At 56.8% G+C, this 57,671-nt stretch carries 36 protein-coding genes and 2 tRNA genes (2 of these 38 only partly in view); 17 read left to right on the forward strand and 21 right to left on the reverse strand.

The window, feature by feature from the left end; translation table 11 throughout:
- Positions 1–1,459, reverse strand: partial view of an ABC transporter ATP-binding protein gene (locus ADJ70_RS12735; protein ID WP_050342000.1) — the 5' portion only. It extends 260 nt beyond the left edge of the window; only the first 1,459 of its 1,719 coding nucleotides appear in the window; the start codon lies at positions 1,457–1,459; its stop codon lies beyond the left edge, outside the window.
- 990 nt (positions 1,460–2,449) lie between these two features.
- A complete protein-coding gene (locus ADJ70_RS12745) occupies positions 2,450–2,638 on the reverse strand; it encodes a hypothetical protein (protein ID WP_050342003.1) in 189 nt (62 codons plus the stop codon).
- A 50-nt stretch (positions 2,639–2,688) separates the two neighbouring features.
- Here ADJ70_RS12745 and ADJ70_RS15520 point away from each other — a divergent pair, with 50 nt between their 5' ends.
- Positions 2,689–2,817 (forward strand): hypothetical protein, encoded by a 129-nt coding sequence (locus ADJ70_RS15520; protein ID WP_256381292.1) that lies wholly within the window; start codon positions 2,689–2,691, stop codon positions 2,815–2,817.
- 360 nt (positions 2,818–3,177) lie between these two features.
- Here the strand turns inward: ADJ70_RS15520 and ADJ70_RS12750 are convergent, their stop codons facing one another.
- The 5 genes from ADJ70_RS12750 to ADJ70_RS12770 form a co-directional block, all read right to left on the reverse strand.
- Positions 3,178–4,101: a helix-turn-helix domain-containing protein gene (locus tag ADJ70_RS12750; protein WP_157051550.1), complete on the reverse strand. Its 924-nt coding sequence runs from the start codon at positions 4,099–4,101 to the stop codon at positions 3,178–3,180.
- Between the two features lie 156 nt (positions 4,102–4,257).
- On the reverse strand, positions 4,258–6,096 hold the full coding sequence (gene typA / locus ADJ70_RS12755; protein ID WP_050342007.1) for a translational GTPase TypA: 1,839 nt from the start codon (positions 6,094–6,096) through the stop codon (positions 4,258–4,260).
- Positions 6,097–6,233: 137 nt separating this feature from the next.
- Complete coding sequence (locus ADJ70_RS12760) at positions 6,234–6,665, reverse strand: hypothetical protein (protein ID WP_253273196.1); 432 nt, start codon at positions 6,663–6,665, stop codon at positions 6,234–6,236.
- A 984-nt stretch (positions 6,666–7,649) separates the two neighbouring features.
- A tRNA-Ala gene (locus ADJ70_RS12765) sits at positions 7,650–7,725 on the reverse strand.
- An 87-nt stretch (positions 7,726–7,812) separates the two neighbouring features.
- Positions 7,813–7,889 (reverse strand) — tRNA-Ile (locus ADJ70_RS12770).
- Between the two features lie 200 nt (positions 7,890–8,089).
- Between ADJ70_RS12770 and ADJ70_RS12775 the strand changes: the two genes are divergently transcribed.
- Entirely contained in the window at positions 8,090–8,584 is a 495-nt protein-coding gene (locus tag ADJ70_RS12775; protein WP_253273197.1) for a bifunctional nuclease family protein, read from the forward strand.
- Between the two features lie 167 nt (positions 8,585–8,751).
- Here ADJ70_RS12775 and gyrA read toward each other — a convergent pair whose 3' ends face one another.
- The 13 genes from gyrA to ADJ70_RS12840 all read right to left on the reverse strand — a co-directional run bounded on the left by gyrA (position 8,752) and on the right by ADJ70_RS12840 (position 33,663).
- Positions 8,752–11,523, reverse strand: a complete 2,772-nt coding sequence (gene gyrA / locus ADJ70_RS12780) for a DNA gyrase subunit A (RefSeq protein ID WP_050344598.1) — start codon at positions 11,521–11,523, stop codon at positions 8,752–8,754.
- Between the two features lie 75 nt (positions 11,524–11,598).
- Positions 11,599–13,593 (reverse strand): DNA topoisomerase subunit B, encoded by a 1,995-nt coding sequence (locus ADJ70_RS12785; RefSeq protein WP_050342011.1) that lies wholly within the window; start codon positions 13,591–13,593, stop codon positions 11,599–11,601.
- Positions 13,594–13,768: 175 nt separating this feature from the next.
- On the reverse strand, positions 13,769–14,383 hold the full coding sequence (locus tag ADJ70_RS12790; protein ID WP_157051551.1) for a hypothetical protein: 615 nt from the start codon (positions 14,381–14,383) through the stop codon (positions 13,769–13,771).
- Between the two features lie 62 nt (positions 14,384–14,445).
- Positions 14,446–15,714 (reverse strand): glycosyltransferase family 2 protein, encoded by a 1,269-nt coding sequence (locus ADJ70_RS12795; protein WP_050342014.1) that lies wholly within the window; start codon positions 15,712–15,714, stop codon positions 14,446–14,448.
- 1,301 nt (positions 15,715–17,015) lie between these two features.
- A complete protein-coding gene (secA, locus tag ADJ70_RS12800; RefSeq protein WP_050342017.1) occupies positions 17,016–19,685 on the reverse strand; it encodes a preprotein translocase subunit SecA in 2,670 nt (889 codons plus the stop codon).
- Between the two features lie 143 nt (positions 19,686–19,828).
- The gene (locus ADJ70_RS12805) at positions 19,829–21,883 is read right to left on the reverse strand and encodes a S8 family serine peptidase (protein ID WP_172674509.1); all 2,055 of its coding nucleotides are present in this window, start codon (positions 21,881–21,883) and stop codon (positions 19,829–19,831) included.
- A 41-nt stretch (positions 21,884–21,924) separates the two neighbouring features.
- The gene (locus tag ADJ70_RS12810) at positions 21,925–23,781 is read right to left on the reverse strand and encodes a polysaccharide pyruvyl transferase family protein (RefSeq protein WP_172674510.1); all 1,857 of its coding nucleotides are present in this window, start codon (positions 23,779–23,781) and stop codon (positions 21,925–21,927) included.
- A gap of 420 nt (positions 23,782–24,201) precedes the next feature.
- Complete coding sequence (locus tag ADJ70_RS12815) at positions 24,202–25,317, reverse strand: glycosyltransferase (RefSeq protein ID WP_062393157.1); 1,116 nt, start codon at positions 25,315–25,317, stop codon at positions 24,202–24,204.
- A gap of 209 nt (positions 25,318–25,526) precedes the next feature.
- Positions 25,527–28,301: an S-layer homology domain-containing protein gene (locus tag ADJ70_RS12820; RefSeq protein WP_050342025.1), complete on the reverse strand. Its 2,775-nt coding sequence runs from the start codon at positions 28,299–28,301 to the stop codon at positions 25,527–25,529.
- 206 nt (positions 28,302–28,507) lie between these two features.
- Complete coding sequence (locus tag ADJ70_RS12825; protein ID WP_050342027.1) at positions 28,508–29,602, reverse strand: DNA replication/repair protein RecF; 1,095 nt, start codon at positions 29,600–29,602, stop codon at positions 28,508–28,510.
- Positions 29,603–29,607: 5 nt separating this feature from the next.
- A complete protein-coding gene (dnaN, locus tag ADJ70_RS12830) occupies positions 29,608–30,711 on the reverse strand; it encodes a DNA polymerase III subunit beta (RefSeq protein WP_050342029.1) in 1,104 nt (367 codons plus the stop codon).
- Between the two features lie 298 nt (positions 30,712–31,009).
- Positions 31,010–32,497, reverse strand: a complete 1,488-nt coding sequence (locus tag ADJ70_RS12835; protein ID WP_050342031.1) for a DnaA ATPase domain-containing protein — start codon at positions 32,495–32,497, stop codon at positions 31,010–31,012.
- Between the two features lie 152 nt (positions 32,498–32,649).
- Complete coding sequence (locus tag ADJ70_RS12840) at positions 32,650–33,663, reverse strand: ATP-binding protein (protein ID WP_050344600.1); 1,014 nt, start codon at positions 33,661–33,663, stop codon at positions 32,650–32,652.
- Positions 33,664–34,132: 469 nt separating this feature from the next.
- On the opposite strand from ADJ70_RS12840, the gene rpmH reads away from it, so the two are divergent.
- The 9 genes from rpmH to ADJ70_RS12885 all read left to right on the forward strand — a co-directional run bounded on the left by rpmH (position 34,133) and on the right by ADJ70_RS12885 (position 43,403).
- Positions 34,133–34,267: a 50S ribosomal protein L34 gene (gene rpmH / locus ADJ70_RS12845; protein WP_050342033.1), complete on the forward strand. Its 135-nt coding sequence runs from the start codon at positions 34,133–34,135 to the stop codon at positions 34,265–34,267.
- A 6-nt stretch (positions 34,268–34,273) separates the two neighbouring features.
- Positions 34,274–34,618 (forward strand): ribonuclease P protein component, encoded by a 345-nt coding sequence (gene rnpA / locus ADJ70_RS12850; RefSeq protein WP_050342036.1) that lies wholly within the window; start codon positions 34,274–34,276, stop codon positions 34,616–34,618.
- Positions 34,618–34,827, forward strand: a complete 210-nt coding sequence (gene yidD / locus ADJ70_RS14280) for a membrane protein insertion efficiency factor YidD (RefSeq protein WP_083444116.1) — start codon at positions 34,618–34,620, stop codon at positions 34,825–34,827. The genes rnpA and yidD overlap by 1 nt, the downstream gene beginning before the upstream one ends.
- A 21-nt stretch (positions 34,828–34,848) precedes the next feature.
- A complete protein-coding gene (locus tag ADJ70_RS12855; RefSeq protein ID WP_050342038.1) occupies positions 34,849–35,613 on the forward strand; it encodes a YidC/Oxa1 family membrane protein insertase in 765 nt (254 codons plus the stop codon).
- Between the two features lie 38 nt (positions 35,614–35,651).
- Complete coding sequence (locus ADJ70_RS12860; protein WP_083444033.1) at positions 35,652–36,284, forward strand: R3H domain-containing nucleic acid-binding protein; 633 nt, start codon at positions 35,652–35,654, stop codon at positions 36,282–36,284.
- A gap of 1,989 nt (positions 36,285–38,273) precedes the next feature.
- Positions 38,274–38,879 carry a type IV toxin-antitoxin system AbiEi family antitoxin domain-containing protein gene (locus tag ADJ70_RS12870; protein WP_050342042.1) on the forward strand — a complete coding sequence of 202 codons (606 nt, stop codon included), beginning with the start codon at positions 38,274–38,276 and terminating at the stop codon, positions 38,877–38,879.
- A 315-nt stretch (positions 38,880–39,194) separates the two neighbouring features.
- The gene (gene rsmG / locus ADJ70_RS14290) at positions 39,195–39,947 is read left to right on the forward strand and encodes a 16S rRNA (guanine(527)-N(7))-methyltransferase RsmG (protein ID WP_083444034.1); all 753 of its coding nucleotides are present in this window, start codon (positions 39,195–39,197) and stop codon (positions 39,945–39,947) included.
- A gap of 1,802 nt (positions 39,948–41,749) precedes the next feature.
- On the forward strand, positions 41,750–42,550 hold the full coding sequence (locus tag ADJ70_RS12880) for a ParA family protein (RefSeq protein WP_050342047.1): 801 nt from the start codon (positions 41,750–41,752) through the stop codon (positions 42,548–42,550).
- The gene (locus ADJ70_RS12885) at positions 42,543–43,403 is read left to right on the forward strand and encodes a ParB/RepB/Spo0J family partition protein (protein WP_172674511.1); all 861 of its coding nucleotides are present in this window, start codon (positions 42,543–42,545) and stop codon (positions 43,401–43,403) included. The genes ADJ70_RS12880 and ADJ70_RS12885 overlap by 8 nt, the downstream gene beginning before the upstream one ends.
- Before the next feature lie 373 nt (positions 43,404–43,776).
- On the opposite strand, the gene rlmN is transcribed toward ADJ70_RS12885, so the two are convergent.
- A complete protein-coding gene (gene rlmN, locus ADJ70_RS12895; protein WP_253273278.1) occupies positions 43,777–44,796 on the reverse strand; it encodes a 23S rRNA (adenine(2503)-C(2))-methyltransferase RlmN in 1,020 nt (339 codons plus the stop codon).
- Positions 44,797–45,047: 251 nt separating this feature from the next.
- Between rlmN and ADJ70_RS12900 the strand changes: the two genes are divergently transcribed.
- The 6 genes from ADJ70_RS12900 to ADJ70_RS12930 all read left to right on the forward strand — a co-directional run.
- On the forward strand, positions 45,048–46,022 hold the full coding sequence (locus ADJ70_RS12900; protein WP_050342052.1) for a D-alanine--D-alanine ligase: 975 nt from the start codon (positions 45,048–45,050) through the stop codon (positions 46,020–46,022).
- Between the two features lie 13 nt (positions 46,023–46,035).
- A complete protein-coding gene (locus tag ADJ70_RS12905; protein ID WP_050344607.1) occupies positions 46,036–48,978 on the forward strand; it encodes a helicase C-terminal domain-containing protein in 2,943 nt (980 codons plus the stop codon).
- 1,051 nt (positions 48,979–50,029) lie between these two features.
- Positions 50,030–51,220, forward strand: a complete 1,191-nt coding sequence (locus ADJ70_RS12915; RefSeq protein WP_050342055.1) for an ATP-binding protein — start codon at positions 50,030–50,032, stop codon at positions 51,218–51,220.
- A gap of 160 nt (positions 51,221–51,380) precedes the next feature.
- Entirely contained in the window at positions 51,381–52,676 is a 1,296-nt protein-coding gene (locus tag ADJ70_RS12920) for a zinc ribbon domain-containing protein (RefSeq protein ID WP_050342057.1), read from the forward strand.
- Between the two features lie 210 nt (positions 52,677–52,886).
- The gene (locus ADJ70_RS12925; RefSeq protein ID WP_050342059.1) at positions 52,887–56,489 is read left to right on the forward strand and encodes a M28 family peptidase; all 3,603 of its coding nucleotides are present in this window, start codon (positions 52,887–52,889) and stop codon (positions 56,487–56,489) included.
- 510 nt (positions 56,490–56,999) lie between these two features.
- Positions 57,000–57,671: the 5' end (the start) of an AAA domain-containing protein gene (locus ADJ70_RS12930; RefSeq protein WP_216597273.1), read on the forward strand. 2,310 nt of this gene lie beyond the right edge of the window; the window shows 672 of its 2,982 coding nt (coding positions 1–672); it begins with the start codon at positions 57,000–57,002; its stop codon lies off the right edge, out of view.

Raw genomic sequence — 57,671 nt, forward strand, 5'->3', positions numbered from 1 at the left:
GGGAACGTGCGATACAGACTCTCTGACGCTCACCGCCAGAGAGGTTCGATCCTCTCTCGCCGCACGCCCACCCCATGCCATGGTCCCTTACAAAATCAACAAGTCCCGCATCTGCGACCGCTCGGTCAAGCGATGCTTCGTCTGCTTCCTTGAACATTGTAATGTTATCGCGTAGACTCGCATTGAACAGGTAGTTCTCCTGCCGTACGATGGAGACTCGTCGATATAGGGAAGTGCGCCGTATATCTCTCACGCAAATACGATCATAGGATATCTCTCCCGTATAACCTGCGTGCTCTCCCATCAAGAGGGAGAGTAACGTCGACTTCCCCGATCCCGTTCCACCAACAATGGCATAACACCCGCCAGTGTGAAAGTCGAAGCTTATATTGTCCAGCATGTTCCGGTTGCAGTCGTATGAGAAAGACACGCCTGAAAGCGAGATGCCTTTAGTAAGGGGGGTGGGAAGCTCCCTCGTTCCATCCGAAACATCTTGAGTAGCGAGAAGCTCGCATAGCTTGCCTACAAGCTGGTGTGCGGACTTCCGGGCACCTATGACTTGGGGAATCTGCAAGATCGGATTCGAGAAGTAATTCATGAGCTGACCGACAAGCAGCACCGTGCCTGGCGTGACACTCCCATCCTCCACACAGAGCCATGCAGCAAAGAGTGCTGTTCCGAGCTGTGTCACGAAGTACGCCAGCTGGCTTAAGATCGCAATGCTTTCCCGCGTGGAGCGCTGAGCACACTTTGCATCCTCAAGGCGTCTATTACTCTCATCAAAGATCCGCCTTGCGGCAGGCTCTGCCATGAAGCTCTTTATGAACGAAAACCCCGCAACGAGATCCTTTATGCTCGCGACGAAGCTGTCGGACTCATTTGAAACCATCACCTGTCTCGATGCAAGCCTGTCACCCGTCAGAAGGCTGACGCACACGGGCGCTATCGAGAGTAAGACAGCAACGACGGCAAGTCTGACATCCTGCACCACGAGCATTGCGAGGGCTCCGCCGAAAAGGAGCACGTAGGTGACAAGATCAAAGATCTTTTCCAGATAGCTCGTCTCAATGGAGGTAAGATCATTGGTGAAGGCTGAAACGCATTGGCTTGCCTTTTCTTGGGGTACCGACTGTATTCCCTTGTTCAGGAGCACATCAAATGCTCTCTTGCGATACTCGTACGTCGCGCTACGCATGAACCGGGGAATCGTGTAGCGATCACATAACTGAAAAATTATCGTTACTACCACAAGACCGCTGACCTGCATGGCTTCGAACCAGAGCATGGATGCATTCCTACTTGAGGCAGCATTTATAATCTCCATAAATATATAGGCATACCACAGGCCTATACAGCTAGTGAACATCCTGCTCACGATCGTGTAAAAAAGATAGCGCTTGTTGTTGCGATAAAAGCAGGAGAAGAGTTCCTCATGCAGCTTCGACACCTCAACGTCCACGGATGCACCCACCTCAACCGCCTATCATCGATAATCTACCATTGAATAGTCAGCCAGTATGCGGATAGAGCGATGTGGCTTCGGAGCCTGTCATCTCTCGGCGCTACGATTGTATTGCCAAACACGAAATCGCCAGCGGGTCCATCCGCCCAGAATGTCGCCAAACGCAAAGACGGACGGGCCCGCTGGCGGACGGGATGGTAACTCATGCCACGCCGCGAGAACCTCTGCGTCAGCATGGTGGATGAGTTCTTAGACGCACAGTTCGCAGGACCTTCTTCCGCCGTCGCCGCAAGGAGGTGCCAAGGGGAGGTCGGCCTCGGGAACGTTCGATGAGGCTGCCAAAGCCCGGAGGTCTGATCCATGGTGCCCCTGGTGCCGCCACGAGCACAACAATCGCGACTCCTCCACCCCGTCAGGTCAGTGGCGCTGGGCGTGCACCGCATGCGGGAGAACCCACGCGGCGCTGACCGGCACGGTCATCGAGGAGCCAAGAGGGACTTCGCGACCCGGGCGCAGCTCGTGCGGCTCATGAACTGGTATGCCTACTTGTTCCGGGTCAAGCAGGCCGAAGAGAGGTGACCCAAGACTGCAAGAGTACTTCGCCATCTGATGCTCACGGACGCGCATTACCGCAGTTCAAGGAAACGCTAGTATCCGCACACTGGTTGACTGTTCGTATTTGATCAATGCTACAGCGAGTCCTTACCCACCGCAGTTAACGCCACAAATTGAGAACATTTCATCTACCCCAGTCATGTCATCAAGCTCAATTGGAATAGGATCCCACTCTTCTCTCTTAATATCAGACATGGAAATCACCTCCTTTGCAATGTTGTGGTAATCATTACAAAGAGAGGAAAATTTCGCCATAGCGTTTCGTGCTAGATTTCCATTTAGCATGAAACGCTATGGCGATTCTTCTTCACATAATTCCCTATTAGACCACCGTTGACATGGCCAGCTTCTCTTCCAGTAGGACCAAGACGGCTACGGCTCCCTTGCGAGGGCGAACTGTGTGTGGTCATAGCCCCCAGTCACAGCCTGGCCCGACAGGGTGTCCGCCCTGTCGACGTCCGACCCCCTCGTCTGCTCGTCCCACAGGAACCAGTCAAGGTGGTGGCCGAGCCTCACGGCTATGGATGCCGCAGGCTCGCCACCGGCCTTCGCCAGCAGCATGCGCGCTCGGCCCGAGCGCGCACGCGGCGCCGACACCTACCGCAGGGGAAGTGGCGAGACGGCCGGGCGAGGAGGATTTCGACCTACTCGAGCAGTTCGGGATCAAGGCCATAGGCGACAGGCTACGCGAGATGGCGGGCAACCCCTCCTGCGACGGACAGCCTTCGAGGAGCGGATGACCCCTCCCGCTTACATCCCCGCCTTGCGCGGCAGCCCCACGAACGCGGGATCCGGCAGTGGCACGCCCACACGAGCCATTGACCGGGCGTGTCCGACGTCTGCAAGACGCACGGCCCATGTAAGATGACGACGGCATCTGCCACACCGACGCCGCCTGTCGGGGCATCACCAGACGCGAAAAGATTCGCTCCGACCCGCCCTCTCCGAGACAAACCGACGCATCGCGATAGGTTGGCCCAAAGCTGCCCGGCGGCGACCGTAAGGAACCGGTACGCTGTGAGGGATCGTCGAAAGGACGCGTAACCAACCCCTTAGACACGAATACTACCGAAACCTCCCCATTCAGTAGACATATAAGGCTATAGCTCAACCCCAAGTTCTCTCTGAGTCCAACCCCGTATGATGGCAGCATTTTCTGCATCACCGATAAGATCCAGATAAGGAATGATAATGTCTAACATTTTCCTTGCCCCATCCACATCCCCCTTACGAAAACTTGTACGTGCTTCAGAATAAATGAGCTGTGGCAGATAATAATGAAGATGCTCCTCTAGGCACTCTCTCTTGGACCGCTGTACAAGCGCAAAAGCCTCACCGAAGTAACCCTGCAGCTCAAGACATTGTGAGAGGTTAAACTCAACGTTCACTCTTGTCTCGTGGAACTCCATGCTATCGGCCTCTTGGGCATCCAATGCAGCAAGTAACTCCTTCCCAAACATGATAGCCTCAAGCGCTTGCCCTGCATAAAACAGTGCTGGTATCCGCAGGGCAAGACTCTGCATCTCATCTCTTGAGAGCAACACATGTTTCAAATCCCCAAAGTCTAGGTTGGGCTGGGTAAGTCTTACCGCCTGATCAAGCTTTGTAAGCGCCATCCCCGCGTCATTCGGTCCACAGTTTTCGCTCAGCAATGCAGCTGCATCTAGGGATAGATATATCTGACGAAGCGTCGGTCTATTTTGGGAGCTAACATCCAAACGCTCAAGCAAGGCCCTGAACTCATCAAACCTACCACGATGGAGCAAGACGCTAGCCTGTTTTGCTTTGTCCACAAAATCATAGTCCTGCTCACTCTGATAGTACACATTACACAGTTGATACGTATTTGAATGGAGGCGGGCAAGAAGAGCATCAAGCAGTGTCTTAGACGGCATCTGACGCTCATTCTCAATGCGCGAAATCGTAATGGGAGAGCAAAGCCCCTCGGCAAGTTGTTCCTGCGTGAGACCGTGCTGTCTGCGCAGACTACGAATGGTCTCTCCAAGTGAGCTGCGCTCTACCATGATGAGTCCCCTAACGACGTCGAAGCATATAGTCCGACAGTAGTGCACCCCTCTGCTCAGTGTACCCGTAACGTCCTCGCCTCCCCGGAGACGTCGAGAAATCAGGAGCCCGATACACCGATCGTCATGGATCTTTGCGCTCTTAACCTAGGATCTCTACTTGCCCACCATACCATGGCGCACACGCCACTTTCGGCGCTCCGTGTCATTGAGGATGCGCTTGCGCATGCGAATGGATTGAGGTGTGACCTCCACTAGCTCATCATCCATAATGTACTCGAGCGCCTCCTCGAGCGTAAAGACCTTGGGTGGCGTAAGCTGCACCGCAATGTCGGCCGTTGAGGAGCGCTGGTTACCAAGGTTCTTCGTGCGGGCGACGTTGACAACCATGTCGCCTGGGCGGGACCGCTCCCCCACCAGCATGCCCTCGTAGCACTCGGTACCGGGACCCACAAAGAGTGCGCCACGCTCCTGGAGCGTCCCGAGCGCGTAGGCCACCGCCCTCTCTGTTGACATCGAGATCATCGCGCCGTTCTGCCTCGTACCTATCTCGCCCGCAAAGGGGCCGTACTCCAAGAACGTATGGTAGAAGACAGCCTCACCGTGCGTGACGTTGAGGATACGGTTCTTGAGGCCCATGATGCCACGCGTCGGTATCCTGAACTCTAGATGGGTCTGGACGCTACCCGTGTCCATAGAGGCCATGGTGCCTCCGGCATTGCCAAAGAGCTCGATGACCTTGCCCGAATACTCGCCAGGGCACTCGACCACGGCCTGTTCGATTGGTTCGAGCCGACCACCGTGACCATCGCTCCTTAAGAGCACTTGGGGGCGGCCAACCTGGAACTCGAAGCCCTCGCGTCGCATCTGCTCCATGAGGACCGAGAGGTGCAGAACGCCTCGGCCCGATACCTCGGTGCCCGTCTTGTCGGGGAGCTCCTCGATACGCATGGTCACGTTGTTCTCGCGCTCCTGTTCGAGGCGCTCCTTGAGCTGACGACCGCCCACGATGTCACCCTCGCGACCCACGAGCGGTGAGGTGGATGGCTCGAACACAATGGACATGGTAGGCGGGTCTATCTCGATGGGGTCAAGCTCCACCGGATTGGTGGGGTCGGTGTAGACGTCACCGATATCGGTGCCATCAATGCCCACCACAGCACCAATGTCGCCCGCACCTATCTCCTGGCATTCCGCACGTCCCAGGTAGTCAAAGGTAAAGAGCTGCTTTACCTGGGCCATCGCACGACTTCCGTCATTCTTTACGACCAGGATCTCGTCCTTTGCATGGATGGTGCCGGAGTACACGCGCCCTATGCCGATGCGCCCCACATAATCGGAATGGTCGATGGTCACGCACTGCATAGCAAGGGGACCGTCCACGTTCGCATCAGGGGCGGGCATGGCGTCCACTATCATGTCAAGCAGCGGGTACATGTCCGTGTTGTCACCATCGGGGTCAAGACGTGCGAAGCCGTTGGTGGCCGAGGCATAGATGACGTGCTCCATCGCAAACTCTAGCTGATCGTCGGTGGCCCCAAGATCCATCATGAGGTCGAGCGAGGCGTTGAGGGCATGCTCCGGATCGGCTGTGGGTTTGTCCACCTTGTTTATCACGATCATGACCCGCAGACCCACGTCGATGGCGTGGCGCAGGACGAAGCGGGTCTGGGGCATGGGCCCCTCCGCCGCGTCAACCAACAGCAGAGCGCCATCGGCCATCTTGAGCACACGCTCAACCTCACCGCCAAAATCCGCATGTCCCGGCGTATCGATGACGTTTATCTTGATACCACGGTATTCGATCGAGATATTCTTTGCGAGGATGGTTATGCCACGCTCGCGCTCCTGATCATTGGAGTCGAGCACGCGCTCCTCGACTTGCTGGTTGTCGCGAAACGCGTCGGTCGCACGCAACAGCTTGTCCACAAGCGTGGTCTTCCCGTGATCGACGTGGGCGATGATGGCGATATTGCGGATGTCCTTTTGGAGCATGGATACCTCTTGTGTCTCTGCGACTGTCTCTGTGTTCTATCCGAGTGCATGACTGTTATAGCACGCAAGAACAGCTGCGACGCTGCCGGGCAAGAATGTGGCATTACTCCACGCCAAGGCACGGGCGTCCGCTTGTTCTACAGAAGGGGCTCGACCTCCCCCGCAGGAGCAGGATCGGCCCACACAAAACCATTGCCTCGTCCCCTACCCGAAAACAGCGAGTAAGCGGAGTAGGAGCGGTAGCCCCTCTCACCAAACTCGAGCATAAGAGCATCCTGGTAGTTATCGTTATCGTCTGCAATGGCACCCTCGTAGACGATAGCGTAGCGAACAGGCGCGGCAAGGCCACCGTTCTTATGGGCGGTACCGCCATCTTTTCCCAACATCCGAACCTTGTCGTACGCTCCCTTGAGACAAGCCTCAACACCATCATCTGTAAACTCAAACGAGCTGACCACGCCTGCTGCATCCTGCACGGCAAGCAGAACACCAAACGACTCTCCTGCGGCAAGGGCGTCAAGCGCCTCTCCCATCAGCGTACTGCCCAAGGCATCAAGCTCCTCAGACATCCCATCGCTTCTTTGACCCAAGTTCGCTCCCCTCATCCTCCCCGCATCCGAGCCAAGCATCCGACTACCCGTGAAAGAAGCCAGAGCCGCTGCCCCAACGCAAAGACCTTAGTGGGTGGGGACGATAATGACCGAACGTGCGGCCACAGGCTCGTGTACGATTATAGACGAGTCACTTTACTGTAACTTTTCTGATATATGACGGCTTGTCGGTTGCGGCAACCCTGTTTCTGGCCTCAGCAGTCCTCGTGACGGCGCGGGACCAAACCCCCCGCCAGCCTGCGGGGCACTATGGAAAATGGCCCAACTGGGCAAACGCGCTCGGGCAACCCCCCGCCAGGCTGGCGGGGGGTTTGTGCCAGGGTCCGCAGGCCTCGGCCTGAGGCCTGGCCGCACGGAAAAGCGCAGTCTGCGGCTCCCGCGTCACGCAGAATGCGCCTTTCCGTCACATCACCGCCCGGGAGGCGCGGGACCAAACCCCCCGCCAGTCTGCGGGGCACTATGGAAAATGGCTCAACTGGGCAAATGCGCTCGGGCAACCCCCCGCCAGGCTGCGGGGGGGGTTGTGCCGGGTCCGCAGGCCTCGGCCTGGGGCCCGACTGCACGGAAAAGCGCAGTCTGGGCAGAGGGTCGCTGATGGCGCGCCCCGAACTAGGCCGTGACACCCCGAACCAGGTCGGGACACCATCAGGCTGCCAGTTGTGGGCTAATGAGATACCGGGACTCAGGGTAAGGTGTACGTGTTCGTCATGTCACTCGACAAAAGTCCAGTTGGTCTCTCTTTGAGGCGACAAAACCGTACACGTTACGAAGGCCTACCCACCAAGACGATTCAGCGATAGCTGGCACTGCGTCGATGCGCACCGCCAGACACCCGCCCCAGGAGATGGCTAGAGAAGGAGCTGAAGGAGGTGAGCTCTAACACCGCTGTAGGTTGTGCAAACAAAAAGCCCGGGGCAGGAAGCCCTCGGGCTGGACGCTCTATGGTGGAGACGATGGGGTTCGAACCCACGACCTCAGGCTTGCAAAGCCCGCGCTCTCCCAGCTGAGCTACGTCCCCGCGTGAAAGACAGACATGACTTGCCCCATGGGCAATAAACACCCCAGCGGCGACTCGGCTCACGCTGGGGTGTTTATTATCAAAGTCTGGTGGGCCCGACAAGGTTCGAACTTGTGACCTCCCGGTTATCAGCCGGACGCTCTGACCAACTGAGCTACGGGCCCAACGCAGAGAAGTATATTACACGCGTTGAGTCGAAAGGTCAACTGTTTAGTCAGGAAATTCTCAACTTTCTTCGCTCTACAAGACCACTCCTTGCATTGTGCCGCCATACGTGTACCATGTACCAACGAAAGTGGCTTAAACAAGTATGGATGGGGTCTCTTAAAACCCCAGGGACATGGGTGATGGGCTTATGGTACGCATGGACATTCAAGCCATCATGGTCGGTGCAGGTCCGGTGTCTTCACTCATCGTGCTGAGACCACGGACTGCACACAAAGATGAGGAGAGTATAAAGCTTCCCATTCGAATTGGCGTCGTCGAAGCGACGATCATCTCGACCGGTATAGAGGGTGCACCAATCAAACGTCCCATGACTCATGACCTGCTACTCAGCTGCATTCACGAGATGGGCGGATCTCTCAATTCCGTCGAGATAGTCGATGTGCGCGGGACTACCTTCTACGCTCGCCTCAACATCAGCTGTGAGTCCGGTCGCCACATCGAGATAGACGCGCGCCCCTCCGATGCCATAGCCCTTGCAGTCAGGCAGGGCGTACCTATCTTTGCCGACGAGCAGGTACTCAAGATGGCTACCATGCCTGACTTCGAGGCTGTCGAGCGTCAAGAGAAGGAGCATGAGATGGAGGATTTCCACGATTTTGTGGAGAAGCTTTCTCCCGAGGACTTCACGTAGACATACTCAACCTTGCATCCTCCCGTGCGTGCCCAAGAATCTGCCGGGCACGTAGGGGAGGATATTTGCCCAGTTGGCGTCAATTCTTAGGTACCCCAGAATCTGAGGGGACGTACGGGGGGTACTCCCGCTCCAAGACTCGGACCTTGAAGCGGGGCGCCCGAAGCCTACTCTCCCTCGTCCTCGATCATCGAGTCGTCCAGCTCTTCCTCGCCACCTATGTCCACAGCCTCCTCGTCGGCGTCCTGGGCACCCGCAGCGTCAAGACCAAGGTCAAGGGAACTCTGACCCTCGGCCTGCCCCGATGCCTTGGGTGCCTTCTTCTTGCGGGCTACCATGCGAGCCACCGCGCTCACACGGTCGTGCTCGCCCATGTTCATGATCCTGACCCCTTGGGTCGCACGCCCGAGGCGTGAGATGTCCGTCGTCTTCATCCGGATGACGACGCCCTCCTCAGAGACCATCATGAGCTCATGCTGTGGGCCGACCACGCGACACGCCACGAGGTCACCCTTCCTCGCAGTCATCGAGATAGTCGAGACACCCTGGCCACCACGTCGCTGCTCAGGATACTCGGCGACAGGCGTACGCTTGCCGTAGCCCCTCTCGGTCACGACGAGCAGGTCTCCCTTACCGTTCGATATCTCCATGCCCAGCATCCGCGCCCCGTCCTTGAGGGTGATGCCACGCACACCTGAGGTCGCACGCCCGGTCGGGCGAATCTCCAACTCGTCGAAGAGTATGGCCTTGCCCGCCGTCGAGCACAGGATGACCTTCTCGCCCTGCTTGACACGGCGCACGTTAACCAGCTCATCGCCCTTCTTGAGGTTAATGGCGATGATGCCGTCACGACGACTCCTGTCGTAGTCGCTCATGGCCGTCTTCTTGACCATACCGCTCGTCGTGGCAAAGAACAGGTGCTCGTCTGCGGGGAAGTCGCGCGTCGTGATGACGGCAGTGGAGTGCTCGCCCTCCTCGAGCGGGATGACGTTCACCATGGCCGATCCGCGAGCATGGCGGCTACCGATGGGAAGCTCATGTACCTTAACACGGTAGACCTTTCCCTTGTTGGTAAAGAAGAGCACGTAGTCATGGGTAGATGCCACAAAGAGATCCTCGACGAAGTCGTTGTCCTTGAGCGAGAGACCCTGGACGCCCTTGCCACCGCGCTTCTGTGAGCGATAAGTCGAGACGGGCAGGCGCTTCACGTAACCCGCGTGAGTCACCGTGATGACCATGTCCTCCTCGGCAATAAGGTCGTCCACGTCGAGGACGACGGGCGCGTCAGAGATGGTGGTGCGGCGCTTGTCGGCAAACTTCTCCTTGATCTCGAGCATCTCGGTCTTGATGACGCCCAGGATCTTCTGCTTATCCGCCAGTAGCTCCTCGTAGTAGGCGATGGCCCGCCTCAGGCCGTCGAGCTCCTCCTGTATCTTGTCTCGCTCGAGACCCGTCAAGCGACGCAGGCGCATCTCGAGAATGGCCGTCGTCTGCTCCTTGGTAAAGGAGAAGCGCGCCATCAGGCGCTCGGAGGCCTCGCTGTCCGTGCGAGACGAACGGATGATGGAGATGACCTCGTCGATGTGGTCGAGGGCCACAAGCAGGCCCTCAAGGATGTGGGCGCGCGCCCTCGCCTTGGCGAGGTCAAACTGCGTCCTGCGGGTCACGACGTCCACCTGGTGGTCGATGTAGTGACGCAGTATCTCGGGCAGGGTCAGCAACCTGGGCACGCCGTTCACGAGCGCGAGGTCGACGATGCCAAACGACGTCTGCAGCATCGAGTGCTTGTAGAGGTTGTTGAGGACGACCTCGGGAACGACCCCCTGCTTGAGGTCCATAACCAGGCGCAGGCCCTTACGGTTGGACTCATCGCGCATGTCGGAGATGCCCTCGATACGCTTGTCGTTCACGAGCTGGGCTATCTTCTCCTGGAGGTTGCCCTTGTTGACCCCATAGGGAAACTCGGTGAAGACGAGCTTGTTACGCCCGCCCTTTGAGGACTCCACGTGAGCCTTCGCACGAACGGTGAGGATGCCGCGTCCGGTCTCGTAGGCCTGCTTGATGCCCGCAGAACCCATGATGACGGCACCTGTCGGGAAGTCGGGACCGGGCATCACACCCATGAGCTCGTCCACTGTCACATCTGGGTTGTCGATGGCCATGCAGGTCGCATCGATGACCTCGCCCAGGTTATGGGGGGCGATGTTGGTGGCCATGCCAACGGCGATACCCTGCGAACCGTTGACAAGGACGTTCGGGAAGCGAGACGGGAGGACCTGCGGTTCCTGGAGCGACTCGTCGTAGTTGGGGATCCAGTCCACCGTGTCCTTGTTGAGGTCACGGAGCAGCTCCATGGCCGGCCGCGCAAGGCGGCTCTCGGTGTAGCGCATGGCAGCGGCTGAGTCGCCGTCGATGTTCCCAAAGTTGCCATGACCGTCCACGAGCGACACGCGCATCGAGAACCACTGGGCCAAGCGCACCATGGCATCGTAGACCGCTGCGTCTCCGTGGGGATGGTACTTGCCGATGACCTCGCCGACCGTCCAGGCCGACTTCTTGTGGGGCTTGTTGGGAAAGATACCCGCCTCGTTCATGGCATAGAGGATACGCCTGTGCACCGGCTTCAGGCCGTCGCGCACGTCGGGCAGGGCACGCGCCGTGATGACCGACATGGAGTACTCGATAAACGACTGCTCCATCTCGTGCCCGAACTCACGCATCTGGAGGGTGCCGCCATGGATGTCGGTCTCATCGCCGCCTCCCCGCTCGTCATCCTCGGCGAGCCCTAGCCCCTCATCATCATCCCCATCGACCTCATCCTCGTCCTCGTCGCCATCCAGGCCCGCCTCGTCCTCGGCGTTGGGATCATAGATAGGGACATCTGAGTCCTCGAGGTCGCGCTCGGCACGATCGAGCAGCTCGCGCAGGTCGTCGGGCATGCCTGTGGAGCTGTCTGCGCCAGGCTCTGTGGATTCACTGTAGGTATCGTCTGCCACGTGGCTGTTTCCCTTCGCCTAGATGTCAAGGAAGCGGGCGTCCTTCGCATGGCGCTCGATGTAGTCGCGCCGATAGGCGACCTGCGTGCCCATGAGGCGAGACACGGCGAGGTAGGCCTTCTGTCCATCCTCTATCGAGATGCGCTGCAGGATGCGGCTCTTGGGGTCCATGGTCGTGTCGGCCAACTGCTGGGGGTCCATCTCGCCGAGACCCTTGTAGCGCTGGACGGAGTACTTGCGCTGCTTGCCCTCGGCGTCCGTGGGAACGTGCCGCTCGATCGCCTGCGCGAGCAGGGTCTCCTCGGAGGTCTTGCTGTCGGGATAGACGTAGTGGATCTTCTTTCCCAACTTGACCCCAAAGATGGGAGGGCAGGCGCTGTACACGTAGCCCGCATCGATGAGAGGCCGCATGTACTTGTAGAAGAAGGTCATAAGCAAGATGCGGATGTGGGCACCGTCGACGTCGGCATCGGTCATGATGATGATCTTGTGGTAGCGGGCCCTCTCGATGCTAAAGTCGCCGCCCTCGCCGCTGCTGTTGGTAACGCCCGTGCCAATGGCCGTTATGAGTGACTGGATGGTCTCAGACGAGAAGGCACGGTGATCGCCCACGCGCTCAACGTTCAGTATCTTGCCGCGCAGGGGCAGGATGGCCTGGATGTCACGACGGCGCCCGTCCTTGGCCGACCCCCCTGCCGAGTCACCCTCGACGATGAAGAGCTCGGTCATCTTGGGATCGCGCACCGAGCAGTCAGCGAGCTTGCCCGGAAGAGACGCGCTCGCCAGCAGGCCCTTGCGCCGTGTGGCCTGACGGGCCTTCTGGGCGGCAAGGCGACCCTTCGCGGCCTGGGAGGCCTTTCTGAAGATCTCCTTCGCCTGATTGGGGTGTTCCTCAAGATACTCAGAAAGTCCGGTCGAGACGACCCTGTTCGTGAGAGCACGCATGTAGGAGCTGCCGAGCTTGATCTTGGTCTGGCTCTCGAACTGCGGGTCGGGAAGCTTGACCGAGACCACGGCGGTCATACCCTCGCGGATGTCATCGCCTGTGAGGTTGGGTTCCTTCTCCTTGAGGAGCCGGTGGTTGTGCGCATAGTCATTGACCGTCTTGGTGAGAGCCGTGCGAAAGCCCTCCAAGTGCATGCCACCCTCCTCGGTGTAGATGTCGTTTGCAAAGCTCATGATGATCTCAGAGAAGCCGGCGTTCCACTGCAGGGCGACCTCGACCTCACCTTTCAGCGAGACGGGCGCGTCTGGCTCGGAGCCCCCTTCGATGTAGATGGGCTTAGAGCAGCCAGGGAGTATCTCCTTGCCCTCATTGAGGAACTTGACAAAGTCAACGATGCCGCCAGCAGAGCAGAACTCCTCGACCCGGGGCGTGAGCTCGCGCTCGTCCGTCAGGATAATCTTGAGGTTCTTGTTCAGAAATGCGATCTCCTGGAGCCGGTCCCGCAGGGTGTCGTAGTCAAAGATCGTGGTCTCGAAGATGTCGTCATCAGGCCAGAAGGTGATGGTGGTGCCCGTCGCCTTGGACGTGCCCACCTGCCTCATCTCCTTTGTGACCTTACCACGCGAGAGCTCCAGCTCAAAGATGTGCCCATCGCGCTTGACCTGGGCCACCATCCTCTTTGAGAGGGCATTGACGACCGAGGAACCCACTCCATGGAGCCCGCCCGAGACCTTGTAGGCGCTGTTGTCGAACTTACCCCCCGCATGGAGTATGGTCAGCACGACCTCGAGGGTGGGCCTGTGCTCGGTGGGATGCATGTCTGTGGGAATCCCGCGTCCGTTATCGGCGACGGTGATTGAGTTGTCGGCATGCACGGTAACCTTGATCTTGGTGCAGAAGCCCGCCATCACCTCGTCGACGGAGTTGTCTACTATCTCCCATACCAGGTGATGGAGGCCCGTCGTCGACGTAGTGCCAATGTACATCGCCGGCCTCATGCGTACGGCCTCAAGGCCCTTCAGGACCTTGATCTCGCTCCCGTCGTAGCTTTCGTTGCTCGTGGCCACGGACTTCCTCTCTCGCATCCTATGACGTGATGTTAAATGTTCAGAAGCTCTATTGTATACGAAGTTGGCAGCATTTCCAATGGTATGCTTCCGTACCATAGAATTACTGCGTATACGACACGAGAACTACCCTCTCTGCGGCCATCAAAGGGTGTTTTTAGGGCTAGGGACGCCTTCAGGCACTACCCCCATTGGCATCGGTGTTAGATGCATGCAGATCGCGACTGTATTCATGTTGAAGCGAGAGGGTCATGGCCCTCTCGACCCGCTGTCTGAGGCCATCGGGAAGTTCTGCGCATGCGTCACGCACACGCCTCTCCTCTTGAGGAGAGAGTGGTGGTAGCTCGGGAGCACCAGTCCCAGATGCGTACCTGCGCAGTTCATTGCCCTTGCGCAGTATGCCGCCCTCTTGAGGGGCGGGCCAGCGGGTAAGCCGAAATTCTATGCCAGATACCTCAAGTCCCACTCCGGCAAGGCGCGTAAGGTAGATCTCCTTATTAGCGTTGAAGTCAGAAAGACGGGCATGCGAGTCAACATAGACCCCAAGTACCGGCGGCAGGCTCTCGCTTGGAGGTTTGCGTAGATAGACGCCAGTGGTGTGCGCCCGCTCGACGTCACCGTTAGCTGCCCTCCAGAGGGACGCGGCCCGTTGGTTGGCACTCATCCCCTGTCGCACGCGAGCTGGAATAGTCCTTCTCAAAAGCTCTGCCATACTCACGGAGCCTCGTTCGCGAGGGTTGAGACCCAAGACCTCGCGCAGCACGCGCTCGCTCCTTGTAAACGTAGCCACCTGGGGTCACATTCCTTGTGTATAAGGGCGAGTCGTACAAGGGCGAGCCGCTGCCACTGTCACTAGGCACGCCCCTCGTGACGACGCCAAGCACCTTGCAGCCCTCTCAGCCTCGTGAGGGGCCTCAACATGGTATTACCCAGCCTGAAACTTGTTGACCTGCGCAGTTCCTCAGCCTCCCTACGTGCACTGGTAAGATCCTCCTTACGCACTTTAGCCTCATCGCACAGACGTTCAACCTCACCAGAGAGCTCCTCAATACGACTGCTAAGTCTCTCGGCCTGATAGTGCATGTGGGAGTCCACAAACTGTAGGCGCATGCAGTCAACATCGATCGTACGAAAGAGTCCCATCAGATATTCTGCGGGAGACGTCCCGTCCCTCATAGTCCGCAATAACTCGAGACATTCAGGACTCTGGTACTCATCCGCCTGGAGACTGTCCAGCCCAAGCTCGTCGATGATCTCGTTTCGGATTTTCTCATACACCATCGAGAAGGTCTCAAAGCCATTAAGCGTGTCCAAGTTGTACTTGCACGCATTGATGGCCCAGTTAGTGTATGCGACCCTAAGCTCGTCGAAGTATCCGCTCTTCTCAAGCCAACTCTTCAACTCTCTAAATGCTGTATAGAAGTCAAGTGGATGGGCATCCTTGAAGGACATGACGTTCGTGCTGATACCCACACGATGATACACGACGTGCTGCCGCAAGAAGCAGATGCGTTGTGCACACACGAGGGCAGGTGCCATGAACATGAGGTCCTCGGTAAGAAAGATCTCTTGGTAGCGAAGGTCGTTCTCGCGAACAAGGCTCATTTTGAGAAGCTTGTTCCACGGGTAGTTCTGAAGTGCTCTAAATATCCAGTCGGGGTTATCCCTCCAGCTGAACACGTCTTGGGGAAACTTGTCCTCAAGGATGAGCCATGACGCCGCGCGCAGAAGCGCACTGGTTCCAAAGGCCTCAACGATGGGGAACACGACGATGTCGGCCTCGCACTCCTCGGCACGAGAGACGGCACATTGCACAAGATCATCTGCCATCCAGTCGTCTGAGTCAAAAAAAAGCAGGTAGTCACCGGTTGCTCGGTCCAAGCCACGGTTTCGGGCCACACCGGCCCCACGGTTTTCCTGTGTCACGTACGAGAAGCGGGAATCAGCCTTGGCGTAGGCATCAAGAATCTGGACAGTCTCATCCGTTGAGCCGTCGTCGACACAGATGATCTGAATGCTGCGATATGTTTGGCCGATGATGCTGTCAAGGCACTGCCTGAGATACTCGGCTGAGTCATGCGTGGGGACCACGATGCTCACGAGACTCTGCTGCCTAGACATGCCTTCCTCTTCCCTGCAGCCACCATCATATATTGTGGGCAAGAAAAGAACCCGTATACCCACCTGTTATGTGGGACTGGTCTTTTCGAGCATCATTTCGCAAGCCGTAAGCAACAGGACCATATGACGGCGGACGGCGGTGAGTCACCTACTTCTATAATATTGTACTGTACCCGCAAGGGGGAGGCAAGACTCGAACAAGGTGGACGCGAGTGAGGCGCAAGACAGAGAGACGGTCCTCTTTAAGAGACAGAGATAGAGCGAGGGGAGCAGGTCTCCAGAACCTGTCACGTAAAACGCAGCTTTGATAGCTTGAGATCGAGAAGTGGATGCTTCGTCCATGAAGCGGGTTACAGAATGCGCCTTTCCGTGAGGCGACGCCGCATTTGCCCAGGTGAGAAAAAGCGCACTCTACGGAAAAGTGCATTCTACAGCCGGCAAGTCACGGAAAAGTGCATTCTACAGCCGGCAAGTCACGGAAAAGCACATTCTGCATGAAGCTTTCACGGAAAGGTGCACTCTGGGATCTTCAGAACCGCCAGAATGCGCTTTTGCGTGAGGGGTCGAGTCCAGAATGCGCTTTTGCGTGAGGCCGTCGGGGCAGAATGCGGTTTTTCGTGAGGTGAGTCGACGTTTGCCCAGGTGAGGAAAAGCGCATTCTGCAGCCGGCATGTCACGAAAAAGTGCAGTCTGCAGCCGCTCGCTGCGCAATAGTGTACACAAATGACCCAAAACGACACCGAGAGGTCATTTTTGCCAATTTGTGTACACTCCTGCGTCCCCACGTTTGCCCAAGTGAGAAAAAGAGCACTCTACGGAAAAGCGCATTGTGACTCCGACGGCAGCCTTTGTGCGTCATGCGAAAGTACATTTTGTACGCGTGCTGGTGGTCAGAGTACGCCTCTCCGTGAGGCACACTGCAGGAAAACGCATACCAATTCCCGTACCAACCCAGTAGTACCAGCTGGCAACCCGGCGCGACGAGGGGCTACCGAGGAACCATAATGGCTCGACGGCAGCGGAGGCCCAAGGCGAGGAGGGCAAGACAGCCGTGGGAGGCGTGGTGGAGGAGATGCAGGACAGGCCGAGGGCGCGCTCGAGGCGCTCTGCAGGCTCGTGCGCGACGGCCTCGTGAACGTGCAGGACGCCGCCACATAGGCGGGGGTGGACGCAGACGAGATCAGGCGCGCACTCGTGGCAGAAGGGTGAGGCCGGCCGCAGATGGGTGACGGCTAGCTAGCTCGCCCGACCCAATCGTGGTCGGAAACCGGCGGGACCGGCACGCTCGCCTCGAGCGCCCCCTAATCGTCCGCCTCTATGTCCACGTTCCCGGCAATGTCAGCCATGGCCGAAAGGTCGGAGTCGTCCTGTATCGTGGACTCGCCGCTCCTCGAGTAGCTGAGGTTCTCCTCGCGGAAGGGGTTCTCCTCCTCGGGCACGACCTCGTCCGCCTTGACGCCCCCCTCGACCTTGAGCCGCAGCATGATCCGCAGGAAGTCGGCGTAGATCTCCCTCACGAGGTCCCTGAAGGAGTCGAACGCCTCCCTCTTGTACTCCACGAGCGGGTCGCGCTGAGCCAAGCCGCGAAGGCCCATACCCTGCTTGAGGTGGTCCATGTCCACGAGGTGGTCGACCCAGTGCTGGTCGAGGGAGCGCAACAACACCTGTCGGCAGAGCTCGCGGAAGGCCTCCTCGCCCATCGCCTCCCTCTGGGCGTCCCAGCGCTCGGCGAAGACATCCTCGATGTCGTCAGCCAGCTCGTCCACGCCCGCACCCTCTCCGAGCTTCTCTGCGTCAAAGGATTCGTCGCCGGTCATGTCGCTCACCCAGGCGTTGAGGCCATCGACGTCCCGCTCCCCCTTGCGGCGCGCCCCCCCGCAGGTCTCCTCGACGATGGCGTCTATGATGTCGACGGCGTGCCCGGCAATAAGCCCATGCCCGGTGACGCGTCCCTCTATGTCCGCGCCGTCCAGGATGGCGTCGCGCTCGTCGTAGACGGCCCGGCGATGCTTGTCCATCACGTCGTCGTAGTCGAGCACCTGCTTGCGCATTCCGTGATGTATGCTCTCGACCTTCTCTTGTGCCTTGGTGACCTGTGCGGAGATCCTCCTGTCCTCCGCAGGCTCCCCCTCTCCCCAGCCTACCTTCTTCATGACCTTTGTCATCGCGTCCAGGCGCCCCTTGCCGTAGAGGCGAAGCAGCCTGTCCTCGAGCGAGAGATAGAAGCGGCTCTCGCCGGGGTCCCCCTGGCGGCCGGAGCGCCCGCGCAGCTGGTCGTCGATGCGGCGGCTGTCGTGGCGCTCGGTGCCGATGACCAGGAGGCCGCCGAGGTTGCGCACAAGGTCGCCCTGGCGTCTCATCTGGGTTCTGGCGTATTCCTCGGCCTGCTCGACCTGCCAGGGGAGGGCGCCCTCGGAACTTTGTGCCCTGACCTGCCTGAGCCCCTCTTCGAGGTGGCCCTCGTAGCTTCCGCCGAGGATGATGTCGGTGCCGCGCCCGGCCATGTTGGTCGCTATCGTGACGGCCCCCACCCTGCCGGCGTTCGCGACGATGACGGCCTCGCGCCCGGGGTCCTTGGCGTTGAGGGTCTGGTGCGGGATCCCCCGCTTCCCCATCAGGCGGTCGAGCTCCTCGCTCGCCTCGACCGACGTGGTGCCCACGAGCACCGGCTGGCCCTTCTCGTGGCGCCGTTCGACCTCGTCCGCCACGGCCCTGAGCTTGTCCTGCCTGGTGAGGAAGACGTAGTCCTCCCGGTCCTCCCGGATCACGGGCCTGTTGGTGGGGATAGTGACGACAGGCGTGTCGTAGGTCTCCCTGAGCTCGGCGTCGGCGCTCTTGGCCGTACCCGTCATACCCGAGAGCTTGTCGTAGAGGCGGAAATAGTTCTGCAGCGTGACCGTCGCCATAGTCATGGACTCATAGCGAATCTCCACACCCTCCTTGGCCTCGATGGCCTGGTGGAGGCCCTCCGAGTACCGACGTCCCTTAAGTATGCGACCCGTGAACTCGTCGACTATCTTGACCTTCCCCTCCGCGACCACGTACTGGTCGTCCCTGTGGAAGAGGAAGCGGGCCACGAGCGCCTGCCTGAGGTGGTTGGCCAGGAGCCCCGACGCGTCGGCGTAGACCTCGAGGCCGAGGATGTCCTCGATCTTGTCGAGACCCTCCTCGGTGGCGTAGACGGTGTGCTTGGCCTCGTCCACCGAGACGTCGTCCTCGGAGAGCCCCTCCACCGCCCGTGCGAACTGCCGGTAGCGCTCGACTGGGGTGGGGTCGATGCCCGAGATGATGAGCGGCGTCCTCGCCTCGTCGATGAGGATGGAGTCCGCCTCGTCCACGATGGCGAAGGAGTGTCCGCGCTGCATGCGCTGGTCGGGGCTGCCGACCATGTTGTCGCGCAGGTAGTCGAAGCCGAACTCGCTGTTGGTGCCGTAGGTGACGTCTGGGAGATACTCCCCCCTCCTCTCGCCGGGATCCATGTCGTTCTGCAGACAACCCACGCTCATGCCCAGAAAGCCGTATACCCTGCCCATCCACTCGCTGTCGCGCTTGGCGAGGTAGTCGTTCACGGTGACGACGTGGACGCCCTTGCCGGCGATGGCGTTCAGGTAGGCCGCGAGCGGGGCGACGAGGGTCTTCCCCTCGCCGGTCCTCATCTCGGCTATCATGCCCCTGTGCAGGACGACGCCACCCATGAGCTGCACGGGGAAGTGGCGCATCCCGAGGGTGCGCCCGGAGGCCTCCCTCACGGCGGCGAAGGCCTCCGGGAGCAGTTCGTCGAGCTCCTCTCCCCGCTCGTGCCGCTCCCTAAAGTACTCGGTCATGCCACCCAGCTCCTCGTCCGACATGGACTCGAAGTGGTCCGAAAGGTCTTCGACCTTGCGAGCTATCCTCTCGAGCTCCCTCTTACGCATGCCCTCGCCCATCGAGAGGGCATGCGTAAACAGACTTTCTTTAGTCGTCGAACTCATCCACGATCCCTTCGACTTCCCTTGAAACCTGCTCGCACCCAAGGGGACATTGCAGCGCGAGGAGCCATCACCATTGTTTTTCCTGCTTTGAAACGTATGCGAGAAGGCCGCCCAGCCCCTTACGGCTGGGCGGCGCAAAGACGCTAGGACAGAGTGTCTCGCACAAGTACAGTCACGAGCTTGGCCATCTGGGCGCGCGTCGTCATGTCCCTGGGGTTGAGGGCATGCGTCACACCGTCTCCGGTCATGAGCTTGTGGGCAAAGCACCAACCAACACCAGCGCTCGCCCAACTATCGACACTACTTGCATCAGGCGCAGAGGCATAGGAAGAGGCACTCGCCCCTGAGGGGTTTGCACCGTTCTTGATGGCATAACGATAAAACACGAGTGCAGCCTCTTGGCGCGTCAGGCCCGCATTGGGACGCACGGTACTGCTACCGTCTCCATCCCCGGTAAAGATACCCTGCTTATAGGCCCAGTTCATGGCCGCCGTGTAGTATTGCTTCGAGTCGTTGTCCCTAAACGGCGTCTCGTTGTTTTCGTAGTTGGCACTGTTCGTCGTTGCGGTAGAGGTCGGATTAGCACGGCGATAGAGAATCGTCGCCAGTTGTCCACGCGTCAGGAAGTCATTGGGGCCAAAAAGATTGCCCGTATGTTCTCCCATAAGCTTATTTTTGGCCACATAGCCCAACCAACCTCCGATGTATACCCAATCTCTTTGGTAATCAATGTCCGTGAAGTGATGGACCCTCAGGTGGTCAAGGGCAGCGTCGGCATCAAGGATGCCATGGCTTCCGTTTGAGGGTCGACGCGCCGTGCCGCTGCTCTTGACCGGGCGTGCCGTGCTATAGACGGCCTCCTTCACCTGATCAACCGTTGCGGTAGGCACGGCGGAGAAGAGCAACCCTAGAGTGCCCGAGGCGACAGCCGTTGCCTGGCTGCTACCAGAAAACTTAGTGTAGGAGTCAAAGCTCCCGGTCCCAACAGAGGTGATGCTCACACCAGGTGTACTGATATCCTTGGCCCCATTGAGCTCGGTATACTCCCAGTCGGTCCCGTCTGTGGTCAGCGCCGTCACAGACATACATTCATCGAAGTCGGATGGATAGCTGTGTTTATCGACGGTATTTGGACTTGCGGGGGTCTTTCGGTTGCCACCCGCACACACACAGACGATGCCATAGTCATCAAGAGCGCTTTTGATGGTCTGATGTAACAGCTTGTCTCCGTTGGCAGATGATCCAACCCTTAGGCTCATATTGATGATACGAAGCCCCCACTCGGGATGTTGCCTTGCCATCTGCATCGCATAGGTAATACCAAGGATGATGCTTGCTGTATTGCCCTTGCCCGCGTCATTTATCACCATCACGGGAAGCACTTGGCAGTTGTATGACGCTCCGGCGATGCCGCGACCGTTATTGGACCTCGCAGCAATGATGCCAGCGATGTGACTTCCGTGACCCATATTAGACGTTGGGTCCGACGTGCCCAAGCTCATATGCGTGCGGTTCATGGCATCATAGGCATATCCCGAGAGTACGTTGGTAGAGAGATCCTCGTGAGCAGCGTATATGCTTGAGTCAAGCACTGCCACAGTTGACCTGTGAGACGAGTCACCGGCATTAGACCATGCCTTTGGCAGATTGGTGCTATAAGCCCAGTACTGGTTGCGTCGCGCGGTGGGACTGGATATCTTGGCAATGGGATCGTTCACGGCAAAGGCAGACTCAAGTCCTATCTGAGAAGCAAGATCCTCGCCAGACGCATCTTCCTCGTCCCTGTCATCCACGAGCTCATACACATAGTTTGGCTGGGCGGAGGTGACGCCGTTCACACTCTTGGCAGCCGCGACCGCATCTTCCACACTCTGTCCCTCTGCAGGACGTGCCACCATTACACTGCTGCCTTCGCTGTCTGTGAGCGTGGCTGTTACGCTCATGCCGGCAGCCTCAAGCTGACCTTTGACCTCGCGGGCCTCGGTGCTGTCTTTGGCTTGCTCTCCGTCAAGGGAGAGAAGACCGAGGCCATCAGAAGATGAGTCCCCAACCGTAACGATAATCCCATCGGTCTCTGCGGCTCCGTTTGACCCTGAACCATCGGACTGTTGGGTGGTCACATCGGACGTCTGGGCTTGCTCGGCGACAGCCACGGTAGGACTCACGGGAAGGCCACCATACAGTAGCACTGCGCTCATGAGCACAGCCAACACTCTCTTTGCACGCAACTTCACACTCATCATCCCTTCCGCAAAAGGCGCCTCTTGAGCGCCGATATGGGCCGTACCATTATATTGCCAAGCCGGTAGCTGGTGGAGGCTCGCACGGCAGCAACCTCACAAACGGCGGCATCCCTCTCTCGCTCAAGAGACGCGACTTGAGCCTGAAGCCTCTGAACCTCGCTACGCGCACAACCAAGCTCCTGCTCGGTCAAAGACACACTTCGAGGGTAACAGTACGTCTTCGATTGTGTGATCGCGCTATTGGACCGTTTGGTCACAACCTTATCGATTGCGGCAAAGAGCTCGCAAAACTCCGCATCGACTAACGCCTGCTGTTGGGCCATCACGCCTGCAACCTCGTCTGCAAAGGACTCGCTCGCGTCAAGGGCATCGATCAGCAAAGCGCTCATATCCTTTGCGGACGCATCCAAAGAGAGCAGGCGACCCTCTTGTCCGATGGTCGTAAACTGCGCCTCTATCTTGTCATTGTAGTTGAGTCCGACGGCTGGCCTACCAAGCACCATGTGCAAGAGCGAACAGTGCAGGCGCATTGAGAGCGTAGCAGAAGAGCTAGAGATATAACCAAGTATCGTCTCGACCGTGGGTCTCTGACCAATGAGGTAGGCACGCTCCTTGTGTTCCATCAGGTCGAACGCCTGCCTCTGTATGCCCACGTCATCTGCGTCAAGTGGAAGATAGAGCACGCTCATATCGCGCCTCTCACACACGCCGTCAAGTGCTTGGGCAACGCGAGAGGCAAGGTCAGGTGGATTGCGATGACAGCTGCGCAGCGATACAACAAGGTACGGGCGACCCTGCGCCTTAAGCCAACGCCAGGCCTCCTCACTATCTAAAAAGGCAACATGCCTATCAACATAGCGTTTGGCACCAAAGGAGAGATCTGCATAGCTACCAACTTGACCAGGGTCAGCTCCAGCTGCCAGGAGCAGGTCACTCGTGTTTTGGTCCCTCGTAAGAAAATGCGCACCCACGGCACTCATGAGCTTGGCGTAGCGCTGCATGGCGGGAGTGTCCATGGGCCCTCCCCCAATGCCAAGAAAGTACGTTGGGACGTCGTACATACGTGCAAGAGAGCAGATAGCTGCCTGTCCCGCCGGATCGATCCAAGGGTCAAAGGCCAGCTCCGCCTCACCGGCTGTCTGTCCAAGGGGATCATCAAACATGAGCCCACCGCAGTAAATGAGGGCAGCGGCACCGTCCAGCCACTCACAGATACGATGTTTTTGGTGGGGCTCTGTTGCCTCAAGGCCATGCTGCACGCGGATCTGGTGTGGATCGGCCCCTATGACCAGTACCTCCGCAGAGGGGTAGTGCTCCCTCACGCGGGCATGAACAAGCTCAAGCAGCAGGTCATCGCCAAAGTTCTGCGCACCAAACCACCCGTATAGCACCACCTTAACGGCAGACCTTCCAAGTGGCCTCACAGGACCCCCAGCTATGGAGTCCGCATACGAGAAGAGGGACTCCAACATCTGGTCGGCACGTGGAAGGTCATCGAGCGCACCCTGCTGGGCCTCATGGGCGGCCGTATAGCGCAAAGGGTCCTGCTCAAGCGATCGAACGACGTCGATGAGCTCTCCCGAAGCAAAGGGGATAGCCACAGCTTCCAACCACTGCGGCAGCCTTACGTCCTCCTCGACAAGAAGCAGGCTCCCCTCCTGCATGCGCAGTGCCATATTCGCAGCCGCAGGCAAGGCCTCACCTACCTCAGGACGAAAGACGACACTGTACTTTGCCCTGCGACACCAATACGAGAGAGACGAACCAGTACGGTCGCAGCCCAGATCATCCTGCCAACCCTTATCCAAGGCTACAAGTCCGCCAAGCCTTATCTCCTGTAGCAGGCCATCCACCTGACTGGCCCTTCTTGCGCTCTGGGGCTGCATGACACAGACGCAATTTTGTGCAGCGGCTGGGTCAGCAATACGCATGGCACGATAGTCTTCGTCAAAAAATGCCCCCAAAGTCCACGCTTTGTCTGTATCGCCAAGCGCAACGCCAATGACTGGACAGCCCACCTGCGGGAGGATATCTCTGTCCACGCTTGATACGTCCCACAGTACGAGGTTTGGACCAAAGACCTCAGCCATACGCTGTACTTGAAAGGAGGCATCTGAATCATCAACAGAGCAAAATAGCTGTACCACATGCCCCCTTGAGCGCAGAAGCGCAGGGAGGCGACCCATGGGGCTCGCCTCATCCCCCACAACAGAACAAAGGTAGAGGACCCGTGCATAACGCCCGTTCGTTTCCATCCCGTATCCTCTTGCGTCCTACTTCTTGCCCCTCAGGAAGCGCCTGAGGGCAGTCACAAACCTACGGATTGCCGATGGTCGCACTTCCTGCGTCGTATTGGATGCACGTCGTAGCTCGTCGTTGGTACGTGCAAGTTCCTCTTTCGCTGTGGCCAGCGAAGAACTCTCCATACGCAGCCGCTCTATCTCATCACGTTTGTCGGTAAGCAGGTAAAACAGGTAGTCCTCGGCATCAGCGCCTTGCGTTGCATCAAAGAAGCGACGGTAGCGTCCCCCAAGATAGTCACCATCGATCAGATCCTTTGAACTACAGATGTAGTCTTGCCATTCGCGTTGGTAGCCACTGTAGATACGATCGAACTCCTGCCTCGAGTGAGCTGTGTCCAAGGAATACCAGATCGTGTCGAGGACAAGGTTCACGAGCTGTCGTTTGATACGTACATCATCAAACAGTCCATGCGAATCCCCAAACGCCCTCACGTAGGCAAGTGAGCGAAGACATGTGTCTCCCCTCTCTCCGTGGGTGATCGACCCTCCACCGTCACGCCTGTAGTGATAGAGCCGCTGCTCCATAAGAGTGATACGCTGTGCCACAAACAGCGTCTCATAGATAAACGCGAGGTCCTCAGCGGCCTTGAGATCCTCATGAAAGCGTATTCCACTCTTAGTAAGAAGAGAGCGCCTATAAAGTATGCGCCAGACGTTAGGCGTCGTCAGTTCAGTCGTAAGGCAGGACATCTCACTAAGGTTAAACGAGCGTTCAAAGAACTCATGCTTTCCGCAAATCTCACGAGGAACGTAGGTATCACTCTTTCCATAGAACTCGTCAAAACCAAATATCGTCATGTCCGCAGAGCACGCGTCTGCCTTCTGGACCGCAAGCTCCAAAAGCTGGCGATCAACGGTATCATCCGCATCCACAAAGAGGAGGTATGTACCTACGGCATCCTCTATCCCAGCATTGCGAGCCGCACTAACTCCTGCATGCTTCTGTGATAGGACACGAAGATTCTCATACTGCTTAGCTAATGTGCCCAGAAGCTCAGCAGAGCCATCCGTAGAGCCATCATTCACGCAGATAAGCTCAAAGGACTTAAGTGACTGACCCTCGAGTGACTGAATGCATGCCTCCAAATATTGCTTCGCGTTATAGACAGGTACGACCACACTTACAAGCGGAGCAGACCTAAATGATTGCGTCCTGTTCCCAGTCCCCATACCCCTCCCTTCTCAAGCTACAAGATCAAATGTAAAGGATAGCAAAAGAGCGGGCGCCTCCACCATGTGAAGACGCCCGCTCTTACCAGCTTGGACAGTGTCCGTGCTATCTACCGTCTATGGCACTAATTTACGCCAGCAATCTTGTTCGGCTGTGCACGAACTGCCATCGCAGCTACCTCGGCACGAGTGATATCGTTACGAGGACTCAGGAGGTTCGTATTAACGCCCATGACCTTATTAGCCACAGCCCACTGCACTGCACTATTAGCCCAACTATCAACCGCAAAGGAATCAAGATAGGCACTCAAGCTCGTACCCTCACCAGACTTATACTGGTTGGGAGCTACAAACTTCTCGTAACGGGACAGCATAATAGCTACTTCCTGACGGGAAATCTGCTCATCAGGCCTGAAGTTGGTTGTACCGTCATCACCCTTAACGATACCAACGGCATGTGCCCACGCAACAGCCTTAGAGTACCAAGCGGAGTCATCACAGTCTGAGAAGTCAGTACGGTACGTTGAGTCATTCTTACCCCTCAGACCCCTGACAGTCTCATTATCAGGCTCACCGGCCATATTGAAAACGACACGGGCAAACTCGGCACGAGTGATTGACTGCTCGGGCTTAAACATAGTCGCACGTGAATTATTTGCACTAGGAGGAATTCGATTGTTGTCATACCCGTGAATATATCCAAGCTCCTTAGCCTTATAAACCTCCTTGCAGTACCAAGGCAGCGGATCAGAGCCAGTATAGTTCGCTGGATTAATTACATCAAGGAAATCATCCTTTGTAACCCTGTCAGTGGCCGTAACGGTCATCTCAGGAGCAGTGATCTCCATATTAGTGTCATTGGCGCTCGGCTTTGAGACAGAGATCTTGTAGGTATCAGCCTTATCAAACTTCTTTACCTCTTCACCCTTGCTGTTGGTAATCTTCACCACAGCATCAGCAGGCAGGTCCTTCCAGACCAGATTCCCATTCGTGTCCTTCTCGCCATTGTTATACCTGATGAACACCTCACCAGGGGCAACGACGACACTGCTCTGGCCATTACCGATGCTATCAGCCTCGATGGCCTTGGCCTTTTTTGTATCTGGGTCAATCCTGAAAGGCATGATTGCTTGGATCTTAGCAGGCTCAATCGTAATGGGTACGGACGGGTTCTTGATAAAGTACTTCTTGCTCTTGAACGTAAGCGTATAAGTCCCAGCGTCCTTGATCGAGGTAACTACATTGCCCTTTGAGTCAGTATAGTCAACAGTAAAGTCTTTATCTGGACCCTCTTCCAGATAATGAGTCGCATCCTTCTTAACACTATATCCAATGCGCTTGATGATATCAGTACCATCATAGGTAGTCTTAATGGCACTTGTTACTACGCCCTGCTCATCATCCTTTTGCTGCTTGAAAGTGACTATCGCGTTCGTATCAGCATCTACAGAATTCTCAGATACTGTGACCCTCATCGTAGCAGCTGCGCCAAAATCATATTCACGAGCTGCCTCATTATTATGCCATAGAGCAGTTACAATATACTCGCCAGACGTGCCAGAAATGCTATTTACTTTCTTTCCGGTTCTCACATCTGTATAGAAAACCTCACTAGGATCTATAGCAACACCATTCTGATCACGTGCTTTGATAAGGTCCTTATTCCATTGCTGATGGCCAAGATTTCCATTAATATTTACAGACTGACCTTCCATTGGCTTGCCATCATACTCCATGGAAGTAGCATAAGCGACCCTGTACACATAGTTTTTGCTAAAGTCAGTATCCACCTCTCCATTAACACGTACAAAGTTCTTGTCGTTAGGATCTTTTGCCGTAAGTTTCACTTGATACGAACCAAGATCTTTGCCAGTAGGAACAGCACTAGCCTTACGCCAATCGATAGCCTGAAGTTTTGACGCAAGGGCTTTGGAACCATTGACACTTACAAGCTGAACCTTGCTATTGATAGGAGTGTCTGCACCAACCACAATAGAGGTATTAAACTGAGCGGCTAGCTTATCATCCGTTACAGCCTTTTTAAGGTTTAATGGCTTAACTGTAAACGGAATTAGTGCGGTATCAAAAGTAGCACCATCCCTTGGTTCCACTTTGGCGATATAGTCTCCTGCATCAACAGGCGTACTTGGTAGAGCCTTTGATGAATCAGCGGGATCATCACCATCTTTAAAGTACTTGACTACATATTGACTATCATCAAGAACATTACCACCAGCCTTAAAGGTAATCTTCTGCGCTTCAGCGCTATAAGTGAAGTCGTCTGGTAGGCCACTTTCCTTATTATATGCGTGGGTATCTAAAGTAAGAGGCGTACCTTTTACTATAAAGTCTGCTGACGCCGAACCACTCTTATAGTCCCCATCAGTTGCGGTCACAAAAAGTTTATAAGAACCCGCATTATTTCTTACTTCATCTTCACTAACAGGTATATTGGAAGCATTCTTATATGAGATGGAGTAATATAGATCTTTTTTCTGAGTCTTCTCAAACTTGGTCTGATCGTAAAGTTTGCCGGAATCTTTATCATAGGTAAGATTCAATGTTACATTAGGACTAATCTCAACTTTAATTAACTTCAGGTCATCAGTAGGAAGCTTTTTATCTTTTATAGGATATCCTGTAGCGGGAATAGCAGGATCAAGCGTAAGTTTGGCTGCACTAAATGCCTTATCTGGGCTAAGCTGCAACTCTACATCATCAGCAGCCTGAGACTCTACATCTTCTGCCTGGAACTCTACGTTGCTATCGGAACTCGTGTCGGTTGCAGTACCCTCCGCAAAGGCTGCCGCAGGCACCATACCAGTCGCCATGATGCCAGCAAGCACGCTTGCTGCGACCTTCTTGGAGACCGGCACAACTCCGTTCTTCTTTTCTACCATTCCTGCCCCTTTCTAAGAGCAAACACTGCCTACCATCACTGGTAAGTCAGGACTATATCGCTTATCCCTCTATCGTGCAAGCAAAACCCAGTTCTTTTTTTGGCATCTTAGGACAATTTCATTTTATTTCCTTAGTTGACCTGACCATAAACAATTACCATGTGAAGACACCATGTAAATGGGAGGTCAAGGACCATGTTGTGCCATCACAGTTCGCCGATACCCACCAACGTGGCCCTGTCAAGAAGCTCTCTGGGAAAGTTTCCCACGTTCGCCGTCGTGACGACCGACTGGATGGTGCCCTGCACGAAGTCCATCAGGGCCACAGAGCGCCTCTCGTCGAGCTCGCTCATGACGTCATCGAGCAAGAGCAGGGGCCTTGTTCCCACGACCTCAAAGGAGAGCTTGACCTCGGCCATCTTGAGCGCCAGCGCGACTGAGCGCTGTTGTCCCTGCGAGGCGAAGGCTCGGGCATCCCTGCCGCCGATGGCAAAGCCCAGGTCGTCGCGGTGTGGACCGACGAGGGTCTGGCGCCTTCTGAGCTCGTCGTGCCGACGCTCCTCCAGCTGCCTGAGGATGAGATCCCTGAGCTCGTCCTTGGAGAGCCCTGCGAGCTCCTCCTGGCTCCCGACGGAGGCAATGTAGGTGCAGTCGAGCCGCTCGCCGCCCGATATCCTCTCGTAGATGTCCCTCACGTGCGAGGAGAGGCGCCTAAAGAGGCGAAGGCGCGCAAAGAGCAGGGCCGCACCACAGAGCGCCACGGACTCGTCCCAGACCCCGAGCAGGCCAGGATCGACGACGTCCTCCCTGATCAGGCGGTTTCTCTGTGCGACCGCACGCTCGTAGGCCGCAAGCACCCTCCCGTAGCCCCGGTTTGCCTGCCTGCCAAAGTCATCGAGCTCGTCTCTTCGGTGGGATGCGCCGCGCTTTACGAGCGAGAGGTCATCCGGACAAAAGAGGACGCTCATCATCGTCTCGGGCAGGTCCGCCGCGTGGCAGCGCTTGCCGTTTCTCTCAAAGTGGCGACGCGTCCCCTCGACCTTACAGCAGACGTCGATCACGCGGCCGTCACCCTCCAGGCGTGCCGACGCCAGCGCCCGCCCCTGGCCCTCGCGTACGAGCTCCGCGGGCCTCGGGCGCCTAAACGAACGTCCCGATGTCAGCGTCTGCAGGGCCTCGACGACATTGGTCTTGCCCGAGGCGTTGCGGCCATGAAGCACCGTCATGCCCTCGCCGAGCCCTATGGTCCTGTCATCGAAGTTTCGCCAGTCGCGCAGCGAGAGGCTCCTGACGAGCAGCACCTGTGCTACATCCTGACCGGCATCAGCAGGTAGAGGTAGTTTATCTGCCCATACGACTTGAAGATGCCCGGCTGCATGGAGCTCTGGAGCTCGAGGCAGATCTTCCTGTCGGACCCGCTTGCGTTCACGCAGTCGAAGACGTAGTGGTAGTTGAGGGCTATCGACACGCTCTCACCCTCGGCTTCGACGTCCATCGTCTCGGCCGAGTCCCCCTGGTCTGGAGATGACGCGGAGAGCCTCATGAGCCTGCCGTCGACGTCTATGTCAAAGCGCACCGAGGAGTTTGACTGCGTGATGACAGAGACGCGCCTCAAGGCGGCAGAGAGCCCCTCGACGTCGATCGTGACGGAAGTGTTGCAGGTCGAGGGCAGGAGCTGCTTGTAGTTTGGGAAGCTCCCCTCGATCTTTCGGGCGATGTAGGTCGTGTCGCCAAACGCGAAGACGACCTGGTTCTCGGTGGTGCCTATCATGACGGTGTCGCTGTCTGAGGCAAGCGTCATCACGTCGTGGAGGGTTGTCCCCGAGACGATGGTCGTGAAGGCCTCATCGGCGCTTGAGGTCTGCGTGTGCGAGTCGCAGACCGCAAGGCGGTAGGCATCGGTCGCAACGAGGCGCACCGTGTTCTGCTCGACGGAGAGCAGCACGCCAGAGAGTATGGGCCTGGAGCTGTCCTTTGACGTCACCTTGTAGACCTTGTCCACCATCTGGGCAAGAAGCACGCTCGGAAGCTCGATGGAACGCTCGAGGGAGTAGCTGGGAAACTCAGGGAAGTCCTGTGCATCAATGGTGTTGAGGCGAAAGGTCGACTTGGCGCAGGTGATGGTGAGCACCCTCTCTCCTCCCTCGAAGTTCACCACGGCGTCCGCAAGGGTCTTCACGACGTTTTGAAGGACCCTGCCCGAGACCACGGTCTGCCCACCCTCCTCGACGTTCGCCGCCAACTTATGGCGAACCGATATGGTCAGGTCAGTGGATTGGAGCTCTATCACACCTGCGGTGGCGCTGATGTAGATACCCGAGAGGATGGGAAGGGTCGAGTTGGAGGCCATTCCCTTCGCCACAATGGAGAGTGCTCGCTCAAGGAATGACTGGCTTACCGAGAACTTCATCTTCAATCCTTTCCGCGACGGTCTGTCTTTAATAGTACTTACTATATATAAGAGCGTTATCAATAATAACGACTGTCGAATTGTAGAAAGGTCCACGTTCCCACAGATGGAGGGTTTGTCTCCGTTGCCCGCGAGCTTCTTGAGAATCGACGCTCTCGACAGGGGCGGGCGTAGGCGCGCTCGCTTGGGCGGTGGGCGGTGGGTTTTCGAGGTCTGCCGAAAGGATATCTTCACGACTTTCGACAGGCCTGGCAGCACGAAGGAGACACCCACTGTCGCAGAGGGATCTCTGCAGGTTCTATCCCTTGTCGATGATGCTATCCTTGAGCGTCTCCACCCGGTCGAGGAAGATCCTGTCCTCCTTTAGGGTGGCATCGACCCACGAGATGCTGTGCTTGACGGTCGCATGGGTGCGCCCGCCGAACTTCTTGCCGATGTCTGCCAGGGTGTTGTCCGTGAGCTCGCGTGAGAGCCAGATGCCCACGTGCCTGGGCTCCATGAGCTCCTTGTTGCGCTTCGAGCCGACGAGGTCCGAGTGCGACACGTCGTAGTAGGTCTCGACGGCCTTCTGTATCTGTCCTACGCTCACGGTGCGCTGGCCGTTTGGCCACTTGCTGTTTGCGAGGCGAACGATGTCCTCTCTGTTGAGCGTCCCGCCCTTCTGCTCCTTGCGCGTGGCGTTCATGAGGCAGGTCTGGACAAATCCCTCGATGACGCGGATGTTTGTGCCTGAGCGCTCGGCCATGAGCTGGCGCATGTCTTCCGAGATGGTGCCCGACATGCCTGCGACGTGCTCCTGCTCGCTGTCCTGGTGCATACGCTCGTAGAAGGCGTTTATGAGGTTGAGCTTGAGCTCGTAGTTGGGCACCTGGATGCTCACGGTGACGCCCGAGTCCATGCGGCTCGTGTCGCGCTCGTCGAACTTGCTGTCGCCCATGCCGAGCTGTGAGGGCGAGCGGTCGGCGGCGAGCACGATCTGCTTGTCCCTGGCCGTGAGGGCGTTGAAGGTCTCGAAGAAGAAGCGGATGGAGCCTGCGGCGGTGTGCATGTTCTGGACGTCGTCGATGATGAGGATGTCGACGTTCTGGTAGTTGTTCGAGAGGGCGCTTCTTGCCGACGTCTCCTTGTTGTTCGAGGCGATGCGGTAGTCCTCGACGAACTCCCCTGCCGTGCGGTAGACGCAGAGGCGGGAGGGGTCATTGAGGACGACGTAGTTCTGTATGGCGCGCAAAAGGTGGGTCTTTCCCAGCCCGCTCTTGCCATAGATGAAGAGAGGGTTGTAGCCCTTGTTCTCGCCGTCGGCCACCTGCTTGGCCGCCTCGAAGGCGAGCATGTTCTCCTCGCCGGCGACGAAGCGCTCGAAGGTGAGCTTTGAGCCTGCCAGGTCTTGCGCACTGTCGGCAAAGGCGCTCCTCGCCCGCTCGACGGCACGTCTGCGCCTGTGCTGGGCTGTGGTGTCGGGCGCACTCATGAGCCCGGCTTCCTCGCTCGTCACCTGGGCGATCGTCTCGACAGATTGGGGGCCCTCGGCCTGGGAGAGCTCAACGACGAGTCCCACCGGCTGGAAGGCCGCTTCAGAGAGGCACTCCTCGATGATGGGGGCCTGCTGTAGGATCTTTCGTCGCGCGAAGCCAAGAGAGGTCGAGATGGTGATCGTTGAGCCGTCGAAGGGAGCGACCTTGCAGCTCCTGAGCATGGCCAGGGTGGAGGGGCCGACCTTCTTCTTTGCGAGGAGCGTGAGCATGTCGTGCCACAGGACCTGTGCGTCGTCTTGCGTTGAGTCCATGATCCCCCAGACTTGGAGCGCCGTGTACGCGTTGCCAGTGTTGAAAAGTCAGAGCGAGGCCTAAGTATATGATGAAAACTGACATCTGTGAACGGGCTCAGTGTGGGTTTTTGGTAGTCGAGGGCCGCCTCTGGGTTCTGTGGTCAGGTGGGTCATCGCCCCATGCCTGCGACTATGGCCCGGCCAGAGACGGTGAGGCTGCGCTTCTGCTCTCCCTTGCGCTTTGCGATGAGCCCCATCTCCTCGAGGGCTTGCAGCTCGCGCGTCCAGGTGGGCTGGGAGTGGCCAAAGCGGCGGGTGAGCTCGGTGGGGCCGACGCTCGCGTGCTCGGCGAGGTATGAGAGTATCGCGTGCCCGCGCTCGCTGAGCGCGATGGCGGGCTGGGAGGGTGCCTGCGAGGCGGACTCCTGGCGCGTGGTCCCTGCCGTCGGCTGCGGGTAAGTGGGCGCGCCTGGCTGCCAGTGTGGTACCTGCTGTGCCTGCTGCGGGTACGCTTGGGGCGCAAACGGCTGGGACAGAATGGGGTAGGCCTGGTAGATGGGGTATCCAAGTTGCTGCGGCAGGACGGGTGGCGGAGGTGACTGGATTGCTTGTCCGAAGGCCCCGACCTGTGACGGGCCCTGGGGAGGCGCCGAAAAGACGCCCGAGGCAGAGTCGCTCCCATCGCCTCGTGCGACGGCCGATATGGTCACGATGGTGCCTCCCGCCATGTTGTCGTCTATCGTGAGGGAGCCGCCCTTGTCCTGCATGTACTGCTGCACGTAGGGAAGTCCTGAGCCAACACCCCTGATGTAGCGCCTCATCTCCTCGGTGGCCGAGGTCGTCCCGTACTCGAGGGCCCGCTCCTTCTCCTCTATCCCCGGTCCCTGGTCGCTAAAGCGAATGGTGTCTCCCCTGTCGAGGATGCTGATCGTGGGCTGCCTGAAGTAGGAGTGAATGAAGTTCTCAACGACCTCGCGGATGACCATGAAGGGCAGGGTCCCCCCCTGCTCCTTCGAGAGACGCGACACCGTGGCCGTGATCTCCTCGAGGTAGTCCCGTATGTCCTTGGGATCGATGACGATGACGCGAGGTGCGGCGGAGGGATCGTCGTAGACGGCGATGCGGGCGGGATAGCGAACCTCGAGTGGCTCGTCCTGTCCTGCCTGCCCGCAGGGCGACGCCACGGTGGCCGATGCCCCAGCAACTGACGCCTCAGAGGTTGGCGTAACGCCTGTGCTCTTTTCTGACTGCTCGACGAATGGGTAGAAGCTGCGTGACAACGATCTACCTCCCTTTCAACATCCATTCGTCATTGATGAAAACTTTCATTCATGAATGGGCCTGTATGAAAGTTCTCAACATCTCCCGCGTTTCCCTCATACACTCTGTCTACTACTCATTTGAGGAAAGAATATTCTAGCATGTGGTACGACTTCGTGAGCGATATATGAATGAATCCATTCATGCATGGCTGTTTTCGTATGGTGCATTCTTTCAGTTTTTGAAAGCTGGGAACCGTCGGGGTACCAGCTCTGACGTGGACGAACGGTGATTCATGCGCTTCCGCCCGACCCCAATTGACAGAGACTGACAAAGACCTCTATACTTTCATAGCTTATTGACATTAGGCACTTTTCCCAGGAGGGTTTTGAAATGAAGCGTACGTACCAGCCTAATAAGAGAAAGCGCGCGAAGACTCACGGATTTCGTGCCCGCATGGCCACAAAGGGTGGTCGTGCCATTCTCTCTCGCCGCCGCGCCAAGGGTCGCAAGCAGCTTACCGTCTAGTTCGCTATGAGGACCATCAAGTCCAGGCGTGACTTTGAGAGGGTCTTCTTTGGCGGAAGACGTGCGAACCATAGGCTCGTACGCATGACAGCTCTCGTGGATGACGAAGGCGGCTTGGGAAGGGTCGCCTTCGTTGCGCCTAAGCGGCTCGGAAATGCAGTGTTTAGGAATAGGTGCAAGCGGGTGCTCAGGGAGGCGGCGCGCTTGAGTGGGCTTCCTGAGGACATGAGCCAGGTAATCCTCGTGGCGACACACGCCACCTTCGCGAGCAGTCCCGCCGACGTCTCGAGGGCGATCGACACGCTCATGAGGCGCCTTGGCATCCGTCAGGCGGATGGGGCCTCGATATGATGAAAGAGGCTCTGATTAGGGGCATAGGGTGGTATAGGAGGTGTGTGTCTCCTCTGCTGAGGAGCCACTGCATCTATTCTCCTACCTGTTCTGAGTATGCGTCTGAGGCTATAGAGAGATACGGTGCCATACGGGGAGGCCTGCTTGCCGCGAGGAGGATTCTTCGATGCAACCCGTTTCATAGAGGTGGATTTGACCCCGTCCCCTAGTGGGCCGACCCAGGAGGAACTATGTGGGATGCGATTTGTAACCTATTGAAGACCGTCCTTGCCGCCATAGAAGGCTTTTGTGGCGATTGGGGACTGGCCATCATCATCCTGACGATTATCATCAGGCTGCTCCTCATACCGCTTATGACGCGCTCAACCGAGGCATCCGCTCATATGCAGGTGCTCCAGCCCAAGTTAAAGGAGATCCAGACAAAGTACGCTGATGATCCCGTGCGTCAGCGTGATGAGATGCAGAAGCTCTATACCGAGAACAAATTTAACCCGCTTGGTGGATGTCTTCCTATCCTCTTGCAAATGCCGATATTCTTTGCCCTGTTCACCGTCACGCGTGAGGTTGGTGAGGAGGCGCACTTCTACGGTATCCTCCCCTCGCTTCAGTACTCAGCCTCGAAGGCTTTTTCCGAGTGGGGTATCGCAGGTGGGTGGGTCTACGTTCTTCTTGTCGTCGTGTTTGGCGTGCTTACCCTTATTCCCATGCTTATGAACCTCAAGAACATGGAGGGCGAGCAGCGCTCCCAGAGTCTTATCATGGGTGTCATGATGGCGATCATGATGCTCTGGGTCGGATGGGGCCTGCCCTCGGGCGTCCTCCTCTACTATGACACCTCGGCCCTCTGGCAGGTCGTGCAGCAGAAGCTCGTGACCCAGCGTGTCATGGATAGGGCAAAGGCAGAGGCTCAGGCAAAGCTCGACAAGCAGCCCGTGGAGGTCGAGGTCGTTCGTAAGGAACACAAGCCGAGGCCCAAGAAGAAGGCCAAGGCATGAACTTATAGGGGTCTGACTTTAGTTAGACGGAGGTAATAATGGAAGTTGAGGAGTATGGACACGCCGAGGGTGCCGAAGACGTCTCCACGGATATCGAACAGGTCGCAGAGGACGTAGCCTCGAATGTGGCCACGAACGTGACTGAGGACGAGATAGCTGCCATTCGCGAGCGTTTTGAGGCGGGCAAGACGTTATCAGAGAGTGATATTGATCGTATTGCCGATGTCGCGCTGTCCTATGTCAGGAATCTACTTGCCTTTTTTGGTGAGAAGCAGCTTGTCATAGACGAGTACGATGGCGACGAGGGGGAACTGATCCTCGACGTGAGCGGTGGTGACCTTGCCGTGCTCATTGGTCGTCACGGTCGTACACTCGATGCTTTGCAGATGCTCGTCAACTCCTATATGAGCAACACGATACACTTCCATTATCCCGTTGTGATTGACATAGAGGGATACAAGATGCGTCGTAAGCAGAAACTTGTTGCGCTTGCAGGCTCTGCGGCATCGCGTGCGATCAGGCAGAGGGGGGAGATTCGCCTTGCTCCCATGAATGCCTATGAGCGCAGGATCATACACCTTGCCCTCGTTGACAATGAGGAGGTCATGACCCATTCTGAGGGAGAGGATCCGCAGCGTCGTGTTGTCGTGACATACGTGAGGCCACAGTAGTCCTTGCTTGATTGTGCGGCTTTGAGCTGGCTTGGTCTTGGGGTCACGTGATTGAGGGAGGGGTATGTACCCCTCCCCTTTTTGTAATCTGTCATGGCGGCGCTGGATGGGTGGTGACGTCCGGGTGGGGTGCGGCACCGACGGAGTCCCGCCGGGCACGGAAACCCCCCGCCAGCCTCCCGGGCACTTTGGGAGACGGCCCAACTGGGCAAACGCCGCCGGGGAACCCCCCGCCAGATTCCGGGGCACTTTGCGCCCGACCCCTGCCCTCGGGCCGGCGGCGGGCGGCGCCGGGTGGCGGGCGGCGCCGGCGGAGCCCCCGCCAGGCACGGAACCCCCCCGCCAGCCTCCCGGGCACTTTGGGAGACGGCCCAACTGGGCAAACGCCGCCGGGGAACCCCCCGCCAGATTCTGGGGCACTTTGCGTTCGTCAGAGGCTACACGGGATTCCTCGAGGCCTGGAAGGCGAGGAACTACGGGGCGTTGGGGTCGTACTTTCCCAACTTCACGAACAGGACTCCAGGCGCGCAGGCTGGCGAGGCGAGAGAGCTCTGTCCTCCCCATCCGATCGAGGGATACGAGATAGAGGAGATTGTCAGGCCCGCTGCCGCAGTAGCCAACGCAAAGATAAGTTCCGCACTTCGGGCAGATCGTGAGCCGCGTCGATCCGCCTCTCCCGTTTAGACGGAACCGCTCCAGCTGTTGATTGGGAGCGGGACGCGTGGAAGGTGATGGGTTACGGAGCCGCCCCTTCTTTGACGCGGAGGAGAACAGTCTATCAGGCGATGCTCCTCCGCCCTGATGAAAGATGCCATGCAGCCCGCCCGCGTTGGTACCATAAAGCCGAAGGGACGCCGAACGGCCTAGTTTGAAGCCTCGAATCGCAAGACGAGCGTATACCATGCCACCAAACCGCAATTTCCAACGTCATCAGCAGACCGACGCAGGACGCATGGCTTTCGACGATTTGGATGTATGAGGTTGGGTTAAGCTTGTCGATTCTCATTTCCGCGAGTCGGATCGTTTGTTCTCTGGGAAATTTCGTGACCCTTGTACAAGCCAATTCAAAAGAGAAATCGGCCGTGTACAACATGACCGTGCTTTCGTAGTTCAGGTCATTTGCCCCCAGCGACGTGCGTCCACTCTTGCTATCGCGTGCTAAAGCGGGATTCAGTGTTGAGTCCCAGGGGACGTCCCGGTTTTGGGACGGTTTCGCGGACGTGAAAATATACAAAGCCGTTGTTCAGGAGGCTCGTTAAGTTCACTCTGCCCTGTTTGCTTCTATTGAGTGGGAATAGTAAATTACTCGGTTATTGGGGTATAAATCGTATATCTGATAAAAGATACACCCATAAACATGAGGTTTGATATATTGACTCCAGTGAAGATCGGGGTCATTATGCGTTTAGGCTGTGTTAACCCTATTCTGATACGGTTGCCTTACGTGACTTACGTCGGTGCACGAAGCCTGCCGCTCCGACGACCCGATCGAGCTGCTCGCCAAGCTGCCCCATGTTTTCCGTATTGGTTGACGTGGGAATAGAGTGTTGCTGCGTCGTATCAGAATAGGGCTAACGCAGCTATACGTTTAAAATCTCCTCTTGCAGAAAGTTGGTAATCCGACTGTATCTGCCAGCAGAGGCTATCCCCTATAGCCGCCAGGTGACATGGCCATCCGCTGCGGTAGCAGGGACTACCGATCATGGGCGGCAGGAGACAGCACTCCTTCGCGGCCCTGGCGCCCCCCGCTGACTTGACAATCGTCGCGCACCTGCTGCCGCCCGCGACGCCGTGGCTGATGTACATGCCCGCCTCCTGTGGAATGAGTGGAAATCTGCTCCCGGCTCTTCAGGGCAGTGTTCAGATGGTTCATGTAGGAGGGCCGGAAAGATGGAGCTTGCACCGATCGTTAAGCTCCGACTGGTCACACTTTTGATTAATAGACACAAATCGGATAGAATTTGTGTTCAAAAATCAAAAGGAACGGATATGGGAAGAAGCGAAGAGATAGTACGGTTCGTCGATGGAGCCGGAGGCGTCGCCAGCGCGGCACAGATCAAGGGCGCGGGCTTTCTGCCTGGCTCAATTTCCTATGCGTTGAAATCGGGCATCATAGACAAGCTCACGCGAGGCGTCTACTGTTTGCCGGATGTTTTTCATGACGAGTTCACTGCCGTCTCCTACAGGTGGAGGAAGTGCGTGATTTCGCACGGTAGTGCGCTGTACCTCGCGGGCCTCTCAGACAGGATACCCCACGTACTCGACGTCACCGTGCCCCACGGCTACAACCCGCGCGGCCTTACCCGCGAGCACCCCGACGCGAGGATCCACAGGGTCAATCCCGACGTCTACGAGCTGGGCATCACCGAGGTGAGGTCTCCCTGCGGCGCAATGGTGAAGGCGTACAGTGCGGAGCGGACGGTGGCCGACCTAATCTCCCAGAGATCCTCTGAAGGTGCCGACCCGCAGCTCGTACGTGATGCGGTGGCGGGCTATTTCAAGAGAAGTGACGCTGACCTCGAAGGTCTCGCGCGGATGTGCTCCGCGCTCGGCGTTGGGGATGAGTTCAGGATGTACCTGGAGATGTTCAGATGATGAGAGGCGATGCGAGCCTCAGGGGCAAGGTCAAAACCATGGGTTGAGAGACAGTCTGTTTTCCTGCCCACTATCCTTAAGAGGTATAGTGGGCTGTGCTTTGCTATTCTCTTTGTTAGACAATCGTTGATATGATGATGTTTCGCGTCTTTGCCACGATGTCATTAGTAGGTTAGCCCTTTAAGGGTGACATAGGGTTTTAACGTCATATCTCGAGAGGTAAAGTTGCTGGTTATGTCAACGGTGATCTATAAGAGAATTGTCATCATGTGTGCCAATACTTAGTGATCCGTTGTTTTCTGTCAGGTGGATACTATGGAGCTATCTCAAATCAATCCGCTTATAAACTATCTTGTTTCTCAAGCCGAAACTCTTGGCTTATCACTGTCTTCCGATGATGCGTTACTCATGGTTAGACATTTTTGTATGGTCATTGAAAAGAATGAGCAAATCAATCTCACAAGGATAACTGATCCTCATGATGCTATAGTCCGTCACTATATTGACTCTCTACTCTTTGTCAAGGTACTTGAGGACAGTCACTGTCTATCAGCTTATCTATCTAATAGCCCTCGATTTCTCGATCTTGGTACTGGTGCTGGTTTTCCAGGAATTCCCTTTTCTATCGTTACAGAGATGGATGGATTGCTCATTGATTCCATTACGAAGAAGATCCATGCCGTACGTGAGTTTATTGTTAACCTTGGACTTGATTCAAGGATTAGCGCCCTGTCTATTCGTGCTGAGGACCTTGCGCGGTGTAGTGCTGCTTCATTTGATCTTGTTTTGGTACGTGCTGTCGCAAAACTCAGTATTCTTATTGAGTATGCTTCTCCCTTACTCAAACCGAATGGCTTGCTTGTAAGCTCTAAGGCTCATATTGAAGCTAATGAACTTGTGCATGCAGAGAGTGTTGCACAGCTTTGCGGTATGAAGCTTGTTTCACGTGAAACGTATGACTTACCCCATTCCTCTGGCCATAGGGAGCTCATTTGTTTTATGAAGACCGAGGAGGCAACGGTGAGTCTTCCTCGTAAGCCTGGGATGGCGGTACATCGTCCTCTATAGCTATCGGGTCGCTTTCTTGAATGCTTAACAACCGTAGAATAAAAGACATCTTTTCGTACAAGACTGTTTAGTTCAATAAGATTAGAGGCTGGTGTACAAGACACTCTCGTAGCTACTTGTGTTTGTATAGTCTCAGACGGATGTGCATCCGCTCCCTTTGCGATGCTGCAGTAGCGCACTTTTGTGTAGCCGAGAGTACGTCTGGCGACCTGGCAGGGGTATTTTGCTCTCGCGCACACGGAGACTTCGGCTCCGTTCCCGCGCCCGTCTTATTGGGCCCGTCGTGCGGCCCCGGATTCGAAGGTACCCATGCGACGCTCCAGCCGGCCCTGGAAAGGCACGGATCCAAGCAGATTCTTTGTGTCTGGCGATGCACCGCAAGCCTGCGTTGGCGTGGCAGAGGCCATCGTTACCCTGCACGAGCCCGTGCACCTCGCAGGTGTCGAGCACGCAATACCGACATCGCGCAAAGTCGTGGACCGAGAGTGATTCGTAGCAGACGTCCTCGCAGGTGACATTGAATAGGTCCAGTCGACACTGCACGAGGCACATCTCGGGCAGCATTTTGACGGGTCAGAACCGCCTGCCGTGCCTGTCTGTGTCCGTCCCCGACGGCTCAACTAGGGACGGAAGCCATGGCCCAGGGCACCACGAGATCCGTCTGGTCGAGGAGACCGACTCACCTCGTGTGCCTGAGCCTGCCTTCCCACTCAGTCGGTGTGAGGCACGCCTGTCTGCCCGGCGCCATCCTCGGCCCTCTCACTGCCTGTTTGTCTCGATCGTTCGATCATTGCACAGAAACGTCCCTCCGCTTGTGGGCATGTCACATCATCCCAAGTTTTTCGTCCGTTACGGGCACAGCCTCAACCAATTCATCAGCCTGATTTGTTTTGCGTCTTCCCTATGCCCTTTGAATATGTTACGGTTCCCACTCGCATATTTGGATGTATACACTGAAGGTTTTGTGAGCTCGTTTGGGTAGATAGTTGCGTCACTGTTTCAGTTGCGTGAGCCTCAGGTCCGAGCGTCCAGACATCACGGGGCCATGGAACCATCAATGTCATGAAATCCATGGTTCTGCCCAGTTGCACGGGTGGCCGTGGAGGCACAAGAGTGTACATAGATCAACGAAAACGGTTTTTCAAAGCCGTTCTGGGGCATTCGTGTACACTGTTTTACCGTTACAGACAGACGTGAAAGCAAAGGAGTGTACACAGATCGACGTAGACGGCCTCTCGGTGCCGTTTCGTGGTATCCGTGTACGCTGTTACGATGCGAGCTATAACGTGAACAGCGATGCGGGTTGTGACGCGAGCTATAGCGTGAACTGCGATGCGAGTTGCGATGTGAACTGCGTTTGATGGCACGAGTACCTTAGCCGTTGCGGTGTGTCGGTGGTGCTCCTTTGGTGGCCACCTCTCCCTTGGACGAGTAAATAGATTCTACGCGACAGGCTCTGTGTAAGTGGCGTCGCCGATAGGTTGTCGTTTTTAACGAGCGTCAACCCATATAAATCCCGAAGAGCCATATACTGCATGATATTGACAACGTTCGATCCAATTTCTATGTCTGTGTTTTACATATCATCGATTTTGCTATAAGAGCCACTCTCAAAGCTATATCTCTTAGTTGCGACAATGATTGAAATGTACGAGACGGAAATTACGAGGTAACTCTATAAATCGAGATGGAATAGAATCAGACGGACAATTTCATCTCAGCAGTTTCACGTGAAACAACTAGCATATGATATGAAGACGTGAGCGATATGAGTTGATTAGTTCTACCTAAAGGGAGGATATGTGGGCTTTAGAGACGTAAAGCGTGCATTTCCAGATGCACAGACACATGTGATTGCGATAATCAATCAGAAGGGAGGTGTTGGAAAATCTACGACTGCCGTTAATCTTGCGGCTGCACTTGGAGAGAACAAGAAGAAGGTTCTTGTAGTTGATTTTGACCCACAGGGAAATTGTACGAGCGGCTTTGGTATAGAAAAGGAGGGACTTGAAGGTGATATCTATGATGCCCTACTTAAGGGCGATCCCATAGATGATATGATTCACCCTACAATAGAGAAATCGGTTTTCGTTATTCCCTCAACCATCCAACTTGCTGGCGCAGAGATCGAACTCGTCGCCCAGGTTTCACGTGAAACGTTTCTCAAAGAGACCATTGCCCCCATCCGGGATGAATTTGACTATATATTTATCGATTGTCCTCCCTCACTTGGACTGCTTACAGTTAATGCCCTCGTTGCTGCAACTTCGTTGCTTATCCCTATTCAATGTGAGTTCTATGCGCTTGAGGGTGTTACAAAGCTACTAGAATCAATGAAAATGGTTCAAACTCGACTCAACCCAGGCCTTACAGTCTTTGGTGTCGTTATGACCATGTACGATGCAAGAACGACACTCTCAAGGGAAGTTGTCGATGAAGTTCAGAGGTACTTTGGGAACAAAGTATTTAAGTCAATCATACCGAGAAGCGTAAAACTTTCTGAGGCCCCATCTCATGGGATGCCAATCAACCATTATTCCCGAGTGAACAAGGGCGCTCTCGCCTACCAAAAGCTTGCAAGAGAGGTGGTGCGACGTGGCTAAGAGGAGCGGGCTCGGTAAGGGATTAGAATCACTCATGGGGGGCGCTGACGTTGAGGTTGGCGCTATGAGGACGGAGTCTGTGCTTCCCCTGAGCCAGATTAAAACGAATGAGAATCAACCAAGAAAGTCTTTCGATCAAGACAAGCTCAATGAGTTGGCGGACTCGATCAGACAAAATGGGGTATTGCAGCCGATCCTCGTACGCAAAGTGGGAGATAAGTATGAGATTGTGGCAGGCGAGCGTCGTTATCAGGCAGCAGTACTTGCTGAGTTAGAGGAGATTCCCGTTATAATACGGGAGATCTCTGATAAGGAAGTATTTCAACTTGCCCTTATCGAGAATCTTCAAAGAGCGGATCTAAATCCCATTGAGGAAGCTCAGGGATACTCAAAGCTCATTAGGGACAATGGGCTTACTCAAGAGCAGCTTGGTAAGATCCTATCTAAGTCTCGCTCTTCGATAGCAAATACATTGCGATTACTTGATCTGCCTGAGGAAGTCCAAGACATGATGGCTGAGGGAAAGCTATCCGCAGGACATGCTCGTGCCATCCTTGCAGTGGCAGACGAAGAGGCAAGAATACGGCTTGCCAGAAAGGTACTGGAAGAGCGACTATCGGTTAGACAGACAGAAAGTCTTGCTCCGCTATTTTCTGGCATGAGGAAGGAAGAAAAGAGGCGCGAACCTACACCGAACTCATTTAAGAGGGCGGCACGACAGCTTCGCCTTGCTCTGAATGCAAGCGTTAGAGTCAAGCGTGTGAGGAACCGCAATAAGATAGAAATTGAGTTCGAGGATGAGGAGGAACTTGCCCGCCTCGTGTCATTATTCTCTCGTGAGGGGATGGAGTAGAGACACCCATGAGGCCGAGAAACGCTATGGGCATTGTTTTGGTAACAGCTGGCATGACTTTTGCCGCGTATAAATTGCTGCTCACAAACGAGGCCCGTCGCAACCTACGTGAGACAGGATCGTCACTTGCTCGCGGTTACTATGTCTTGTTAGATATGCTTGATGGGTTGGTAGGAGAGAAGACGGATCTCGACCAATTAGACGCTAACAGAAGGCAAATCCAGCAGGAATGGGAACGCCTGGGATACTGAGGGCCACCGATACGGTGTGGCATGATGTCATTTGGGTGGTACTACGACTTTGCGGAGCTTGAGACGGGCGCGCTCACCGCAGCGTAGTCATAAACGCTGTAAGAGGCCACAGAATGACGAACTCAGTGTGTCCGTAGCGTACCATCGATGCTTTGCCTAAGCTGGCCACAGGCGGCATCAATGTCTGAGCCTCGGGAGTCCCTGATGGTTGCCTCGACCCCAACGCTTGTCAGTCGCCGCACAAACTCGCGTGCCCTCTCATTGGTGGAGGGTTGAAACTTTGATCCTTTGACCTCATTGAGCATGATGAGGTTGACGTGCGCAAGATTGTCTCGGCAAAAATCACAAAGGGCAGCAATCTCGTTGTCGCTGTCGTTAACGCCCCTGATGAGGGCAAACTCATAGCTTGGACGCCTTCCGGTCTTGTTGACGTATTCGTTCATGATGTCATAGAGGTGGATGAGCGAATACTTCTTAACACCCGGCATGAGCATGTCTCGGGTCCTCTGCACGGCCGAGTGAAGCGATACGGCGAGGGTAAACTGCTCGGGCTCGTTGGCAAACCTCTTTATCATGGGAATGATGCCGCAGGTCGAGACCGTGAGATGGCGCGCGCCGATACCTGCCCCATCGGGAGAATTAAGCCTACGCAGGGCCGCAAGTGTCTCCGTATAGTTTGCAAAGGGTTCGCCCTGGCCCATGAGGACAACACTTGTGACACGACGTCCAAAGTCATCACGCACGTGCATGACCTGCTCGTATATCTCGCCTGCCGAAAGCGAGCGCGTAAGGCCAGACATCCCCGTCGCACAGAAGGCGCAGCCGATTCCGCATCCCGCCTGGCTTGAGGCGCAGGCGGTGAGCTTTCCTTTAGAGGGCATACCAACACACTCGACGCTCACCCCATCAGGAAAGCGCAGCAGGTACTTTCTGCTTCCGTCAGCGGATAGCTGCCGTGCGATCTCCTCTGCGCTGTCAAGTGTCACACGGTCTTGAAGTACATGACGCAGTGTCTTTGGGAGGTTGCTCATCTCGTCGAGAGACGAGACATTCTTACGCCAGACCCACTCCTCGATCTGCTTCACCCTAAAAGCAGGCTGTCCCAGCTCACTCATGAGCTCTTGTAGCTGCCCATGGGTCATACTGCGAAGGTCGAGCTTTCCTGTGGTAGAAGGCCTTTCCGCCTCTTGTGCGCCCAGGTTTGGGTCTGTAGTTGTCTCTGATGCCTCAAAGAGCTCGCTCATGTCATTCTGCATGATTCGTGATCCCTGTTCGTGGGTTGCCAGTAAGGTGGAGTATCCTCAAGAGGAGCAGAGGCCACGCTGGTCTCGTGTGGCGAGGACTCGCTGCACAAAGTCTAACCCAGACGCTACGGGCAGAAAGAGAGCTCCCTATGGAGAGAACCGAGCTTACACAATATAGGGTCGCCGTCCTCAGCGGCGGATGGTCCGACGAGCGTGACATCTCCATGAGCTCGGGTCGTGCCTGTCAACAGGCACTCAGGGAAGCCGGTTTCATAACCGTAGAACTCCTTGACATAGCCGACGTTCACTTTGTCGAGTGCCTGTCCGCAGGGGACTACGATGTGGCCTTCATTGCCCTACACGGCCGTTATGGTGAGGATGGTTGCATCCAGGGGCTTCTCGAGGTTCTTCATGTACCCTATACCTTTTCGGGTGTCCTCTCGTCTGCTCTTTCTGCCGATAAGGAGAGGGCAAAGGACATCTGTCGTGCTGCAGGTATCCCCGTTCCATCAGGCGTCACCCTTGCCCCTGGTTCAGAGCCAACAGATGATGACCTCGATGCCATTGTGGATAAGATGGGGCTGCCCCTTTTCGTAAAACCTGTAAGTAACGGCTCGAGCTTTGGCATAAGTCGCGTCAACGAGAGGGGAGGGCTTGCCGCTGCGGTACGGAAGGCGGGAAGCAAGGGCGACCGTGTGCTTGTTGAGGAATGCGTCTCTGGCGTAGAGATCACTGTGCCCGTTATCGGAAACGACGAGCCAAGGGCGCTTCCCATCATCGAGATAGCGCTTGACTCTGAGTTCTATGATTTGAAGGTCAAGTATGAGCCCGCATCGCTGCATCACATTATTCCCGCTCGCCTCGACGAGACTGTCTATAAAAGAGCTGAAGAACTTGGCATCGCCGCTCACAAAGCTCTTGGATGCAGAGGCGTCTCTCGCACGGACTTCATCGTCAAGGATGACGGAACGCCAGTAATGCTCGAGACTAACTCCATCCCCGGCATGACGGACAGAAGCCTTTTGCCCGATGCCGCTCGTCATGCTGGTATCGAGTTTTCTGAGCTCTGTACCCTCTTTGTCCAGTGGGCCCTCGAGGATGTTCCCGTGCGCGCCGCACGCTAGCGTGGACTCGCGTATGCAAGAGAACCACGCTAACACAGTGAGTGAGACCATAGCTGCCCTGCTTGTCCCGGGTGTGACAGCTGCGGTGCGAGATGCATATATCGGGCTTCCCGATAAAGCCGCGCACACTGACTTCGGACCCCTCGAGGAGGGAGTCATCGTTCTTGACACCGAAACGACGGGACTCTCGTTTAAGGACTGCGAACTCATAGAGATAGCGGCCGCACGTCTTGTCGGGAAGGAGGTAGCAGAGCGCTTTAGGACCTTCGTCAATCCCAACCGACCCATTCCGCCCGACATACGTGCGCTCACGCATATTCGCGACATCGACGTCGCAGACGCTCCGTGTCCCCAAGAGGCCGTTTCGCTTTTGGCAAACTTTGTGGGAGGCATGCCTGTCATCGCCCATAACGCGAGCTTCGATCGTGGCTTTGTCGAGAAGGTTCCCGGCGGTCGCGAGGTGAGCGAGCTCTGGGTCGACAGCCTGGCCCTCTCGCGGATCGCACTTCCCATGCTTTCCTCCCACAGGCTCTCCGACATGGCCAGGGCCTTTGGCCGTGACACCGTGACGCACCGTGCCATGGATGATGTGGACGCGCTCGCTGGTATGTGGCCCATCATCCTCTCTGGCCTCATGGAGCTGCCGCAGGGGCTCATGCGGCGCCTCTCGCAGATGCACGAGGAGGCCAGTTGGCAGTTTAGGCCCATCCTCGCGCACATTGCCAGCATGCAGGAGCCAAGACCCTTCCTCCTCAAAGCCATCCGAAGCAGCTTGGTTAGTGATGCTGCAGGAAGGGGGACAGCGCGTGTCAAGGAGGTGGGGGCGAGGTCTCTGGCACCAGATGCCGACGAAGTTAGGATGGCGTTTTCAAAGAGTGGACTTTTAAGTGACATGTATGACTCCTTTGAGGAGAGGTCCGATCAGATCGAGATGGCGCTCGAGGTCACATCGGCACTCGCCGAGGGGACGCACAGGGCAATAGAGGCAGGCACCGGCGTTGGGAAGTCGATGGCCTACCTGCTTCCCGAGGTCCGCTACGCACAGGAGAACGGCGTGACCGCAGGCATAGCCACGAAGACGAACGCCCTCACAGACCAGCTCGTCTCTCACGAGCTGCCCGCCCTCGATAGCGTCTTGCCCCAGGGAGTCAGCTTCACGAGCCTCAAGGGCTACGAGCACTACCTCTGCCTGCACAGGCTTGACTATGCGAGCACGGTGGAGCTTCCCTCCGCAGATGAGGGGAGCAGGTCCCACAGTGCGACACAGTCCGATATGCTTACTTCGCTGGCCGTGAGCTATGCATTCGCCTGCCAGGCGGTGGAGGGGGACATCGATGCTCTTGGCATACGCTGGCGCTCCGTGCCTCGCTCCATGCTCACCACCACGCCTGCGGAATGTCTGCGCAACAAGTGCCCGTACTTTCCCGCAGAGTGCTTCGTGCACGGGGCTCGACGTCGCGCGTCCGAGAGCGACATCGTCGTCACAAACCATGCCCTGCTCCTGCGCGACATTGATATGGAGGGAAGAATACTGCCTACCATCAGGCACTGGGTGGTCGACGAGGCACATGGATTTGAGGACGAGGCTCGTCGACAGTGGGCCCGAGAGTTCTCGGGCGATGCGGCTCGTGAGGGCTTTATGCGACTTGGCGGAACCAAGACGGGAGCGATCCACGCGATCATGTCCAGGCTTACTTCCCATGAGGCCTCTACGCTGCCGCTGCGCCTACTTACCAAGACCTCTGCCGTTGCGGCGCGCGCCTCGGTTTCTGTGAGCGCACTTGTCGAGGCACTCCACGCCTTGGGCGAGCATACGGGAAAGAGTGGCTATGGTAGCATTCAGCTCTGGATTGATGATGAGCTGCGTGCGGCGAAGGTGTGGGAGACCTTCTTGGCGGCGGCCTCTGCGGCCGAGACGCAGCTAGATGAGCTTGTCAAGGACGTCCACAAGACGGCGGAGGCGCTGTCCGGACAGGATGCATCCCTTGCGGCAGACCTCACAGAGGCAGGCAGTTTCGCGGAAGAGTTGCTCGTGACGCTCAGGCTCGTCATCTCGGGTGAGGACGAGAATTACTTCTACTTTGCTGAGCTTTCTCGTAGACGGCGTGAGATGGGCGGCGAGAAGCTTGTTGCCCAGAGGCTCGATATAGGCTCTGAGCTTGGAAAGCGCTGGCTCCCCGAGATGGAGAGCGTCGTGTTTACCTCGGCGACGATGGCGGTGGGGGAGAGCTTCGAGCACTTTGATCATGCAGTTGGACTCGACGTCGAGGATGCTGGGACTCACAGGGACATACTCCTGAGATCGTCTTTCGACTTCGAGCACAACATGTCAGTCGTTATTGCCCAGGACATGCCCCAGCCAGGGGATACGCAGTACTTGCCTGCCCTTGAGGAACTCTTATTTGAGGTCCATCGAGCCATGGGCGGCTCCACGCTCACACTCTTCACGAACCGGCGGGACATGGAGAAGGTGTATCAGGGACTGAAGCCGCAGCTCGCACAGGCCGGGATACATCTTTTGTGCCAGGAGCGCGGTTCCTCTCCAAGACGTCTTCGCGAAAGGTTCTTGGCTGATAAGAGCTGTTCGCTTCTTGCGCTTCGCTCGTTTTGGGAGGGCTTCGATGCGGTAGGTGACACGCTGCGCTGTGTCGTTATTCCCAAGCTTCCCTTCGCGAATCCCCAGGACCCGCTTGTTCGCGAGCGCGAGCTTCGTGAGGATCGCTCCTGGTGGAAGCACTCTCTTCCTGAGGCGATCATTGCCGTTAAACAGGCGGCGGGAAGACTCATACGAAGCTCGGATGATGCGGGAGTGCTCGTGCTTGCCGACTCGCGTCTGGTGACCAAGCGCTACGGTGCCCAGTTCGTGAGGTCTTTGCCCAATCCCAACGCGACGCGGCTAGATCGTGCAAACGTGGGACGCTACCTTGAGTTGTGGCGCCGCTCCCGGAAGAGCTAGGGGTACACGGATTAAATCGGACTGACCAGTCGCAGAGTTATCCTAAGCTGCGAAAGAGTGACCTATGGCGGCGAACGCACGGGGTAGCGCCGCCCACACTGCCACTCGACGTCGAGCGTACCAAGACGGTGCGCTCAGGCCCGAGTGGCAGCGCCGCCCACACTGCCACTCGACGTCGAGCGTACCGGCAGCACGCCCTCACACTGCCACTCGACGTCAAACGTACCGAAACTGTGCGCCCAGGCCCGGGTGGCAGTGCCCTCCACACGGAACTGCACGCTCAGGCCCGAGTGGCAGCGCCGCCCACACTGCCACTCGACGTCGAACGTACCGAAGATGTCGCGCTGGCTCCCGATGACCTCGCGTACGCGAAGGCGGTGGCCCTCCCGCGCGCGGTGCCCGGTCACCCCCGCCTCGCGGGGCCCATGACCTCATCGGGGAATGTGCCTCTGTAGGAGCATTCTCAGGTCCCTTGGAGCTGCTCTCTTGCGCCTGTGTGTGGGCATATATGGAGTGCTTGTCGGCGCACGTGTTCAGTCGGGAGCAGATGTGGAGAGAGCCGTTCTCTCTTGGGTGAGCGGCGGCAGGCGGAGGCTTCTTGCGTCTGGCGTAGCGCATGATGTGTCCAGGTACGCGGTAGTACAGGTATGGAAGTAGCACGCAGCTGTGGCAATAGGGAGGAGCGCGACATGTTCTGTGCCAACTGCGGGACTCGTCTAGAGGACGAATATAGATATGCTGGTGATGGCTCGATCAGTACTCGGATCGTCTCTATCGACATGGGTGGTCCGGAACAAAACGGTTCAGTCCCAAAACCTGTGGGATAGTCCCTACACCGCTATCGTCTCCCGCTCAGGCAAGAAGCGCCTGCTTGCGCCGATTTCGTAGCACTAAATCGATTTCAAGTTCTCTGGCATCTCCCCCTATCGGGGATCCGTCAATTTAGGGAGACATGGTCAATGGCGATTTGAACCCCTATTACCCAATATCGATTTTTTTCAATGTTGGGAAATAAGTGGGATAGTATCGTTGATACTGCAGGGGGTGTAGGATGAGGCTCATCAAGAGAACACGCTATCTGGAAACGCTCGTCGACGTGATGGGCACGCCCGATATCAAGGTGATCACCGGGATAAGGCGAAGCGGCAAGTCCAAGCTTCTCGAAGCGCTGTGCGATTACATATTGGCGAACGTCGCGGACGCGAACGTCATCCACGTCAACTACAACCTCGACGACTTCGAGGGGATCGCCGAATACCATGCTCTCCTCAACTACGTGAAGGGCAGGTATCAGCCCGAGGCCGTAAACTTCCTCCTGATCGACGAGGTTCAGATGTGCGAAGGGTTCGAGCGTGCCATCAACAGCATCCACGCCTCGGAGCGCTACGACATCTTTATCACCGGCTCCAACGCGTTTCTGCTGTCGAGCAATCTTGCGACGTTGTTCACGGGCCGTACGTTCGAGCTTGAGGTGTTCCCATTCTCGTTCTCCGAATTCTGTGAGTACTACGGGCGGACGGACGTCGACGACGCGTTTGATGACTATGCGCTCCAAGGCGGCATGTCCGGCTCATACCTTTACAAGAACCCTGTGCAACGCTTCAAGTACATCGCGGACGTGTTTCGTACCCTCGTCATGCGCGACATCGTGCAGAGGCATAACGTTCGCAACAAGGTGATGTTGGACAAGATAGGCGACTTCATGTTGGACAACGTTTCCAACATCACGTCGGCAAGGAGCGTCGCGAATGCTCTTGGGAGCGGCGGCTCCGCTCCCAACCACAAGACCGTCGGCGCCTATATTGGCTACCTGTGCGACGCGTTTGCCCTCTACCGGATCAGGCGCTACGACATCCGTGGAAAGAAGTACCTCGCATCCGGCGAGAAGTACTACCTGGCTGATCATTCCTTCAAATACGCACTGCTAGGCATGAGGGACATGGATTGGGGAAGGACCTACGAGAACATCGTGGCCATTGAGTTGCTCAGGCGTGGCTATGAGGTGTATGTCGGTACGCTCTACAAGAAGGAGATTGACTTCGTCGCCATCAGGCAGAGCGAGAAGACCTACATCCAGGTGAGCGACGACATCAGCTTGGATAAGACCTTCGAGAGGGAGGTCTCCCCTCTGTTTCAGATCAAGGACGCCTACCCGAAGATGGTAATCGCGAGGACGAAGCATGGCGAGTATACTCACGAGGGCGTGAGAATCGTCGACATCGCACGCTGGCTTGCAGGATAAGGGGCTCTTCTGGGGTCATTGTGTGCTGCCGCGAGGCAGCTTGGGTGAACGGCGGCAGGCGGAGACTTCTTGCGTCTGGCGTAGCGCATGATGTGTCCAGGTACGCGGTAGTACAGGTGTGGAAGTAGCACGCAGCCGTGGCAATAGGGAGGAGCGCGACATGTTCTGTGCCAACTGCGGGACTCGTCTAGAGGACGATGCGTTGTTCTGCACGGAGTGCGGGGCCTCTATCACGAGAAGGATGCCAGGTACCCTCGAACAGGTCACAGGCTCCGGCACAGCGGGGGAGCACGCCATGTCGCGACCTGTGCCTGCCAAGTCGAGGCGTCATCATAGGTTGCTCGTTCCTATCTTTGCACTGGCTTTTATCGTGGTGATCGCAATCATTGTTGTGCGTGTCCTCGATGGGGGGCAGATCGAGCAAGTTGCGTCCTCTTCTTCCCTTTGCAGCACCTTTGGTACCACTGCGAGCTCTGGCTCCTATGACTACTTCTTTAGCAGGAGGCAGGGAGGTATCTGTCGGGCAACGACCGATGGAACGGTTGACCTCATCTATCCTATGGACACGAACCAGAGCTATGTGAGGTGCCTGACCATGGATGGGGACAGGCTATTCTTTGTGAAGCTCGACAAAACAGGTTCTGGGCAACCATTGGGTATCCACCGCATGCGATCAGACGGTGGTGAAGACACCATGATTGGTATGGGCTGGACTCCAGACTACAGCACGGGGTCCCGTGTGTCCATAGATCAGGTCATCCTGTACGGCCACCGGCTCTTTGTCGTATTGTCGTCGCGTGACCAGCGCACTGGAGGTGGCTTTCTTGAGGTCGTGAGCATGGACGAGGACGGAGGTGATCGGCATACGCTCTGTCATCAGGACGGCATAGACGGCACGCAGGCTCTTGTCACGCCAGATCACATCTACTATATAGACCGTGCGGGTGATAGCTCGGGCAGTACCAGGATCGTCTCCATCGACATGGGTAGTTCGGAACAAAGGCTCATCTATGGGGTACGATCGACTGGAATCAACTGGCTCGTGTTGGTTGGGAATCGCGTGTGTTTCATGGATGGCCGTCAGGTGATGTCAGTGGCAACTGATGGGACGGACGCGAAAGTTCTATACAATGTTCCGTCAAACCTGAACAGTCGGATCGTTGCGACGGGAGAAAGAACACTCTACTTGGAAACCAGTGAAGTTCCACGCGATGAGGTGACTGTGGAGGCCGACACCTGGGACCTTCAAAGCCTCTCAATTGATGGTGGGGTGCCTGTGACCTTAAGAGCAGGGATCGATTTCTACCATGCTTCTGTCCACAACCAAGGCGGGCATCTGCTAATTATGGAAAATGGGCAGGATGTGGGAAGCGCGGGCGAGCGGGTTGCGTCCGTTGGCACTGATGGCTCAAGGTACACGGAGTATTCGCTAAGAGGTACGACCTTTGGCAATTAGCCTGCTTGCCATGGACTGCAAAGTCGTCTTGCGTCGCTCCCAGAGCCTCGCAGCTCGCCATCAACCATACGCTTTTCTTACGGTTCTCTGACTAGCTGTGAAGCATTCGCCATTTAGCATGCTGCTATGCAGACAAATCAGCACATTTAGCAGTATACTTTACGGATGGAACGCTGAACGCACAGCGCCTATTTGGCAAAGGATCAGAGCATGGCTTCAACGCGCTACTATCTGGACTACCTCAACAACCAGATCGACATCTCCCCGGCTAACAGCCAAGAGGAGCTTGACGCAGCTCAGCTGCTCCAGTCATTGATGGACGAGCATGGCCTTGACACCACAATGCAAGAATTCGATGCCCCTGCGGGAGGTGAATTTACGCACGACCTCACGTGCGTGCTGCTCTTCTTTGGAATGGTCATGAGCGGTGTGTTGGATAGTGCCGTTGGTGTTGTCGGTAGGGTCATCGTGCTCGTGTGCGTGGCCCTCCTTGCCCTTCGCTTTGGTGGCTATGACCTCCTGGGAGGGATTGGTCCCAAGGCGAGGAGTCAAAATGTCATTGGCGTACACCGCGCCACGGGGCCTCTTGTGGTCAAGGGCAATCGGCCGATCGTTATAGTTGCGCACTACGATAGCCCTAACGAGAACCCGCTCTATCGTCGCAACTTCGTTAGCCTGCTTCCTGTCATCAAGAGGATGAGCCTCTGGCTGGTCATTCTCGTATCCCTCTGCACCCTGCTTCAGCTGATTGGCGCCATTCCCGAGGTCGGCCGCCATGTCTTCTGGGGCATCGGTATTGTGGCGGGCATTCCGCTGATCGTCATCGGGGTGGCAAATATATATGAGAGGTTCGCACCCTGTACGGTGGGAGCTAGCGATAACAAGTCGTCTGTCGCTGCCCTGCTCGGCGTTATGGACATGGTACGTCCCGCCGATGACGATGCCAAGCGGCAGGCCGCTGCGAATCTTCGCAGTGAGGTCGAGCGAGGCGTTGCGGCAGGTCAGGCTTCAGTGGATGAGGCTGATGGTCTTGGAGAGCCAAGCGAGGGGCCCCAGGCTGAGGAGGCTCAAGTCGCCCCTAAGGACGTAGGCCAAGCCGATGACGAAGGCGTCAAGGGTAGCGAAGAGGATGGTTCGGTCACAGAAGGCTCGCCTGCCATGCGCGAGACTGAGGGAGAAGCGCCAGACGCTGAAGCCTTGTCCCATGAATCATCAGATCGTGACGAAGACAGCCAAGAACCAGACCAGGATCCGAGGATAGGTCCTCTTTCAGGAGTTTTCGATAGGGTGCGCAAGGGTACGGGAGGCCTCTTTGGTAGGATTCGCTCGGCTGCCGTCAAGGAGCCAGAGCCTATAGAGGACGACCGCTATGGCTTTGCCCCCGAGCCTCCCTCTGTGGTGGCGACGCCTCGCGTACCGGTGACGGAGAAGGGTGTGGGAGCTGATGACGATACCATAGGTGCCTCGATTTCCACTCGTGTCCCAGGGGAGGGGATCGAGGCGAACATATATAGACAGAATGGGGATGGGTCAAAGTTCGACCCAGACACGATCGTCGCGAACACTGCGCCGTCCGCAGGCGATACTGAAACTGCAGAGACTCTGGAGGTACCTATCGTGAGCAAGCCCGAACCCAGGCCGGTGACTTCGAACGCTACGCGCAGAGAAAGGCGGGTCCCAAAAACGCGGGCTTCCTCAACAAGTGAGCCACAGGCCGTTGCGCAAGCCAACGAGCACGATGTCGTCCGTCGCGGGGCAAGTTTCATCGAGAGTCTCCAGATCCTTCCCTCGGACTGCGAGATCGTCTACGAGATGCCCCCACGCCCCAAGGTCGATCTGTCGAAGCTCCCTGAGGTTCCCGAGATACCCGACTTCAAGGTCGAAGACTTCTATGAGCCGGTTGAGTCCGTTGATGAGGAGGAGCCACAGGAGGAGCATACCGGCTCCGTTCCCACCTTCTTTAGCAACAGGGAGCGTAAGGTCAAGGCGAGAAGGGACACGGCCGCGCGCACCGAGGCTGCGGAGTCGCGCTCATCTGCAGCGGGTACAGACGATGCGTCTTACGAGCCTGGTTCAGATGACACCTACGCGGACTATGGTGAGGGCGGCGAGGACGCTGCCTATGCACGGAATGCTCGGGACATGCTCGAGAACACAGCTGACGCCGAGTATGAGTCCATGGACACTGGGGGTCGTGGGGGCCTGGCGGACTTGTCTCAGAGAATCGCTGATATTCTTACCAAGATTCGTGAGGCGTTCAGGAGCTTGGTCGAGCGCATCACCCAACGTAAAAGGACCGTTAGCGGGAACACGGCGCAGTACGGGATGATCGCAGACGAGCAGGACGAGGACGACCAGGACTCCGATGACTTCTACTACGATGATGACAGTCAGGAGCCACAGCAGGAAGGTGCCGAGGACGATGACGTTGCCATCGAAGGGGAGTATGTCGTTGAGGATGACGTGCAGTACGACTCCGATGGATCTGATGATGATACTAAGGCATTCGCTCGTGATGAGATGAGGGTGGATGCCACCGTGTTGGAGGATGAGGGTGACGCTGAAGGTGAGCTTGGCGACACCCAACCCGACGGTACCCTGCCCCGCTTTGATGATGCCGACACGACGGGAGGGTTGGTCGAGGGGGATATGAGCGGCCTCGACACCAAAGATGAGGATGTGAGGCCGGACGAGAGAAAAAGGCCGAGGCCAGTGGATGACCCGAGGTGGGGAACGTCTGACTTCCGCCCCGCCCCTGTGGATGACGGAGACCCGAGTGGGGGCGTGGCACATCGAGCCGTCTTGTTTGACCTCCCTGACCCATCGCTTATGCCGAAGGACCCCCTTGCGCCCGACGACCTGGGGTCAGCGACCTCGTACGACTCAGGTCAGACGAGTGCCAGTGTGCGACCGGTTCGCGGGACGCGCGAGCCCATTGGTATCGTGAGGCCAAGTCGTGACTTTGGCGCAGAGGCTGGAGAGGGTAGCCAGGTACGCGAGAGGTATGCTCGCACGACCAGGGATCGCGGGGGCGAGTCTGGGTATTCGGGCGGCAGCCGCAGGAGCCAGGCTGCTGACGATAGTTCGGCGAGCGAGTGGAGCAGGGCTGACGTAGGCCATGATGCCGGGCAAGATGGACGTACCATCGGAAGTCGAGATCGTCGGAGCGGCGGCAGGGTGGATGGCGACCGTCCCGCATCTGCGGGATCACGTCCAGACACACGCAGGTGGAAGGGCGGTGCAACCGAGCGCTATGACCTTCGAGTCGTCGACGAGCGGGTCCGTGAGGGAGAGTGGGATGACGCACAACAGCAGCGCCCTACTAAGGAGGACCTACGCGAGGCGATACTGGGCATGGGGGATGACGAGCTCATCTCGCATGACGTGTGGTTCGTTGCCCTTGGCGCATCCTCGATCAGGCACGCTGGTATGCGAGAGTTCCTTGCTGACTTCAGGAAGTCAGTAAGGGGTGCCTTTGTCGTTAACCTTGACTCCATTGGTGCCGGGGACCTGACCATCCTGACGAGCGAGGGCGCAAACGAGACTCGCCGCTCGGATCGCCGACTGGTGAGGTTACTCGGATCGGTTGCAAAGGACCTACATATCAACGTGAACAGGAGGCGTTACATCTGGACCGAGACCGACGCGACGCCTGCCATGCATGCCTCCATGCGAGCAGCCACTCTCATGGGTCTTTCGCATGATGGTGTTCCGGAGCTTTCGCACACGGTAGACGATGTCCCCGAAAACGTAGATGCCGAGCAAGTCGTCTCTGTGACAGAACTCGTGTCGGAGATCATTCGTCGCTCGTAACCATGACTTTTGCGACGCTGTGCTCGCTGGGTTTCTGTGTAGGTTGTGTGACTACGTGGGCCAACCGAATGTGACCACCCGCCGTCGTCCGGCATGGCCGACGGCGGGTGGTCGTGTTCTCATGACGGGATCACCTCCCCTGAGCGTTGTGTGAGGGAGTACTTGTCCCACATTGTGTGATGCCCATATGGGTGCTATAGGATCTTGTATGAGCGAGCGAGCGGATACGACCATTGTGCCTCACCCTTTCTGTCTTGGTGCCATTTGAACTACCAAGAGGTTAGCGGGGCACCGTTGCATGATGCTCGCATCCATCTGCGCTTGGCTCTCGCCTTGAGGCGAAATGTGAGGAGAGTTCGGGATATACCCTGCTATTTGCCCAATGGGCGAGCAGGAGGAGCCACTTACCCGTAAATTCTGTAAAATGCCTGAATTTGTGTTACCATATCTCTGATCATGAGCGTAAACAGGGACATATACCGGGCAGTTCATGAGCGCAAGTGGCTGAGCGTGGAGTACCTCAATGGGCAGGGCCGAACCACACGCTATTGGGTTGGCGTCAAGGACATCGACCCCAGGCAACGCACGCTCAGGGTGCGCGGTATGCACCTGGGGAGCTATACCGTCAAGGACCTTACCATTCGTGTGGATGGTATCGAGTCATCCTCACTGATCGATGAGTCATACTTTCCCACCCCACCTGAGCTCATCGAGCGCATCGATCGCGACGAGGATCGGTTCTCATCCATCTTTGGCACGGTACCTAACCTTAACGTCCTTAACTACCTGGCCGATTGCAGCAGGCTCAACGTAGCGCCCGCCACCAAGGAATTCTCGCTCATCAAACGTGTCGATGAGGACTCCTTTGCCCGAGGGGCGCTCTGCCTTGACAAGGAACAGTTTGCCGCCGTCGTCAAGAGAGCTCAGGACAGGGCTCGCTATCCGCACAAAGGGTTTCGTGCGAAGTTTGAGCAGCTTGCGCTCAACGTCCTCTCGGTACGCGGGGCGGGTGGCCTCTATGTCATCGCCTATCGACAGCTACGTCTTGACCCCGAGCGTCGCACATTGGTCATAGGCCATAACACGATACTATGTCGCGAGTTCGTCGTGCGAAACGGGAAGGCGTTTGAGCGCCAGTCCATCAGGCGCTACCTGGGAGAGGAGGACCTTCATCTGCTCTCG

The organism is Olsenella sp. oral taxon 807 (assembly GCF_001189515.2).
Classification (GTDB): domain Bacteria; phylum Actinomycetota; class Coriobacteriia; order Coriobacteriales; family Atopobiaceae; genus Olsenella_F.

Bases quoted from the DNA above. Each gene is read 5' to 3' on its own strand.
- ADJ70_RS12775 (WP_253273197.1), top strand. From the start codon at position 8,090: ATGGACATTCAAGCCATCATGGTCGGTGCAGGTCCGGTGTCTTCACTC.
- rpmH (WP_050342033.1), top strand. From the start codon at position 34,133: ATGAAGCGTACGTACCAGCCTAATAAGAGAAAGCGCGCGAAGACTCAC.
- yidD (WP_083444116.1), top strand. From the start codon at position 34,618: ATGAAAGAGGCTCTGATTAGGGGCATAGGGTGGTATAGGAGGTGTGTG.
- ADJ70_RS12855 (WP_050342038.1), top strand. From the start codon at position 34,849: ATGTGGGATGCGATTTGTAACCTATTGAAGACCGTCCTTGCCGCCATA.
- ADJ70_RS12915 (WP_050342055.1), top strand. From the start codon at position 50,030: ATGAGGCTCATCAAGAGAACACGCTATCTGGAAACGCTCGTCGACGTG.
- ADJ70_RS12805 (WP_172674509.1), bottom strand. From the start codon at position 21,883: ATGAGCGCAGTGCTACTGTATGGTGGCCTTCCCGTGAGTCCTACCGTG.
- ADJ70_RS12905 (WP_050344607.1), top strand. From the start codon at position 46,036: ATGCAAGAGAACCACGCTAACACAGTGAGTGAGACCATAGCTGCCCTG.
- ADJ70_RS12760 (WP_253273196.1), bottom strand. From the start codon at position 6,665: ATGTCTGAGGAGCTTGATGCCTTGGGCAGTACGCTGATGGGAGAGGCG.
- gyrA (WP_050344598.1), bottom strand. From the start codon at position 11,523: ATGCCCGACGACCTGCGCGAGCTGCTCGATCGTGCCGAGCGCGACCTC.
- secA (WP_050342017.1), bottom strand. From the start codon at position 19,685: ATGAGTTCGACGACTAAAGAAAGTCTGTTTACGCATGCCCTCTCGATG.
- ADJ70_RS12820 (WP_050342025.1), bottom strand. From the start codon at position 28,301: ATGGTAGAAAAGAAGAACGGAGTTGTGCCGGTCTCCAAGAAGGTCGCA.
- ADJ70_RS12750 (WP_157051550.1), bottom strand. From the start codon at position 4,101: ATGGTAGAGCGCAGCTCACTTGGAGAGACCATTCGTAGTCTGCGCAGA.
- dnaN (WP_050342029.1), bottom strand. From the start codon at position 30,711: ATGAAGTTCTCGGTAAGCCAGTCATTCCTTGAGCGAGCACTCTCCATT.
- ADJ70_RS12925 (WP_050342059.1), top strand. From the start codon at position 52,887: ATGGCTTCAACGCGCTACTATCTGGACTACCTCAACAACCAGATCGAC.
- ADJ70_RS12870 (WP_050342042.1), top strand. From the start codon at position 38,274: ATGGGAAGAAGCGAAGAGATAGTACGGTTCGTCGATGGAGCCGGAGGC.
- rnpA (WP_050342036.1), top strand. From the start codon at position 34,274: ATGAGGACCATCAAGTCCAGGCGTGACTTTGAGAGGGTCTTCTTTGGC.
- ADJ70_RS12745 (WP_050342003.1), bottom strand. From the start codon at position 2,638: ATGCTGCTGGCGAAGGCCGGTGGCGAGCCTGCGGCATCCATAGCCGTG.
- ADJ70_RS12795 (WP_050342014.1), bottom strand. From the start codon at position 15,714: ATGTCTAGGCAGCAGAGTCTCGTGAGCATCGTGGTCCCCACGCATGAC.
- ADJ70_RS12835 (WP_050342031.1), bottom strand. From the start codon at position 32,497: ATGGACTCAACGCAAGACGACGCACAGGTCCTGTGGCACGACATGCTC.
- typA (WP_050342007.1), bottom strand. From the start codon at position 6,096: ATGCTCCAAAAGGACATCCGCAATATCGCCATCATCGCCCACGTCGAT.
- ADJ70_RS12900 (WP_050342052.1), top strand. From the start codon at position 45,048: ATGGAGAGAACCGAGCTTACACAATATAGGGTCGCCGTCCTCAGCGGC.
- rsmG (WP_083444034.1), top strand. From the start codon at position 39,195: ATGGAGCTATCTCAAATCAATCCGCTTATAAACTATCTTGTTTCTCAA.
- ADJ70_RS12920 (WP_050342057.1), top strand. From the start codon at position 51,381: ATGTTCTGTGCCAACTGCGGGACTCGTCTAGAGGACGATGCGTTGTTC.
- ADJ70_RS12860 (WP_083444033.1), top strand. From the start codon at position 35,652: ATGGAAGTTGAGGAGTATGGACACGCCGAGGGTGCCGAAGACGTCTCC.
- rlmN (WP_253273278.1), bottom strand. From the start codon at position 44,796: ATGACCCATGGGCAGCTACAAGAGCTCATGAGTGAGCTGGGACAGCCT.